Annotated in this window: 49 protein-coding genes (2 of these 49 only partly in view); 24 read left to right on the plus strand and 25 right to left on the minus strand. The window is 71.2% G+C overall.

Going from position 1 to position 57671, the window contains the following annotated elements; translation table 11 throughout:
* The 3 genes in view from WFH25_RS07290 to WFH25_RS07300 are tightly spaced (at most 5 nt apart) and all read right to left on the minus strand, a layout consistent with a single transcriptional unit that may run on beyond the window.
* Window positions 1-340, minus strand: partial view of an ABC transporter permease gene (locus WFH25_RS07290; RefSeq protein ID WP_336697260.1) — the beginning only. It extends 560 nt beyond the left edge of the window; only the first 340 of its 900 coding nucleotides appear in the window; its start codon is at window positions 338-340; its stop codon lies beyond the left edge, outside the window.
* On the minus strand, window positions 337-1365 hold the full coding sequence (locus WFH25_RS07295; RefSeq protein ID WP_336697261.1) for an ABC transporter permease: 1029 nt from the start codon (window positions 1363-1365) through the stop codon (window positions 337-339). The genes WFH25_RS07290 and WFH25_RS07295 overlap by 4 nt, the downstream gene beginning before the upstream one ends.
* Before the next feature lie 5 nt (window positions 1366-1370).
* Window positions 1371-2513 carry an ABC transporter substrate-binding protein gene (locus WFH25_RS07300; protein WP_071294751.1) on the minus strand — a complete coding sequence of 381 codons (1143 nt, stop codon included), beginning with the start codon at window positions 2511-2513 and terminating at the stop codon, window positions 1371-1373.
* A 219-nt stretch (window positions 2514-2732) separates the two neighbouring features.
* On the opposite strand from WFH25_RS07300, the gene WFH25_RS07305 reads away from it, so the two are divergent.
* Together WFH25_RS07305 and WFH25_RS07310 are read left to right on the plus strand one after the other, a co-directional pair.
* A complete protein-coding gene (locus tag WFH25_RS07305) occupies window positions 2733-3170 on the plus strand; it encodes a YdeI/OmpD-associated family protein (protein ID WP_336697263.1) in 438 nt (145 codons plus the stop codon).
* Window positions 3171-3223: 53 nt separating this feature from the next.
* Window positions 3224-4069 carry a hypothetical protein gene (locus tag WFH25_RS07310; RefSeq protein WP_336697264.1) on the plus strand — a complete coding sequence of 282 codons (846 nt, stop codon included), beginning with the start codon at window positions 3224-3226 and terminating at the stop codon, window positions 4067-4069.
* 277 nt (window positions 4070-4346) lie between these two features.
* Here the strand turns inward: WFH25_RS07310 and WFH25_RS07315 are convergent, their stop codons facing one another.
* The 8 genes from WFH25_RS07315 to WFH25_RS07350 all read right to left on the minus strand — a co-directional run bounded on the left by WFH25_RS07315 (window position 4347) and on the right by WFH25_RS07350 (window position 17826).
* A complete protein-coding gene (locus WFH25_RS07315) occupies window positions 4347-7460 on the minus strand; it encodes an alpha-mannosidase (RefSeq protein ID WP_336697265.1) in 3114 nt (1037 codons plus the stop codon).
* Between the two features lie 31 nt (window positions 7461-7491).
* Window positions 7492-8322: a carbohydrate ABC transporter permease gene (locus tag WFH25_RS07320; protein ID WP_309780391.1), complete on the minus strand. Its 831-nt coding sequence runs from the start codon at window positions 8320-8322 to the stop codon at window positions 7492-7494.
* 68 nt (window positions 8323-8390) lie between these two features.
* Window positions 8391-9341, minus strand: coding sequence for a carbohydrate ABC transporter permease (locus WFH25_RS07325; RefSeq protein ID WP_083403189.1), 951 nt, complete (start codon window positions 9339-9341; stop codon window positions 8391-8393).
* A gap of 110 nt (window positions 9342-9451) precedes the next feature.
* Window positions 9452-10810, minus strand: a complete 1359-nt coding sequence (locus WFH25_RS07330) for an extracellular solute-binding protein (RefSeq protein WP_309777201.1) — start codon at window positions 10808-10810, stop codon at window positions 9452-9454.
* Window positions 10811-10931: 121 nt separating this feature from the next.
* Window positions 10932-11771 carry a PhzF family phenazine biosynthesis protein gene (locus WFH25_RS07335; RefSeq protein WP_336697266.1) on the minus strand — a complete coding sequence of 280 codons (840 nt, stop codon included), beginning with the start codon at window positions 11769-11771 and terminating at the stop codon, window positions 10932-10934.
* 101 nt (window positions 11772-11872) lie between these two features.
* Window positions 11873-14329, minus strand: a complete 2457-nt coding sequence (locus WFH25_RS07340; RefSeq protein ID WP_336697267.1) for a lamin tail domain-containing protein — start codon at window positions 14327-14329, stop codon at window positions 11873-11875.
* 192 nt (window positions 14330-14521) lie between these two features.
* Window positions 14522-15766 (minus strand): ROK family transcriptional regulator, encoded by a 1245-nt coding sequence (locus WFH25_RS07345; protein ID WP_070417759.1) that lies wholly within the window; start codon window positions 15764-15766, stop codon window positions 14522-14524.
* Between the two features lie 20 nt (window positions 15767-15786).
* On the minus strand, window positions 15787-17826 hold the full coding sequence (locus WFH25_RS07350) for an acyltransferase family protein (RefSeq protein WP_336697268.1): 2040 nt from the start codon (window positions 17824-17826) through the stop codon (window positions 15787-15789).
* Between the two features lie 76 nt (window positions 17827-17902).
* Here WFH25_RS07350 and WFH25_RS07355 point away from each other — a divergent pair, with 76 nt between their 5' ends.
* Entirely contained in the window at window positions 17903-18361 is a 459-nt protein-coding gene (locus WFH25_RS07355) for a GNAT family N-acetyltransferase (RefSeq protein ID WP_070417757.1), read from the plus strand.
* Entirely contained in the window at window positions 18358-18693 is a 336-nt protein-coding gene (locus WFH25_RS07360) for an MGMT family protein (protein WP_070417756.1), read from the plus strand. Before WFH25_RS07355 ends, WFH25_RS07360 begins: the two co-directional genes overlap by 4 nt.
* A 9-nt stretch (window positions 18694-18702) precedes the next feature.
* Here WFH25_RS07360 and WFH25_RS07365 read toward each other — a convergent pair whose 3' ends face one another.
* From WFH25_RS07365 to WFH25_RS07390, 6 genes are all read right to left on the minus strand, one after another.
* On the minus strand, window positions 18703-19128 hold the full coding sequence (locus WFH25_RS07365; RefSeq protein WP_071294760.1) for a DUF805 domain-containing protein: 426 nt from the start codon (window positions 19126-19128) through the stop codon (window positions 18703-18705).
* A gap of 120 nt (window positions 19129-19248) precedes the next feature.
* Complete coding sequence (locus WFH25_RS07370; RefSeq protein ID WP_374474842.1) at window positions 19249-21057, minus strand: ABC transporter ATP-binding protein; 1809 nt, start codon at window positions 21055-21057, stop codon at window positions 19249-19251.
* 110 nt (window positions 21058-21167) lie between these two features.
* The gene (locus WFH25_RS07375; RefSeq protein ID WP_336697270.1) at window positions 21168-22991 is read right to left on the minus strand and encodes an ABC transporter ATP-binding protein; all 1824 of its coding nucleotides are present in this window, start codon (window positions 22989-22991) and stop codon (window positions 21168-21170) included.
* 705 nt (window positions 22992-23696) lie between these two features.
* Window positions 23697-25331, minus strand: coding sequence for a bifunctional phosphoribosylaminoimidazolecarboxamide formyltransferase/IMP cyclohydrolase (gene purH / locus WFH25_RS07380; RefSeq protein ID WP_261647071.1), 1635 nt, complete (start codon window positions 25329-25331; stop codon window positions 23697-23699).
* Complete coding sequence (gene purN / locus WFH25_RS07385; protein WP_070417751.1) at window positions 25328-25921, minus strand: phosphoribosylglycinamide formyltransferase; 594 nt, start codon at window positions 25919-25921, stop codon at window positions 25328-25330. The genes purH and purN overlap by 4 nt, the downstream gene beginning before the upstream one ends.
* Window positions 25922-25944: 23 nt before the next feature.
* Window positions 25945-28137 (minus strand): cell division protein PerM, encoded by a 2193-nt coding sequence (locus tag WFH25_RS07390; protein ID WP_336697271.1) that lies wholly within the window; start codon window positions 28135-28137, stop codon window positions 25945-25947.
* Window positions 28138-28278: 141 nt separating this feature from the next.
* On the opposite strand from WFH25_RS07390, the gene WFH25_RS07395 reads away from it, so the two are divergent.
* Window positions 28279-29130: a hypothetical protein gene (locus WFH25_RS07395; protein WP_336697272.1), complete on the plus strand. Its 852-nt coding sequence runs from the start codon at window positions 28279-28281 to the stop codon at window positions 29128-29130.
* A gap of 36 nt (window positions 29131-29166) precedes the next feature.
* Here the strand turns inward: WFH25_RS07395 and sucD are convergent, their stop codons facing one another.
* Both sucD and sucC read right to left on the minus strand, forming a co-directional pair.
* A complete protein-coding gene (gene sucD, locus WFH25_RS07400) occupies window positions 29167-30054 on the minus strand; it encodes a succinate--CoA ligase subunit alpha (protein WP_071294764.1) in 888 nt (295 codons plus the stop codon).
* Between the two features lie 11 nt (window positions 30055-30065).
* Window positions 30066-31235, minus strand: a complete 1170-nt coding sequence (gene sucC / locus WFH25_RS07405) for an ADP-forming succinate--CoA ligase subunit beta (RefSeq protein WP_070417747.1) — start codon at window positions 31233-31235, stop codon at window positions 30066-30068.
* A gap of 252 nt (window positions 31236-31487) precedes the next feature.
* Here sucC and WFH25_RS07410 point away from each other — a divergent pair, with 252 nt between their 5' ends.
* The 4 genes from WFH25_RS07410 to WFH25_RS07425 all read left to right on the plus strand — a co-directional run bounded on the left by WFH25_RS07410 (window position 31488) and on the right by WFH25_RS07425 (window position 34906).
* Window positions 31488-33119, plus strand: a complete 1632-nt coding sequence (locus WFH25_RS07410; protein WP_336697273.1) for a RecQ family ATP-dependent DNA helicase — start codon at window positions 31488-31490, stop codon at window positions 33117-33119.
* 197 nt (window positions 33120-33316) lie between these two features.
* Complete coding sequence (locus tag WFH25_RS07415; protein WP_070417745.1) at window positions 33317-33610, plus strand: hypothetical protein; 294 nt, start codon at window positions 33317-33319, stop codon at window positions 33608-33610.
* A gap of 40 nt (window positions 33611-33650) precedes the next feature.
* A complete protein-coding gene (locus tag WFH25_RS07420) occupies window positions 33651-34058 on the plus strand; it encodes a hypothetical protein (protein ID WP_336697274.1) in 408 nt (135 codons plus the stop codon).
* 56 nt (window positions 34059-34114) lie between these two features.
* Window positions 34115-34906 carry an oxygenase MpaB family protein gene (locus WFH25_RS07425; RefSeq protein ID WP_336697275.1) on the plus strand — a complete coding sequence of 264 codons (792 nt, stop codon included), beginning with the start codon at window positions 34115-34117 and terminating at the stop codon, window positions 34904-34906.
* Here the strand turns inward: WFH25_RS07425 and WFH25_RS07430 are convergent.
* The gene (locus tag WFH25_RS07430) at window positions 34879-35436 is read right to left on the minus strand and encodes an FHA domain-containing protein (protein WP_175473636.1); all 558 of its coding nucleotides are present in this window, start codon (window positions 35434-35436) and stop codon (window positions 34879-34881) included. The genes WFH25_RS07425 and WFH25_RS07430 overlap by 28 nt on opposite strands.
* Before the next feature lie 70 nt (window positions 35437-35506).
* Between WFH25_RS07430 and WFH25_RS07435 the strand changes: the two genes are divergently transcribed.
* The 10 genes from WFH25_RS07435 (at window position 35507) to WFH25_RS07480 (ending at window position 42221) form a co-directional block, all read left to right on the plus strand.
* Window positions 35507-35800: a WXG100 family type VII secretion target gene (locus tag WFH25_RS07435; protein WP_070417742.1), complete on the plus strand. Its 294-nt coding sequence runs from the start codon at window positions 35507-35509 to the stop codon at window positions 35798-35800.
* Between the two features lie 106 nt (window positions 35801-35906).
* The gene (locus WFH25_RS07440) at window positions 35907-36200 is read left to right on the plus strand and encodes a hypothetical protein (protein ID WP_070417741.1); all 294 of its coding nucleotides are present in this window, start codon (window positions 35907-35909) and stop codon (window positions 36198-36200) included.
* Window positions 36200-37486 (plus strand): WXG100 family type VII secretion target, encoded by a 1287-nt coding sequence (locus WFH25_RS07445; RefSeq protein WP_309886616.1) that lies wholly within the window; start codon window positions 36200-36202, stop codon window positions 37484-37486. The genes WFH25_RS07440 and WFH25_RS07445 overlap by 1 nt, the downstream gene beginning before the upstream one ends.
* Before the next feature lie 68 nt (window positions 37487-37554).
* Window positions 37555-38133 carry a hypothetical protein gene (locus WFH25_RS07450; RefSeq protein WP_336697276.1) on the plus strand — a complete coding sequence of 193 codons (579 nt, stop codon included), beginning with the start codon at window positions 37555-37557 and terminating at the stop codon, window positions 38131-38133.
* Window positions 38118-38603, plus strand: coding sequence for a hypothetical protein (locus WFH25_RS07455; protein WP_336697277.1), 486 nt, complete (start codon window positions 38118-38120; stop codon window positions 38601-38603). The genes WFH25_RS07450 and WFH25_RS07455 overlap by 16 nt, the downstream gene beginning before the upstream one ends.
* Complete coding sequence (locus tag WFH25_RS07460; protein ID WP_336697278.1) at window positions 38596-40068, plus strand: hypothetical protein; 1473 nt, start codon at window positions 38596-38598, stop codon at window positions 40066-40068. The genes WFH25_RS07455 and WFH25_RS07460 overlap by 8 nt, the downstream gene beginning before the upstream one ends.
* A complete protein-coding gene (locus WFH25_RS07465; protein WP_336697279.1) occupies window positions 40065-40631 on the plus strand; it encodes a hypothetical protein in 567 nt (188 codons plus the stop codon). Before WFH25_RS07460 ends, WFH25_RS07465 begins: the two co-directional genes overlap by 4 nt.
* Before the next feature lie 94 nt (window positions 40632-40725).
* Complete coding sequence (locus WFH25_RS07470; protein WP_336697280.1) at window positions 40726-41301, plus strand: hypothetical protein; 576 nt, start codon at window positions 40726-40728, stop codon at window positions 41299-41301.
* Window positions 41302-41357: 56 nt separating this feature from the next.
* Window positions 41358-41942, plus strand: coding sequence for a hypothetical protein (locus WFH25_RS07475; RefSeq protein WP_336697281.1), 585 nt, complete (start codon window positions 41358-41360; stop codon window positions 41940-41942).
* Between the two features lie 33 nt (window positions 41943-41975).
* The gene (locus WFH25_RS07480; RefSeq protein WP_309886612.1) at window positions 41976-42221 is read left to right on the plus strand and encodes a hypothetical protein; all 246 of its coding nucleotides are present in this window, start codon (window positions 41976-41978) and stop codon (window positions 42219-42221) included.
* A gap of 42 nt (window positions 42222-42263) precedes the next feature.
* Here the strand turns inward: WFH25_RS07480 and WFH25_RS07485 are convergent, their stop codons facing one another.
* Window positions 42264-42887 (minus strand): hypothetical protein, encoded by a 624-nt coding sequence (locus WFH25_RS07485; protein ID WP_336697282.1) that lies wholly within the window; start codon window positions 42885-42887, stop codon window positions 42264-42266.
* A 235-nt stretch (window positions 42888-43122) separates the two neighbouring features.
* Here WFH25_RS07485 and WFH25_RS07490 point away from each other — a divergent pair, with 235 nt between their 5' ends.
* Genes WFH25_RS07490 through WFH25_RS07510 form a run of 5 tightly spaced genes read left to right on the plus strand, consistent with a single transcriptional unit; the run spans window position 43123 to window position 51318 of the window.
* Window positions 43123-47493 carry an FtsK/SpoIIIE domain-containing protein gene (locus WFH25_RS07490; RefSeq protein ID WP_336697283.1) on the plus strand — a complete coding sequence of 1457 codons (4371 nt, stop codon included), beginning with the start codon at window positions 43123-43125 and terminating at the stop codon, window positions 47491-47493.
* 50 nt (window positions 47494-47543) lie between these two features.
* Window positions 47544-48374: a phosphoribosyltransferase family protein gene (locus WFH25_RS07495; protein ID WP_336697284.1), complete on the plus strand. Its 831-nt coding sequence runs from the start codon at window positions 47544-47546 to the stop codon at window positions 48372-48374.
* Window positions 48371-49963, plus strand: coding sequence for a nicotinate phosphoribosyltransferase (locus tag WFH25_RS07500; RefSeq protein WP_336697285.1), 1593 nt, complete (start codon window positions 48371-48373; stop codon window positions 49961-49963). Before WFH25_RS07495 ends, WFH25_RS07500 begins: the two co-directional genes overlap by 4 nt.
* On the plus strand, window positions 49960-50661 hold the full coding sequence (locus WFH25_RS07505; protein WP_336697286.1) for an NUDIX domain-containing protein: 702 nt from the start codon (window positions 49960-49962) through the stop codon (window positions 50659-50661). The genes WFH25_RS07500 and WFH25_RS07505 overlap by 4 nt, the downstream gene beginning before the upstream one ends.
* Window positions 50662-50679: 18 nt before the next feature.
* Window positions 50680-51318, plus strand: coding sequence for a pyridoxine/pyridoxamine 5'-phosphate oxidase (locus WFH25_RS07510; protein ID WP_336697287.1), 639 nt, complete (start codon window positions 50680-50682; stop codon window positions 51316-51318).
* Between the two features lie 169 nt (window positions 51319-51487).
* Here WFH25_RS07510 and WFH25_RS07515 read toward each other — a convergent pair whose 3' ends face one another.
* The 4 genes from WFH25_RS07515 to WFH25_RS07530 form a co-directional block, all read right to left on the minus strand.
* Entirely contained in the window at window positions 51488-53845 is a 2358-nt protein-coding gene (locus WFH25_RS07515; protein ID WP_336697288.1) for a GNAT family N-acetyltransferase, read from the minus strand.
* On the minus strand, window positions 53842-55260 hold the full coding sequence (locus tag WFH25_RS07520; RefSeq protein ID WP_336697289.1) for a lysine N(6)-hydroxylase/L-ornithine N(5)-oxygenase family protein: 1419 nt from the start codon (window positions 55258-55260) through the stop codon (window positions 53842-53844). Before WFH25_RS07520 ends, WFH25_RS07515 begins: the two co-directional genes overlap by 4 nt.
* A complete protein-coding gene (locus WFH25_RS07525; protein WP_336697290.1) occupies window positions 55257-56717 on the minus strand; it encodes a pyridoxal phosphate-dependent decarboxylase family protein in 1461 nt (486 codons plus the stop codon). Before WFH25_RS07525 ends, WFH25_RS07520 begins: the two co-directional genes overlap by 4 nt.
* A 94-nt stretch (window positions 56718-56811) precedes the next feature.
* Window positions 56812-57671 carry the end of an ATP-dependent helicase gene (locus WFH25_RS07530; protein ID WP_336697291.1) on the minus strand. Its footprint extends 1606 nt past the window's final position, so 860 of the gene's 2466 nt are visible here — the last part of the coding sequence; its start codon lies off the right edge, out of view — the gene reads right to left on this strand; its stop codon occupies window positions 56812-56814.

Consider the following 57671-nt stretch of genomic DNA (forward strand, 5'->3'; position numbering starts at 1 on the left):
CGAGCAGCACGATCCCCACGGTGATGAGCGCGATGAGCAGGGATGCCCCGAGTCCGTCGAACACCGGCTGGTAGGTCGCGGCGTTCACCGGGTCGACGAGTGCGCCGTAGTGCGCGAACGTCAGGCTGCCGTCCGTCCCCTGGCGGAAGGTGAACTGCGCGAGGGCGACGAGCGGGACGGCGAACACGAGGCCGACCACGACGAGCACGATCGCGGCGGTGACCCGTGACGGGGCTGCGCCGAAGCGGCCGGGGCGAGCCGCGCCTCCTGGCCGACGACGAGACGACGGGCGCGACGGGCGCGACGGGCGCGACGGACGCACCGGGGCAGCCGCGCTCATCGCTGCCACCTCGATGCCCGACGCTGCAGCAGCGAGTACGCGCCCATCACGATCGCCATCACGACGACCATTCCGAAGGCGAGCACACCGGCGACGTTCTGCAGTCCGATGATCGTCTCGCTCGTGAGCTGCGTGCGGATGGTGAGCGGCACGATCCCGCCCTGGGAGATCAGGGCCGCCGCGGTGGCGAACGACGAGAACCCGTTCGCGAAGAGGAGCAGCAGCGATCCCCAGAACGCCGGCGCGAGCACGGGCAGGCCGATGCGGCGCCAGTACGTCGTGCGGGAGGCGCCGAGGGTGGCGGCGGCTTCACCCCACTGGGTCTTGACGCCGTCGAGGGCGGGCATGAACGTGAGGACCATCAGCGGCACCTGGAAGTAGACGTAGGGGATGACGAGCCCGGGGACCGTGTAGAGGAAGGTGCCCTCGGCGTTGAGGTCGATGTGGAAGACGGACACCAACCACGTCGTGACGAGGCCCTGCGCGCCGATCGTGGCGATGAACGCGAACGCGAGCATGACGCCACCGAACTGGGCGAGGACGCTCGCGGCGGAGTCGATCACGGACCGGACGAGCCCGTCGGGACGGAGCGCGGCGAGCGCCCAGCACACGATCGCCCCGACGACGGCACCGATCACGGCGGACACGGCCGACAGGGCGAACGAGCCGCCGAAGGCACGGAGGACCGACGGGTCGGCGAACGCGGCGAGGTTGGCGAACGTGAACGCGCCGTCGCTCGTGAAGAAGCCGCTGCCGATCGCGACCACCGCGGGGACGGCCAGGAACAGCAGGACGTAGGCGGCGAAGGGGGTGAGGCCGAGCCACGCGATGCCGCCGCGGCGCCGGACACGGGGTCCGGCGACGCGGCGGGCGGTGGCATCGGCCGGCTGCTCGCTCGTGACGAGCGTCGCCCCGGCGACCGGTGCCGATGCGGTCGTGCCCGCCGCGGGGGCGGGCACACCCGGTGCCGATGCGGTCGTGCCCGCCGCGGGGGCGGGCACACCCGGTGCCGATGCGGTGGTCATGCTGCTCAGGAGCCCATCGTCGAGGCCCACTTCGCCGACAGCACCTTCGCCGCGGCGGTGACCTGCTCGTCGGTCAGCTCGACGTAGTCCTTCGGCGCGCCACCGGCGGCGTCGAGGGCGTCCTGGTCGACCTTGCCCGACTTCTCGAGCGCGGCGAGGGTGGACGGGAAGGCGCCGGCCTGGAGGTACAGGTTCTGCACGTCCGGGCTGGCGATGTACTCCTGCCAGAGGCGCGCGGCCGCGGGGTGCGGGGCGTCCTTGTTGATCGCCTGCGAGTAGTACGAGCCGAGCGCCTGACCCTCGGGGACGACGGTCTTCCAGTTCTTGTTCCCGCTCGCGCCGGCCGCCGGGCCCCACGCGAGGTTGTTGTAGGACCACTGGATCACGACGGGCGTCTCACCCGAGGCGACGGTCGCCTGCGACGGCAGCACGTTCTGGAAGTTGCCCGCCTGCTTCAGCTTGCCGAAGTAGTCGACGCCCTTCGTGATGTCGTCGGCCGAGCCGCCGTTCTCGAGCGCCGCGAGGTACACGGCCGACGCGGCCTGGTTCGCCTGCGTCGGGTCACCCGCGATCGAGACCTTGCCCTTGTACTCGGAGCCGAGCAGGTCGTCCAGGTCCTTCGGGGCGTCCGTGATCTTCGACGAGTCGTAGCCGATCGACATCAGGCCCGTGTAGTCGCGGGTCCAGGCGCCGTCGGAGTCCTTGAGGTCCGAGGGGATGTCGCTCCAGTTCGCGACCTTGTAGTCCGTCAGCAGGTCGAGGTTCTGCTGCAGCACGGCGTTGCCGAGGTCGAGCACGTCCGGTGCCGTCGACTGGCCCTTCTGCGACTTCACTGCGGCGACCTCGTCGGCGCTCGAGCCGTTCGGGTTCGCGGAGGTGATCTTGATGCCGTACTTCTTGGTGAAGCCGTCGATGATCTTGCCGTAGTTGGCCCACGACGGCGGCAGCGCGATGACGTTGAGCTGCCCCTCCGCCTTGGCGGCCTTCACGAGGGCGTCCATGCCGCCGGCGGACTCGGCGCTCGTGGCGGTCTTCCAGTCGGTGTCGTCCTTGGTCGTGCTGGCGGAGCTCGTGGCCGAGCAGCCGGCGAGGGTGACGATGGCGGCGGCGGCCAGGGCGATGCCGGCGAGGGTGCGCTTGTGCTGCACGGGGTGTGCCTTTCGGGTGCTGTGGTGCGTCGGGGTGGACCGGGGTCCGGGTCCTGGACGATCGTGGACGCGTCCGGTTTCCGGCCAGTGCTGCGGCGGTGAACGGCGGCGGAACAGCGGGTTCGCCTGTACGGTTTCGCTTGTCGGCACAGGCGCCGGCACCGGCGTCGGCCCGCATCGGGCCGGCCGGGTCAGCACGGTCCAGTCCAGGAGGCACGGATGCAGTTCACGACGACCGTCCTGCAGGCGCGGAAGACGGCCACCGGCCTGCCGGTCCCGTCCGACGTCGTCGACGCGCTGGGCGCGGGGCGCCGCCCGCCCGTGGTCGTCACCCTGAACGGCGCCTACACGTACCGGTCGTCGATCGGCGTGATGAACGAGCAGTCCCTCGTCCCGCTGTCGGCGGAGCACCGTGCCGCCTCCGGGCTCGCGGCCGGCGACAAGGTCGAGGTCACGATCGAGGTCGACACGCTGCCCCGCGTCGTCGACCTGCCGGAGGACCTCGCATCGGCGCTGCAGGAGGCCGGGGTCCGTGCGGCCTTCGACACGCTGTCGAACTCGCGGCAGCGGGCCCTCGCCGACCCGGTCGTGCAGGCGAAGGCACCGGAGACCCGGCAGCGCCGCATCGACAAGGCCGTCGAGTCCCTGCGCTCGTAGGCGCGCCGGGCCGTGACGCGGGCGGCGGACACTCCCACGCGAAGATATGTGGCATGTCATCATCGAGCGGCGTTGTCCGGTTCCCCGCACACCGTCAGTACGAGGCGCTCCGCATCGAGGCGAGCAACGCGCTCATGGGACTGCTGGCCGGCGCCCAGCTGTCGAACCACCTCCTGCAGCTGAACCGCGGGTCGGAACGGCTCCTGCCCGAGGTGTACCCGAACGTTCCCCACATCCGGCGGTTCAACCTCACGGCCGACGCAGCGAGCGACATCCTCGGCGAGGCCGACGTCCACCTCGGTGCGATGAGCATCGCCTACGCGCTCGCCCTCCATGAGGACCACATGAAGACGAGCCTGCTCATGCTCGCCGAGGCCGGGGTGCTCTCCCGTCGTCGCGCGAGGGACGCTCACGCGGCAGGGCAGCACGGACTCCTGGAGGAAGCGTGCGGGGACACGCTCGACTCTGTCCCGCTGCAACAGCTGGACGTGCTCAGGCGTATGCGCAACGCGGTGATCCACGACGGCGGGCGCGTGGGCAGCGGTCTCGTCGGCAGCATCGCCTCCCTGTCACCGGAAGCATTGGCCGGGTGGACGAAGGTCGCCAAGAACGACCCGACGACGCTTCGAGTGGGAGATCGCCTCCGATTCGGTCACGGCGAGATGCTGCTCGCCCTCGCGGTGACGAAGAACGTCGAGCGGGATTCCAACCGGCTCCTCCAGCTCGGATTGCCCAGGGCGGAGTGGATCCGCATCGCCGTGGCCGATGCGCTGGCGTCGGTACCGGACGTCCTGCGCGGGAACGCCGCGAATCGCAAGGTGCACGGGTTCACCCGCCACCACTACGGTCCGCTCGCGATCGAACGTCACGAAGTGGACACCGCGTTGGCGTCACGGTGAAGAACAAAACGGGGCTCTTCTCGTTGAGCTACGGTCTCCCGCCGGGACTTGCACCCGGGTCTCCGCGTTTCTGTGAAGTCCCCGGTCGTGAACCGGGCGCGGCCCGAGCCGAACTCCTGCGCTCAAGGCTACAGCAAACGCCGCCGATCCCGGAGGTCGACGAGTGGTTCGACCTGCGCCCGCGGCGACCCGCGCCTCCCGGACGCAGCACGGCGCCGGACGGAACGCACCCGTGTCCCGTCCGGCGCCGCGGTCCTTCGCGCGCGAGCCCGCTGCCTCAGGCCCGACGCACCCGGAGGGTCACGATCTCGAAGGGCCGGAGCGTGAGCACGACCGGCTCCCCCGACTCCCACGAGTCCCCCAGCGGGCGTTCCAGCAGGTCCACCGCCGCCACCCCGGCGACGTCGAACCCGAAGTCGACGCCGACGTCGGCCGCGCGACCGCCCGACGCCTCGTAGAGCCGGACGACGACGTCGCCGGAGCGGTCCTCGGCGAGCTTCACCGCCTCGACGAACACCTGCGGCGACGACACCGTGACGAGCGGGTCGACCGTGGTCGTCCCCTCCACCGTGCGCACCGGCAGGTTGAGCCGGTACCCGGCATCGGCGGCGTCGAGCACCGAGGCGCCCACCCGCAGCACCGTCCGGAACACGTGGTGCCCCTGGTCGGCGTGCGGGTCCGGGAACGTCGGTGCCCGCAGCAGCGACTCCCGGACGAGCGTCGTGGTGCCGCCGTCGGCCCGGGTGCTCCGGGTGATGTCGTGTCCGTAGGTGGAGTCGTTGGCGACGGCGACGCCGAATACGGGCTCGGCGACGTGCACCCAGCGGTGGGCGCTCGTCTCGAAGCGGGCCATGTCCCACGAGGTGTTCTGGTGGGTCGGCCGGTCGATGTGGCCGAACTGGATCTCGCTCGACGCCGACGCCGCGCGGACGTCGAGGGGGAACGCGAGCTTGAGGAGCTTCTGGCGCTCGTGCCAGTCGACCTCGGTCACGATCGTCAGCTCGGACTGCCCGGCGACGGCGGAGTACCGGGTGGTGATCGACGACGACCCGAAGGAGCGCTCGACGACGAGTTCGTCGCCGGACACCTCGACCGAGGACGCCTCGAGCACCGTGCCGCTGCGCTGGTAGGCGCGGTCGATGTCCCACGCCTCCCACTGGTTCGGGGTGTCGCGGAACACGGTGTACTCCGCGGCGGCCGCACTCGGGGCGACGGCGTCGCGCCGGGACGCGTGGTCGATGAGCGACACGACGTGACCGGCCGCGTCGATGGTCGCCGTGACGACACCGGTGTCGAACACGAAGCGGTCGCCGTTCCGGACGGGAGGCACGGCTCGCGGTTCGTCGCCCAGCGAACCACCCAGGGCGGTTGCGTCTCCCGCCGCGACCGGCGAGGCGTTGAAGCGCACGACGTTCCCGGTCGAGCCGCTGCCGCCGGCGGCGTCCGCCCCCGACGGTGCGTCCAGCAGGGCGCTCCCACCGCCGGCCCGGGCGGTGGACGACGCACCGACCCCGGCGAGCGCCGCGGCACCGCCGTTCGCGAGCGCCGTCGTGGCGTTGCCGATCAGGCCTTCGAGCACACGGGCGACCTCGGCGTAGTTCGCCTCGGCGTTCTCGTAGACCCAGGCGATCGAGGAGCCGGGCAGGATGTCGTGGAACTGCTGCAGGAGCACGGTGTGCCAGGCCTGCTCGAGCTCCTCGTACGGGTAGTCGAGCCCGAGTCGGACGGCAGCGGTGGACGCCCAGAGCTCGGCCTCGCGGAGCAGGTGCTCGGAGCGCCGGTTGCCCTGCTTCGTGCGGATCTGGGACGTGTACGTACCGCGGTGGAACTCGAGGTACATCTCGCCCGACCACACCGCCGGCGTCGGCAGTGCGGCCTCGATCTCCTCGAAGACCTGCGCCGGGGTGCCGAGGTCGACCCGGGGGGAACCGTCGAGGTCGTGCTGGCGTCGGGCAGCGGCGACCATCTCGCGGGTGGGTCCGCCGCCGCCGTCGCCGAAGCCGTAGAGCAGCATCGAGGTGTTCGCGACACCGCGCTCCTTGTTCTGCCGTTCGCCGCGGTTCAGGTCGGCGGGTGAGACGTCCGAGTTGTAGGTGTCGGCCGGGGGCAGGTGTGTGAGGACCCGGGAGCCGTCGATGCCCTCCCAGTGGAACGAGGTGTGCGGGATGACGTTCGTCTCGTTCCACGAGGGCTTCTGCGTGACGAACCACTTCGAGCCGGCGGCGCGGACGATCTGCGGCAGGGCTCCGGAGTACCCGAACGAGTCCGGGAGCCACGCCTCGGGGGTGTCGATGCCGAACTCCTCGAGGAAGAACCGCTTGCCGGCGACGAACTGCCGCGCGAGCGCCTCGCCACCGGGGAGGTTCGTGTCCGACTCGACCCACATGCCGCCGACCGGGATCCACCGGCCCTCGGCGACCCGTTGCTTGATGCGGGCCCAGATCGACGGGTAGCCGTCCCGGATCCAGGCGTACTGCTGCGCCGAGGAGCAGGCGAACGTGAAGTCGGGGTCGCGGTCCATCAGGTCGAGCACGTTCGAGAAGGTGCGGGCGCACTTCCGGATGGTCTCGCGCACCGGCCACAGCCACGCCGAGTCGATGTGCGCGTGGCCGACGGCGATCGCCCGGTGGGCGGCGGCGCTGGCCGGCACGGCGAGGACGGGCGCGAGGACCGCTCGTGCGTCGGCGGCCGTCCCGGCGACGTCGTCCGGGTCGAGGGCGTCGGCGGCGCGTTCGAGCACGCGCAGGACGTCCGCGCCGCGGGTGCCGTCGGTGGGCAGCTCGGCCATCAGGCCGCGGAGGACCCAGAAGTCCTGCTGGAGCTCCCACACGGTGTCGTCCCGCTCGACGATCTCGAGCGCCTTCACCTTGTAGATCGGCTTCGTCCCGGCCGTGGAGCGCGACCCGAGCGGGGTCGCCCCCTGGAACGAGTCGCCGCCGATGTCCGGGTTCGCCGCGGCCTCGACGTAGAGCTCGAAGGACTCACCGGGACCGACCTCGAGCGGGACGGTGTCGTTCTTCGGCTCGATGCCCTTGACGGTCGTGCCGTCCGGCCGCCACGCGAGCCCCTCGGCCTGGAACCCGGGATGGCGCTTCGTGAAGCCGAGGTCGACCCGGAGCTCCGCCGTGGTGCCGGGCGCCGTCCCGAAGTCCTCCGGCACGGTGCCGCGGATCCGGAACCAGGTGGTCCCCCACGGTCGGCCGCCCCAGGAACCGCCCACCGTGAACGGCTCGTAGTCGGCCGCGACCGCGACGTCGAACGGGACCGGTTCGTCCGGCACGGTCCAGGCGGCGATCTCCACCGGTGCGGACCGGCGCAGGACGGCGGGGTCGATGCGGTCCCGGACGAGCCGGGCGATACGGGCTTCGACGAGGGGTTCGTCGTGGTGCATGGAGGTGGTTCCTTTCCAGCAGGGACGGGTGTCAGCCCTTGATGCCGCCGGCGAGGGCGTTGCCGCCGCCGAGGCCTCGGGACACGACCACGTAGAGGGCGATGACGGGCACGGAGTAGATGATCGAGAAGGCCGCGAGCTGCCCGTACGCCACCGCCCCGTACTGCCCGAAGAAGTTGAAGATGCTCACCGCGGCGGGCACCTTGTCGGGCGAGAGCAGCAGGACGAAGGGGACGAAGAAGTTCCCCCAGGCCTGGATGAACACGAAGATGAACACCACGGCGATGCCCGGGCGCATGAGCGGGATCACGATGCGCGTCAGGGTCGTCATCATCGAGGCGCCGTCGGTCCACGCCGCCTCCTCGAGGGAGATCGGCACCGAGTCCATGAAGTTCTTCGCCATCCAGATCGCCATCGGCAGCGAGGTGGCGGCGAGGAAGAAGATGCAGCCCCACACGTTGTCGATGAGGTTGAGCGACACGAACAGCGCGTAGACCGGCACCATCATGGCGGTGATCGGCAGGCCGGTGCCGAACAGGATCCCGTACAGGAACGGCTTGTTGACGCGCATCTTGTAGCGGGACAGCGGGTAGGCGGCGAGCAGCGCGAACACCACGGTGACGAGCGCCGTGCCGCCGGAGATGAGCAGGCTGTTCGCGAGCGGGATGAACGACAGCTCCGGCGTGAGGACCTTCGTGAAGTTGTCGAGCGTGAACTGCGACGGCACCTTCACCGACAGGGACGCGTCGGGGTCGACCGAGGCGAGCACGAGCCAGAGCAACGGCACCGCGAAGCACACCGCGATGACGAGCAGCACGATGTTCGACACCCAGCGCATGGTCCGACCCCGCGGGGAGGTCATGTGCAGCGAGCCCGGGGCGGTCACCGAACGGGTGGTGGTCTGGTCGAGGGACGGGGCTGTGATGGCCATCAGTCCACCTCCGGCTTCAGTGCCTTGATGTAGATGATCGAGAACACCGCGCCGACCACGAGCAGGATCGTCGCGATCGCCGTCCCGAAGCCGAGCTGCGAGAACTTGAACGCCTCTTGGTAGGCGAGGATCGGCAGCGTGGACGAGTCCGTCCCGGGCCCGCCGGCGGTCATCACGTAGATGAGGGTGAACACCGACAGGGTCTGCAGCGTCGTCAGCATGAGGTTCGTCGAGATCGACCGGCGGATGACCGGCAGGGTGATGTAGACGAGGCGCTGCCACCCGGTGGCGCCGTCGACCTCGGCGGACTCGGTGATCTCCTCGGGGACCTCCTGCACGGCGGCGGAGTACACGAGCATCGAGAACGCGGTGCCGCGCCAGATGTTCGCGAGGATGACGGCGAGCATCGGGTACGTGTAGAGCCAGTTCGGTCCGGTGATGCCGATCGACGCGAGGAACTCGTTGAGCGTCCCCTTGTCGTTGAAGAACGCGTAGGCCGCGAACGACGCCACGATCTCGGGCAGCACCCACGCGGCGACGACGAACGTGCCGACGACGGCGCGGACGACCTTGTGGGCACTGCGCATAAGGAGCGCCAGCGCGAGGCCGAGCACGTTCTGCCCGACCACGGCCGAGGCGAGCAGGAAGACGATGGTGAGGATGACGGACTTCGGGAAGTCCGGGTCCTGGAACAGCTCGACGTAGTTCTTCAGGCCGACGAACTGCTGGTCGGCGGCGCCGACCCCGGTCAGCGCCGAGTTGGTGAACGACCCGTAGAACGACGAGATGACCGGGCCGAGCAGGAAGATGACGAGCAGGACGACGGCGGGGAGGAGCGGGACCGCTCGTCCCACGTTCCGCAGGGGCTTCCGCTTGCGCGGGACCGGCGGATCGGTGCGCTTCGGCGCACCGGGCGCCGACAACGTCGGCGCGAGGGGGGTGCTGGACACAGTGGTTGCCTTCCGGGTGCGGAGGGGGTTCCGAAGGTGGGTGGGGTCGGACTGGAGGCGCGGCGCACGACGCGATCCGCGCCTCCAGTCCGTCAGGTGGTGCCGTCCCGTCAGCCGGAGACGGTGTTGTCCTTGCCGACCACCTGTTCGACGGACTTGTCGTACGCGGCGGCCGCCTGCTTCGGTGTCTGCTGCCCGGTCATGACCGACTCCATCGCCACCTGGATGGCGTTGGACACCTGGGAGTACTCACTCGTCGCCGGGCGGAAGTTCGTGTGCTCCACGAGCCCGGAGAAGAACTTGAACGTCGGGTTGGACGCGTCGTACGTCGGGTCCTCGGCGACGTCCTTGCGGACGGCGATCTGGCTGTTCTCGATGTCGTACTTCAGCGAGCCCTTCTGGTTGAGGAAGGTCGAGATGAAGTCGAACGCGGCCTGCGGGTTCTTCGAGTTCTTGCCGACCGCGAGGGTCCAGCCACCGGACATCGAGTTGTAGCCCGGCTCCTGGCCGTTCTGCGTCGGCATCGGTGCCTGGCCCATCACGTCCGACCACTCGGGCCACGGCGCGGTGCCGGACTTCAGCCACGTCCCCGACTGCCACGACCCGTCGAGGTCGATCGCGAGCTGGCCCTTGGGGAGCCACGTCTGCGCGATCGTCGTGCCGACCTGGCTGTCGAGTGCCTGCTGCGGTGTCGGGCCGAGGCCGCCCTGGTAGACGTCCTTGATGAACTGCAGCGAGTCCTCGAACTGCTTCGAGCCGGTGACCCACTTCTTGTCCTTGTAGAGCGTGTTGCCGGAGCCGTCCGCGCCGTACAGGAGCATCTCGAAGCCCTGCATCGTCGACGCCTCGCCCTGGGGCTTGCCGGAGTAGACGTTGAACGGGATGACGCCCGGGTCCTTCTCCTTGATGGTCTTCGCGGCCGCGAGGACGTCGTCCCAGGTCTTCGGCTGCCACGGGACGGGCAGGCCGACCTTCTTGAAGATGTCCTTGTTGTACCAGAGGGCCCGGGTGTCGGTGCCCATCGGGATGCCGTAGGTCTTGCCGTCGACGCCTTCACCGGCCTGCTTGGCGTTGTCGTAGAACTGGCTCCAGTCCTTCCACTTCGCCGTGTACTTGTCGAGCGGCAGGAGGTAGCCGGCCTGAGCGTCGGCCTTGATGAGGAAGGTGTCCTCGTACATGACGTCCGGTGCGGTCGCCGGCGCCTTGTTCATGAGCGCGAGCTTCGTGTAGTAGTCGTTCTCCTGCGCCTGGATCGGTACGAGTTCGACCTTCTTGCCCGGGTTCTCCTTCTCGTACTCCTTCTTGACGACCTTCATCTGGGCGTCGAGCTGCTGGAAGGCACCGAACTTCTGGTACGCGATCTTGATGGTGTCGCTCGAGGCAGAGCCTGAGCTGGAACAACCAGCCAGACCGACCGCGGCGACTGCCACGGCTGCGAGTCCGGCGATGATTCGGGTGCGGCGTTTCATCGGTGCTCCTTTGCACGGGATGTTCGCGGGCTCCGTCACCCGCGCGCAGGATTACTCCACCGTATTGACTTATCCGTGTCAAGAGCTGTGGCGTGTCGATTCGGTCACGCTCGCGGACGGCTCAGACCGGAGTGGCACCGCCCGTGACCGTGATGCCGCCGGTCGCCGGGACGTCGACGAGCAGCACGCTCGGCCGTCCGACGTGGCGTCCCTGCCGGATCACCACGCGGTCGCCGGGCTGCACGGCCCCGATCTCGCGCAGGTACGCGCCGGTCGATGCCGCGGCCGAGCCGGTCGCCGGGTCCTCGGTGATCCGGCCGGCCGGGAAGAGGTTGCGCGCCTCGTACTCGAGCGCGTCGGTGCGGTGCAGGACCGTGACCGTCCCCGCCCAGCCGGCCTCGCGCTTGAGGGCCGCGAGGGGCTCCGGGGCGAAGCGGAACTGGTGGAACAACTCGACGTCGGCGAGGACGATCACCGGGTGCCAGTTGCCGGCGAAGGACTCGAGCACCGGGAAGCCCGTCGCGACGTCGTCGACCCTCAGGCCGAGCAGGGCGAACAGGCGGTCGCGGAGGTCGGGGTCGAGCGGCCGGGACGCCGGCTGGACGCTCGTCATCGCGACCTGCACGCTGCCGTCCGGAGCGGTCGTGGCGTCGAGGGCGATCTCCCCCGCGGCGGTCGTGAAGACCCGGCGCCCGAGACCTTCGCGCTCGGCGAGCACCACGGCCGTGGCGATCGTGGCGTGGCCGCAGAACGGGACCTCGGCCGCCGGCGAGAAGTACCGCAGGCGCGGGCCCGCGGCGGTCTGCCCGGTGACGAAGGCGGTCTCGGGGTACCCGACCTCCTGCGCGATCGCGAGCATCTCGTCGTCGGAGAGGTCGGCCGCGTCGAGCACGATGCCGGCGGGGTTGCCGCCGCCGGGCTCGGCGGCGAAGGCGGTGTACCGGAGGATCTCGTTGTGCACCCTGCGACCGTACCGCCGCGGGCGTCGGGGCCGCGGGCGCGCGTTCGTGAGCAGGAATGGTCGGGTCCGCATCACGAACCCGACCATTCCTGCTCACCAGATCACTCCGAGGCGGGGATCCCCCGGCGCCGACGGAGCACGAGCACGCCCGCACCGGCGGCCAGGAGCAGGAACGCCGCCACGGCGCCGACCCCGAGCCCCTCGGCACCCGTGAACGCCAGCGCACCGGTCACGGGGTCGATCGTGATCGTGGTCCAGCCCAGCACCGTGCCGTCCTCGGCGGTCACCACGATGCGGTGTTCGCCTGCGGGGGCGTCGGTCGGGATGGTCGCCGTGACCGTGCCGTCCGCCGCGACCGTGGCGGTCCCGAGCAGCGTCGGCGTGGAGAACATCCAGACGTGCACCTGCTGCCCGGCGTACCGGGTGCCGACGCCGATCGTGATCGTCTCGCCGGGGCGCGCCGTGGCCGGGGCGGTGAGCGTGCCGCGGTTCGCCTCGGTCAGGGACGACTCGGACGGTGCGACAGGCGCACCCGAGGGCGAGGTGCCCGTTCCGGGGGTGGAGCCACCGGGCGCGGCGCCACCCGGGGCGGGCGTCGACCCGCCACCCGGCGTCGGCGTCGTGCCACCGTCGCCCGGGGTCCCGCCGTCGCCCGGCGTCCCACCGTCGCCCGGCGTCCCACCGTCGCCCGGCGTCCCACCGTCGCCCGGGGTCGACGAGTCGCACGGATAGGTGCCCGTCCGGAGCGAGAACCCGTCCGTGTCGTTGTCGTCGGCGTAGAAGGTCGCCCGCGAGCCACCCGTGCAGACACCCGAGATCGCGAAGCCCTCGTTCGCCAGCGTCCGGTCGGCGTTCGACGGCGCCTCGTACACGGCCGTCGCCGCGAAGGCTCCGTCGGCCACCTCGTACAGCGCCGTCCGGCCCGAGCACGCGTCGTCGCAGACCACCCAGAGCGCGTCGAGCGTCGGGTCGAACTGGACGTCCGCGACGACGGAGAACGGCGTCGCGATCGTGGCCACCCGCTGGAAGGCGCCGTCGGACATCAGGGCGTACGCGTACACGCTGGCCGTGCCCTCGACGCCGACGAAGAACAGCCCGTCACCGTGTCCGGCGTAGGTCGCCGGCGTGTACGCGGCGCCGGTGTGCTCGTCCGCGAAGCCGTGCGTGGTGAGCCAGGAGTCCGGGACCCAGGTGACGCCCTCGAGGCCCGCGTTCGCGCCGAGCCCGGGGAAGTCCGCCGCGAGGTTCCACTCGTCGGTGGCGTCCAGCGTCGACTGGGAGCCGTCGGAGGTGGCGAAGCGCAGGACGGCCGGGCGGCTCGTGGACGACACGTCGTTGTTCCGCTCGGTCGAGACGTAGACCGCGCCGGGGTCGTCCGACGTGACGGTGACGCCCTCGGCATCCGGGGTGCCGGAACCGTCGGCGTAGTGCAGTTCAGTACCGGCCGCGTTCGAGGGCGCCCATCCGCCCTCGCCGTCGGACACGAGGTGGTAGAGCAGCCCGTCCCCGTTCTGCACGGCCCAGAGCTGCCCGGCGGCCGAACCCGACGTCGAACCCGAACCCGAGGCCGTCCAGTCGATGCCGCTCAGGTCACCGGTGAAGGTGTCCTCGTCGTCGAGCACCCGCTCGTCCGGACCACCGGGCCACGCCTCGGCGGTGACGACCCCGGCGAACCGGTTCGCGGTGCCCTTGGTCGGTGCCGAGGTCTCCGCGAACGCGCCGGTGCCGTCCGGGTTCCGGCCGTACGTCGTCGCGGCGTGCGCGGTCCACGTGTACGAGTCGACGACGTCGCCACGAGGATCGAACACCCGCGCAGAGTCCGCCTTGCCCAGCCCGAACCCGAAGTCCTGCTCGTCGAGGACGGTGAAGCCACCCGGTGCGACGGTCGTCCCGGTCGGGATCGTGTACGCGTGCGTGTCGTCGCTGTCCCGGAACACGTACCCGCCGAGGTCGACCGTGGTCGTCCCGACGTTCGTCAGCTCGACCCAGTCGCCCGGGGTCCCACCGTCGGACTCCACCTCGTTGATGCGCACCGGCGAGGAGCAGTCGTTCGCCGCACCCTTCGTCGACGCCGTGGTGTCCACGAGCGCGCCGGTCCCGTCCGGGCAGCGCCCGTACGTCACCGCGGCGTGCGCCGTCCACGAGTACCGCAGCACGAGCTCGCCCGCCGGGTCGTACACCCTGGCGGTGTCGGCGCCGCCGAGCCCGAAGTCGAAGCCGGGAGCGGTCGCCGACACCTGGTCGATGACGAAGTACCCGCCGGCGGCGATGGTCGAACCGGCGGGCAGGACGTACGCCTCGTGCGAGCTGTCGTCGTCGAGGAACGCGTACCCGGACAGGTCGATCGCCGCCGACGAGGTGTTCCGCAGTTCGACCCAGTCGGTGTCGTCGCCGTTCGACTCGACCTCGTTCACGACGAGTCCGTTCGGGCTCGCGGCGCCCACGGACGGATCGTCGTCACCGACGGCAGCGGAGGCGGGCGACGTCGTCAGCACGCCGGCGGCGACGACGAGGGCGGCGGCGACGGACGCGCCGAGGCGCAGAGCACGGGGATGCATGCAGAGTCCTTCTCAGGAGTTCGGGGGGGGGGACCTGCACGACTGTTCAGCATCCGGGCATCCGGCCGGTGGCGGCGAGGTGAACGACGGGTGTCGCGCGCGACACGGGGAACGGCACCATGTGCCGGACGGGAGGCGCGGGTCGGGCCTGCACCGCGCCTCCCGTCACGGGCTGGTCGCGACCGACCCCCGTCAGCGACGGATGAGGAGGGTGCTCGCCCGCGGCGACAGCGCCGCGTCGAGGACGAGGCAGGCCGCGCCGACCGCGGCCACGTCCGCTCCGCGACCGCTCTCGGTCACCACGACCGGGTGCTTCGGCACGAGGAGTGGCGAACCGACGATCGCCTCGCGCGCCGCGGGGAGGGCCGCGCTCGCGATCCGCGACCAGAACGGGCCGCCGAACACCACGCGGTCGATGTCGAGCAGGTTGACGATGAGGACGACGGCGTTGCCCATCACGGTCCCCGCCTCGGCCGCGAGTCCGACCGCGACCGGGTCCTCGGCGTCGATCGCCGCGCCGAGGGCGTCCCAGGCACGGTCGACCGCGGCGACGTCCGCGGGTGCGCCGCCGAGCGCGAGCCCCCGGGCCTGCGCGATGTGCACGAGGCGGTCCGGTGCCACCGCCGCGCCGACCTCGCCCCGCGTGCCCTCGCCGTCCGGCGTCCCGGCGAGCGAGCCCTGGTCGACCATGATGTGCCCGGCGTCACCGGCGTTCGACCCGACCCCGCGGACGGGCTCGTGGTCGACGGCGAGGCCCACGCCGAAGCCCGTGCCGAAGTACACGAAGGCGAAGTTCCGCGCGGAGGACTCCCCGGCGAGGAACATCTCCCCCACCACCGCCGCCGTGACGTCCTTCTCGAGGAGGACGGGGTACCCGGTCGCCTCGGCGAGCGCGTCGCGCAGCGGGACGTCGCGCCACCGCGGCAGGAAGGGCGGGTCGAGCACCACGCCGGCGTCGACGTCGATGGGTCCGGGGCTGGCGATGCCGACCCCGAGCACGGCCTCGACGTCGACGCGCGCCCCCGAGACGAGCTCGTCGATCGCGGTCGCGATGGTCCGGACGACCTCGGACGGGTCGTCCGCGGTCGGGGTCGACGTGGTGCTCGACGCGACCACGGTGCCCGCGAGGTCGAGCAGCACGTACGTCACGACGGCCGGGTCCACGTGCACCCCGACGGCGTAGCGGCTGCCGGCCTCGAGCCGCAGGATCGTGCGGGGCTTGCCGCGACCGGACACGACCGTGCCCGACTCGGCGATCATCCCCGCCTCGATGAGGAACCGCGTGACGTTCGACACGGTCTGCGCGCTGAGGCCCGTGCGGGAGGCGAGCTCGACGCGGCTCAGCCCGTCCGGCGAACGGCGCACGGCGTCGAGCACCACCGTCCGGTTGAACCCGCCGATCGACGGGAGGTTCGCCCCGCGCCGATGCTCTGCCATGCCGCGACCATACCGCGCTGTCACCGCTCGGCGAGTACCGCTTCGCGGAGGACCACGGCGAGACGCTCGGAGAACTCGCGCGTGATGTGTTGGCCGTCCTTCCGGATCAGGACGTCGTCCGCGAGGACCGGGCAGCGGCCGTCGACGCAGTACCAGCCGCTCGAATCGACGAAGTCCACGCCCGCCCGGGACTCGGCGACTCGACGCTCGGCAGCGGCTCCGAGCTGGTACGCGTCCGACAGTTCCGAGGTGCACGCGTCCGGGCCGTTCAGCCGCAACGCCGCACACTGCGACGGGTCCCCGCCCTGCGGCACCGCGGCGACGAAGACGACCCGGGCGCCCGAGCCGGCGACGGCGTCGACGAACCGACCGGCGGCGGCTTCCCACTCGCGCGCAGCCTCGGGCAGACTCGGGCGCCCGACGAGCTGCGCGACCCCGTCGTACCCGTGGGTGACGACCACGATGTCCGGCGTCGTCTCGTTGATCTCGTCGATGGCCGCGGCTCGTTGCTCATTGCACCGCCTGCGATCGTCGTCTGACTTCCCGCGCACGGCGATGTCGAGCATCGGACAGCCGCTGGCGGTCAACCCGCGCACGATCGAGTCATGTCCGAAGGCCCCGACAGCCGCGGGCATCAGGGCGACCCCCACGGAGCTCCCCACGACCGTGGCCTGTCGGACGGGATCATCCGCCGCGAAGCGACACGACCCGGGATCGCCGATGACAGTCCGGTCGCACGCCTCGTACCCTTGCGGCGGCCCCGGCACCAGTTCGTCCAGCGCCGGGGTGAGTCCGACCGGCCACCGTTCCGACCGGAGACCATTCCCGAGCGCGGCACCGAGGGACCGCGGGGTCCAGGGTTCGCCGACCGCGCTGGCCACCCCGTCGCCGACCCGCCCGGTCTGCGGGGTCGGGGCTGCCGTGAACGTACCCGTCCCGAACGCCACCACCGCGAAAGACGCGACCGAGGCGACGACGCGGACGGTCGCACCGGGTCGGCGTCCGACCCGCATCGCCGGGAGTTCCACCCAGCGGCGTGACAGTCCGCCGAGGACGAGCCCGACGAGGACGGCCGCGCTCCCGGCGACCGCTCGCTGCTCGGGGAAGACGTACGCCGCCGCGACGATCGCCGGGAAGTGCCAGAGGTAGATCGAGTAGGACGCTTCACCGACCCACTGCACCGGGCGCCACCGGAGGACAGAGAGCGGAGGGAGCCCCTGCCCGGAGACGAGCACCACGATCGTTCCCACGACCGCCAGGACCGCGTCGGGGACCGGGACGGCATCCGCACCAGGGGCGGTGAGGGCGGCGACCCCGATGATCCCGAGCCCGGACAGGACGCCGCCGACGCGGATGCGGGCCGGCACGCGCTGCGTCCGCGCACCGACTGGGACCGAGAGTGCTCCGAGGGCGGCTCCGGCGGCCAGTTCCCAGAGACGCGATCCCGTGTCGAAGTACGAGGCTGCTGGCGCGGTCGTCCCCGCCGACGCGGCCCAGGCCACGGACGCGACGAGCACGAGCACCGAGGCCGCGACGGCGATGCGTCGCACCGAGACGGCGTCGGGTCGACGGAGCGATCGCCAGAGGACCGCCACGAGCAGCGGGAACACGACGTAGAACTGGAGCTCGACACTGAGCGACCAGAAGTGCTGGAGGGGGGACGTTGAGGACGCCGACGCCCAGTAGTCGGCGTCACGGCCGAGGAACACCCAGTTCACGATGCCGAGCGCGGCCGCTCCCGAATCGCGCAGGACGGACGCGGCGAGCGGCTGGCGGAGCGCGACCACAGCGCCGATCGCCACGACGGCGAGGGTCAGCACCGCTGCCGGGAACAGCCGCCAAAAACGGCGGCGGAGGAAGCCGCCGAGTGCGAAGCGTCCGGTTCGCACTCGTTCGGACACCATCGATCGCGCGAGCAGGTACCCGGAGAGCGCGAAGAACACGTCGACGCCGACCCACCCGCCGATCGGGACGCCGAACGCGTGGACGCCGACGACGAGCAGGACGGCGACTGCCCGCAATGCGGTGAGGTCGTGGCGGATCCGTCGATCGAAGGTCATGATGTTGACATATTACATGTCATGCGTTGGGATCGGTAGTGGCCCCCACACGGGTCGCACGGCTACCCTGAGCGGCATGACGGACCTCCGCCTCGAAGAACTCTCCGCGTCGACCGCTGCGGCGGCGAACTCCCTGACGCTCAAGCCCGGGCAGGAGCAGTTCGTGCAGCCGACGACCTACGGCGTCGCGGAGTCGGACGTGAAGCCGAGCTCGGCGTGGACGCGCGTGGTCCTCGACGGCGACGAGGTCGTCGGCATGATCATCGGCACCTTCGACGAGGACAACGCCGAGGAAGAACTGCGCAGCGCGATCTGGCGGGTCAACGTGTCCGCGACGGCCCAGGGTCGGGGCGTCGGTCGCTTCGCGGTGCACGGCCTCGCCGACGAGGCCCGCAACCGTGGGCTCGAGCGCCTCACCGTCGTGTACGAACCCGGTGGCGACGACAGCCCCGAGGCGTTCTTCCGCGCAGTCGGGTTCGAGGTCGTGCGCGAGACCCAGTACGGCGACCACTTCGCGGTCCTGCAGTTGGTGTGACCGAGGCTCCCCCCGACGACTTCGGCGCAGCCGTCGCCGAGGTCGTCCGGCTCATCCCGGCAGGTCACGTGATGACCTACGGCGACGTGGCCGCGGCGCTCGGCTCCCGGGCGTCGCGTGCCGTCGGCAAGGTCATGGCGCACGAGGGCTCCGACCTGCCGTGGTGGCGCGTGGTGCGGTCGGGCGGCCTGCCCCCGGTGCACCACGAGGCCCGGGCGCACGAGCACTACCGCGCCGAGGGCACCCCGCTCGTGCAGGGGACGACGACCTGGAGGATCGACATGCGTCGGGCGCGCTGGTCACCCGCCACGGACGCGGACGACCCGTTCTGAGCGGCGCCGTCACGCGTCGAAGCGTGTGCCCTTCGGGTTCGACGGCAGCAGACACATGACGAAGAGCACGAGCGAGCCGATGCCGACCACCACGTGCAGGAACTGCCAGAAGCCGGAGAGGTTCGCGTCGTGCAGCCGTCGGGCGCCGAGGGCGAGGGAACCGATCAGCGTCGCGAGCCCCCAGAGCACGAACAGGTAGGAGCCGACCGGGTTCTCGAGCACCGGGGTGTCCGGCGTGAAGACCTGCGGCACGAGCTGCAGCACGAGGCCGATCGCGAGCGACGTGATCCACCACCACCAGAACTCGGAACGGGAGGCCCGCCCGGTGAACACGGTGTACTTCCGCCAGAACCGCCGGACGGCCTCGGTGAAGGGTGCCCCGTAGAAGGGGTCGCGCAGGGCCACGCCGCCGGGCTGCACGCTGTCGTCGCTCATGGGTCAACCCAACCACGTGGAACCACGAATCCGACGTGGAACCAGCGCGAGTGCGTGGTTCCACGTCGGATCCGTGGTTCGTCCGACAGTGCCGATCGACAGCGTCGACCGACGGTGCCGCTACACGAGTGAGTCCCGCCAGGCCGCGTGCAGCTGCGCGAACCGTCCGGTCCCGGCGATGAGGTCGTCCGGGGTGCCGTCCTCGACGATCCGGCCGTACTCCATCACGAGCACCCGGTGCGCGATCGCCACGGTCGACAGCCGGTGCGCGATGATCACCGCGGTCCGGTCGGCGAGCAGCGTCTCGAGCCCCTCCTGCACGAGCCGCTCCGACGGGATGTCGAGCGACGCCGTGGCCTCGTCGAGGATGAGCACCTTCGGGTCCGCGATGAACGCCCGGGCGAACGACAGGAGCTGCCGCTGCCCGGCCGACACCCGGCCACCGCGCTTGTTCACGTCGGTGTCGTACCCGTCGGGCAGCGCCATGATGAACTCGTGCGCGCCGACCGCCTTCGCCGCCGACTCGATCTCGGACCGTGACGCCCCCGGCTTGCCGAGCGCGATGTTGTCCGCGACGGTGCCGGAGAACAGGTACGCCTCCTGCGTGACCATGACGATCGCGCGGCGCATGTCCTTCGTGTCGAGGTCCCGCAGGTCCACGCCGTCGAGCTTCACCGAGCCCTGCGACGGGTCGTAGAAGCGCGCCATGAGCTTGGCGAGCGTCGACTTGCCGGCACCGGTCGACCCGACGAGCGCGATCGTCTGCCCCGCCGGGATGTGCAGGTCGAACTCGGGCAGGACGACCTTGCCCTTGTTGTACGCGAACACGACGTCGTCGAAGTCCATCTTCCCGGTGGCGTCCGGCAGCTTCACCGGCTTCGCGGGGTCCGGCACGCTCGGCCGCTCCTCGAGCACGCCCGAGATCTTCTCCATCGCGGCCGAGGCCGACTGGTACCCGTTGTAGAACATCGCGAGTTCCTGGGCCGGGTCGAAGAAACGCTTGGCGTACAGCGCGACCGCGAGCAGCGCGCCGACCTCGAGTGTCCCGCCGACGATCCGGAAGCCACCGACGACGACGACCGCGGCCAGTGTGACGTTGCCGATGAGCACGAGCACCGGGTCGAAGGTCCCGAACAGGTTGAACACCTTCGTGTTCGCCTGCCGGTAGTCCTCGACGTAGCCGCCGTACTCGTCGCGGTTGCGGGACTCCTTGCGGAACGCCTGCACCGCCCGGATGCCCGTCATCGTCTCGACGAAGTGCACGATCACGCGCGCCGAGGTGACACGGGTGGCGCGGAACAGCGTCTGCGAGTTGGACTGGAACCAGCGGATCAGGAACCACAGCGGCACGAGCGACACCGCGAGCACGAGCCCGGACGTCGGGTCGAGCGCCACGAGCGCGATGGCGGTGAACACCATGTACAGCACGCCCTGGATGAGCTGGTTCAGCCCGGAGTCGAGCAGCTCGCGGATCGAGTCGAGGTCACTCGTCTGGCGGGAGATGATCCGACCGGACGTGTAGGTCTCGTGGAACTCGAGCGAGAGCCGCTGCGTGTGCAGGAACACCCGCTTGCGCAGGTCGAACAGGATCGCCTGGCTGATCCGCGCCGCCAGCACCGTGTACCAGGCCGTGAGCACGGCGCCGAGGACCGCCACGACGATGTACGTCGCGACGACGCCGAACGCCGGCACCCAGTCGTTCTGCTCCATCACCGCCGGCAAGGCGTTGTCGATGCCCCAGGCGATGAGCGCCGGACCCGCGACCGTGCCCGCGGTCGAGACCACGACCACGACGGCGAGGACGACGAGTCGGGCCTTGAGCGGCGCGGCGAGCGACCCGAGCAGGGCGAGCGAGCGGCGCCGCAGGCGCTTGCTCTCCGCCTTGGTGAAGTCCTCGCGCTCCTCGCCGCGCACGCCGAGCGTGGTGATCGAGGCGGTGACGGGCGCGGCAGCCTGCGTGTCGGCGATGTCGTCGACGACGGGATCCGCGCCTCCTGGACCGGCCGACGTGTCGACCGGGAGATTCTTCTCCTGCTGGCTCATGCCATCGCCTCCTCTCGTGCGGTGGCGTCGTCGTCGTCGAGCGACGAGATGACGTAGCGGTAGTGGTCGTTGTTCGCCATCAGCTCCGAGTGGGTGCCGACGGCCGTGACGACGCCGTTCTCCATGAGCGCCACCCGGTCGGCGAGCGTCACGGTCGACGGGCGGTGCGCCACGATGAGCGACGTGGTCTCGGCGAGGACGCGGCGGAGACCGGCCTCGACCCGCGCCTCGGTGTCGACGTCGAGCGCGGACAGCGGGTCGTCGAGGACGAGCACCGACGGCCGCGCCGCGATCGCACGGGCGAGCGCCAGGCGCTGTCGCTGCCCGCCGGAGAGGGACAGGCCCTCTTCGCCGACACGGGTGTCGACTCCGTCGGGCAGGTCGTCCACGAAGGACGCCTGGGCGATGTCGAGGGCCTCGCGCATGAGGGCCTCGGCCTCGTCGCCGGACAGGTCCGGGCGACCGAGCAGCACGTTCTCGCGCACGGTCGTCGAGAACAGCGTGGCGTCCTCGAACGCGACACCGACGTGGCGCCGCAGTTCCGCACGGGTCAGCGAGCGGATGTCGACGCCGTCGATCGTCACGGAGCCGCCCGTGACGTCGTACAGCCGTGGTACGAGCGACAGCAGCGTGGTCTTGCCGCAGCCGGTCAGCCCGACGAGCGCCATGGTCTCACCGGGTCGGAGCTGCAGGTCGACCCCGTTGATGAGGTCCGGGAACTGCGGCGGGGAGTCCTGGTACCGGAAGTGCACGGCGTTGAACGACAGCGCACCGTGCGGCTCCGTGATCGTCTCCGGGTGCTCGGGGTCCGTGATCGTGTTCTCCGAGGCCATGACCTCGAAGAAGCGGTCGACCGCGGTGCGCGTGTCGAACGTCATCGAGAGCAGGAAGCCGATCGACTCGATCGGGAACCGGAGCACCGTCGCCGTCGCGAAGAACGCGAACAGCTGCCCGACGGACAGTTCCCCCTGGCTCGCGAGCCAGATGCCGGCGAGCAGGCAGAGCGCGAACGCGACGTCGGGCACGAGCAGCAGCCACAGCCAGATGCCCGCGATCGCCTTCGCCTTCTCGATCTCGGTGCCGCGCAGCGCCTCGGCCTGCTCGCTGAACTCGTCGAGCTTGTAGCGACCGCGGCCGAACGCCTTGAGCACGCGGATGCCGTGCACCGACTGCTCGACGCTCGTGGCGAGGTCGCCGACCTGATCCTGGCTGCGGCGCGCGACGACGGAGTACCGACGTTCGAACAGCAGGCCGTTGATCCACAGCGGGATCGACGCGACGAGGAACACCAGGCCGAGCAGCCACCCGAAGGTGAACAGCACGACGAAGCCGACGACGATCGTCACGATGTTGACGACCAGCAGCACGACGCCGAAGGCCAGCCACCGGCGGATCAGCGACAGGTCGGACACGGAGCGGGACAGCAGCTGCCCGGACTCCCACCGGTCGTGGAACGCCACCGGCAGGTCCTGCAGCTTCGCGTAGAGCGCGTTCCGCATGCTCGTCTCGATGCGCGTCGACGGCCGCATGACCATCCGACGCCGGGACGCGATGAAGAAGGCCTCGAGCACGCCGAGCGCGAGCACACCGAGACCCGCGGGCCAGATCTGTGCGGAGTCCTTCGAGGACAGCGGGCCGTCGACGAGCCACTGCAGGACGTAGGGGATCGCGAGCGCGACCAGGGAGGCGCCCATGGCGGCGAACATGCCGCCGATGAGCCGGCCCTGGTAGGGCTTCACGTAGGGGTAGATCCGCGCGATCGCGCGGAAGGTCGAGGGGCGGTCGGTGGACGGGCGCGCCTGGTCTGGCGTCTTGGACATGGATTGCGTCCTCGTGCGTCGTGCCGAGATCCTCTGTACCGGCCGCTGCTGTCGCAGCCGTCGGTCTGGAGGCTCGGTGTCCGTTGCGTGGTGGTCGTCGGCCGAGCGGGTCGGTCGCGTCCCGGGCCGTGCCCACCCCGGTGGGGCGTGCTCGGTCCTCGTCGCGGTCGCCCGCCGCCGCGTCGCGCGCGGCGTCGGTTCGGTCGGAGTGCACCGGGAGACAGTCGTCCCCCGGGTTCAGGCGTGGGCTCGCGCTGGCCCGTGCTCGTCGTCGTCGCTGGTGTCGCGGCGGCTCGTCGCGTGCTCGTCGTCGTCGGGCGGTGCCGACGGCTCGTCGCTGGCTGTGGGAGGCAGCCCTACGCGGACAGCGGTGCCGTGACGGCGGGCGCACCCCGGTGGGGGTACGGCGCGACGGCCGCGTGTGCGGGACGTGGGCGGATGCCACGTGCCCCACCGAACGGTCGTGCGTCGGGAGCGGTCCCCACGAAGAGCACGAGACCCGCACGGGCAGCCGTCGCCACGGTTCCGGTCGTCGTGTTCATCGTCACTCCAGTCGTCGTCATCGTCACCGTTGTGTCCGCGGTGCCGCCGGCCGGTGTCTGTCGTGGACACTGGGGCCGTCGGCGTGCCTGTCGCGGAGCCTTACAGACTATTCACAGTCGAACGTGGTGCGCAAGCGTTTCCCGGAGTTGCCGGTTGTTCGACTCAGTGGAAGAAGTGCCGCTCGCCCGTGAAGTACATCGTCACGCCGGCAGCCGTGGCCGCGGCGATGACCTCGTCGTCGCGGACGCTCCCACCGGGCTGGGCGACCGCACGGACGCCCGCGTCGAGGAGCACCTGCAGCCCGTCCGCGAAGGGGAAGAAGGCATCGGAGGCCGCGACGCTGCCGGTGGCGCGCTCACCCGCACGGTTCACCGCGAGGTGGCACGAGTCGACCCGGTTCACCTGGCCCATGCCGACGCCGACGCTCGCGCCCTGGTTCGCCAGGAGGATCGCGTTCGACTTCACCGCACGGCTCGCCTTCCACGCGAAGGCGAGGTCGGCCAGGGTCTGCTCGTCGGCCGGTTCGCCCGCGACGAGGGTCCACGTGGACTGGTCGAACGCGGTGAAGCGGTCGGCGTCCTGCACGAGGAACCCGCCGGAGATCTGCTTGACCTCGCGCGGGGCGAGGGCGAAGTCGGTCGGCAGCGTGAGCAGGCGGATGTTCTTCTTCCGCGAGAGGATCTCGATCGCCTCGGGGTCGAAGGCCGGCGCGACGACGACCTCGGTGAAGATGTCGGCGACCGTCTCGGCCATCTGCTTCGTGACGGGTCGGTTGGCGGCGATGACCCCGCCGAACGCCGAGAGCGGGTCGCACGCGTGCGCAGCGGCGTGCGCGGCGGCGATCGGGTCGGCCGCGTCCGCCGGGGCGATCGCGATCCCGCAGGGGTTCGCGTGCTTGATGATCGCGACGGCGGGCTCGGCGAAGTCGTAGGCCGCGCGGACGGCGGCATCGGCGTCGACGTAGTTGTTGTACGACATCTCCTTGCCGTGCAGCTGCGCCGCCTGGGCGATCCCGGTGCCACCGGCGCTCGTGTACAGCGCCGCGGCCTGGTGGGCGTTCTCGCCGTACCGGAGCGTCGCCGCGAGGTCGGCGTCCACCGTCAGGTGCTCGTCGAACGACCCCGGCGTCTCGATGTCCCCGCGCGTGGTCGGCGCCGCGGCGTCCGCCACGACGTCGCTCGCGAAGTAGCCGGCGACCGCGGTGTCGTACGCGGCGGTGTGCGCGAAGGCCTGGGCGGCGAGGCGCTTCCGCAGCTCGAGCGTGGTCCCGCCGGCACGGACGGCCTCGACCACCTCGGCGTAGGACGACGGCGACACGACGATCGCGACGTTCGGGTGGTTCTTCGCCGAGGCGCGGACCATCGCGGGTCCGCCGATGTCGACGTTCTCGACCACGGTCGCGGTGTCGGCACCCGAGGCCACCGTCTCGACGAACGGGTACAGGTTGACCACCACGAGCTCGAACGGCTCGATGCCGAGGTCGGCGAGCTGCTGCTCGTGCGACTCGAGTCGGAGGTCGGCGAGGAGCCCGGCGTGCACCGACGGGTGCAGCGTCTTCACCCGGCCGTCGAGCGACTCCGGGAAGCCCGTGACGCTCGACACGTCCGTGACGGCGTACCCGGCGTCGCGGATGGTCTGCGCCGTGGAACCGGTCGACACGATCTCGACACCGGCGTCGGCGAGGGCCCCGGCGAGCTCGAGCAGGCCGGACTTGTCGCTCACCGAGATGAGCGCCCGCCGCACGGGGACGAGGTCCCGGTCGCGGTACAGGCTGGGGTCGGCTGCGTGCACGCTCATGCGCTCGGGGTGCCCTTCAGGTCGGTGGTGCCGTTGGCGATGTCGAGGATGGTCTGGATGAGCAGGCGTCGCTCGACCGGCTTGATCCGGTCGTGCAGCGTCGACTCGGAGTCGCCGGGGAGCACGGGGACGCGCTCCTGGGCGAGGATCGGACCGCTGTCGACGCCGTCGTCGACCTGGATCACGCTCGCACCGGTCTGCTCCACGCCGGCGGCCAGGGCGTCCCGCACGCCGTGGGCGCCGGGGAACTCGGGCAGGTACGCGGGGTGTGTGTTGATCACCGCGGGGCCGAACTCGGAGACGACCGCCGGCGGCAGCAGCCGCATGAGGCCCGACAGCACGAGCAGGTCCGGCGACCACGGCCGGATCTGGGCGGCGAGCTCGCGGCCCCACTCCTCGCGCGAGTCGAACCGCGAGAACGGCACCGTGAACGTCGGGATGGAGAACTCCTCGCCCAGGCCGAGCCCCTCGGCGTCGCGGTCGGCACCGATGGCGACGACCCGGGCGGGGTACTCCGCGTCGAGGGTCGCCTCGAGCAGGGCCCGGAGGTTCGAGCCGGCACCGGAGATCAGGACGACCAGTTCGAGCACGGGACAACCCTACCGGGCTGCGGTCACCGGTCGTCCTTCGGGCGGCGCCACCACGGCAGCTCGTCCTCGGGGATCTGGTCCGTGGCGTCCCACCGCTGCTGCTGCACGGTCGGCGCGGACGGCACCGAGCCGCCCTCGCCACTGGCCCGGTCGTCGTGCCGGTCCTCGACGTCGTCTCGACCTGCGACGAACTCCTCGGTGCTCCACGGGAACGCGGGCTGCGGCTCCGTCCCCGGCGCACGCGGCACGGCGGTCGGGGCCTCGTCCGGCTCGCGGTCGACGTCGGCTCCCGTGACCCGGTCGCGCAGGTCGCCGGCGCGCTCGCGGACGCCGTCGGCCGCTCCGCGCAGGCGGTCGCGGATCGCGCCGACTCCCCCGCGGCCGGTGGCACGCGGGCGATCGGTGACGCGGTCGGCGGGCACCCGGTCGGCGGCGACGGCGTCGGTGCGGGCCCAGTCCGGCAGTGCGACGTCGGCGTCCGGGTCGCGGTCCGGTGCGGGGTCGGGTGTGGTTCGGGAGGCGCGGCTCGACTCCCCCGGACCGCCCGCCTCGGTCTCGGTGCGGGTCGGCTCGGTCCGCGCGCTGCTGTCAGCCCCGGTCCCCGGCCCGTTCCCGCCCTCGGTGCCGTTCCCCGACCCCTGCGGGCCGCTGCCCGGGACGCGGCCCACGGTCGCATCGTCGCGGTCGTACCGCGTGGCGGCGACGCGTGCCCGATCGCCCTCTTCGGGTCCGCCGCGCCCCGGCAGATCCCGAGCGTCGCCGCCGTGGGCACCGTCGGCATGGCCGCCGCCGGCATGGGCGTCGTCCGCGCGTGCGGCCTCGGCCGTGGTGCTGCCGTGCGTCTCCTCGACCACGAAGCGGTGCACGTCGGTGGTCCGACCGGCACCGGCGCGGTCGAGTGCGGCGAGCAGCGAGCCGTCGGCAGCGGTCTCGGCGTCCATGTCCGCAGGGCCGTCGTCCGTCTCGTGCCACTGTTCCCGGGCCCACCCGCGCTCCGGCATCCGGACGAGGTCGCTGCCGGCCGCGAGCGCCACCACGGCGGGCACACCGACCTCGAGGGCCGCGAAGGCCCCGACGACCAGCGCGTGCGGACCGACGTCGGCCAGGCGGCCCGGGCCGAACGACCCCGCCGAGAGCCACGCCACGAGCCCGGTGAGCACACCGGCGACGATGCCCGCCGCGACGCCGCCGAGCGCCCGGTGCAGGGCGGAGTTCGCACTGCCGAGGGCCTGCACGAGCCGGGGGCGCAGGAGGCCGCCGGACGCGAACCCGGCCACGACCGGCACGAGGACCCAGACCAGGCCGAACGCGTGCCCGGACGCCGGGAGCGCGCCGAACACCGGCAGGCCGGGGATCGGCCCGAGCGTCGTGCCGATCGGCGACACGCTGGAACCGGTCCCGATCGCGAAGCCGGGCCCGACGAGCCACGACGTCGCCCAGCCGACGAAGTCCGGCAGGAACGCGAGCTGGCCGACCGTCAGGGCGATCCCCCCGACCACGCCGGCGTGCGACCGCTCGTAGAGGGAGATGACCTCGGCGAAGGAGGCGAAGAGCAGGAAGGCGACGACGACCCCGGCGACGGCGACGACCGCAGCCGTCGCGGCGGTGCCGGCACGGAGGCCGAACGCCGCGATCGCACGCCAGGAGGTCGGGACACGGTCGAGCTGGTCGAGCACGCGCCCGGTGACCGGGTCGGCCGGGAGCCCCCGTCGCCGTCGGCACACCTCGCTCGTGACGAGGGCTGGGATCCCGAACCAGAGCGCCGGGAGGACGATCGCCTGCCAGAGCGTCGGCACGGTCGCCGCGGACCGGGAGGACAGTGCGACGAGGAGCCCGAGGACGGCGACGACGCCGGTGCCGACGAGGAGCCCGGTCGTGCGGTGCTCGGTCTCGGCGAACCGGCGCCCGGCTCGGCCGGCGAGCCAGGCGGTCACGAGGGCGAACCCGAGCGCCGCGAGCGTCACGTGGATCGGGTCGGTGGCGCCGCTCACGCCGGACGACCTCGCGAGCGCTGAGCCGAGCACGAACGACACGTCGACCCCGTGCCCGACCAGCCACACGCTCCCCGTGGCCTTCCAGAACACGTCCCAGTCGACCTGGAGTCCGTACTCGAAGCCCCACAGGAGCGTCAGCGGCACGAGGGCGATCCCGATGCCGACGCCGACCGTCACGACCGCCTCGATCGCGGCGAGCACTGCGGTTCCCAGGCGGTTCATCGCAGCGAGGATACGTGCCGTCGTCGCGATCCCGTGTCAGCCGCGCGGCGGCTCGCCGCAAGCCAACGCTCATGCGCGAGGCGTGGCTCCTGACAGCGTTGACGCGTTGCTATTCAAAATTTTGTATTTCATACTGGATGTATGCGCAATCCAGTACTCGTCGCCCGCACCCGACAGCGCCTCCTCACCCTGCAGGCACGAAACATGACCTCCGCGGAACAGGTGACGCGTTCCGGTGGCCCCGTGGTGAGCATGACGAGCTTCGGCGAGCGCATCGCCACCGCGCACCTCGCGCTCGAGAGCATCGCCCGAGGGACCGCCCGCCCGAGCCGGCTGATCCTGTGGCTCGACGACGCCTCGACGGTGGCGAACCCGACGCCGGGCCTGCAGCGGCTCATCGCACGCGGAGCGGAAGTTCTCCACACCGAGGATGACGGCCCGCACAAGAAGTACTACCCCTACGTGCAGTCGATCCCGGTCCACCGCGTGCCGCTGGTGACCGCAGACGACGACTGGCTCTTCCCGCGACGGTGGCTGGAGACGCTGATGTCCGTGCACCGAACCGATCAGTCGACGAACACGACGCACCGCGCGCGGCGTATCGAGATGCACGGCGGCATCGTCGCCCCGTACATCGACTGGAAGCGGATCGCCGCCGGACCACCATCAGCACGACACCTGGCAACCGGAGGCTGGGGACACGTCATGGTGCCGAAGATGCTCGAGGCGCTGCGCGACCGTCGCTCTGAGTTCCGCAAGAGTGCCCCGAGGGCCGACGACATCTGGCTGCACCGCGTGGCCGTCGAGACCGGGACGAGTCCGAAGTCCGTGGGCATCTACGACCATCGACAGATCCTGCACATGCCGATCGGGAACGGGCCGACGTTGGCCTCGACCAACGTCGACGAGGCCGGCAACGACCATCAGGTCCGTTCGGCGTGGACTTCGGATGTCCTGCGGGCGATAACAACCGAACCGGCGGTGAGCCGCTGAACGTGCCCGCCTCCCGTCCGTCCGGACCCGCGAGCGCTACTTGCTCGCGACCACCTCGCGCAGCAGCGCCGCCGTCTCCGACGGCGTCTTGCCGACCTTGACGCCAGCGGCCTCGAGCGCCTGCTTCTTCGCCTCGGCCGTCCCGGCGGAGCCGGACACGATCGCGCCGGCGTGACCCATCGTCTTGCCCTCCGGCGCGGTGAAGCCCGCGACGTAGCCGACGACCGGCTTGGTGACGTGCGCCTTGATGTAGTCGGCCGCACGCTCCTCGGCGTCGCCGCCGATCTCGCCGATCATGACGATCGCCTCGGTCTCGGGGTCTGCCTCGAACGCGGCGAGCGCGTCGATGTGCGTGGTGCCGATGACCGGGTCGCCGCCGATGCCGATGGCGGTCGAGAAGCCCAGGTCACGCAGCTCGTACATCATCTGGTAGGTCAGCGTGCCCGACTTCGAGACGAGACCGATCGGGCCCTTGCCGGTGATCGTCGCCGGGGTGATGCCGACGAGCGACTCCCCTGGGGTGATGATGCCGGGGCAGTTCGGGCCGATGATGCGGGTCTTGCCACCGAGGGCCTTGGCGTGTGCCCAGAACTCCGCGGAGTCCTGCACGGGGATGCCCTCGGTGATGACGACCACGAGCGGGATCTCGGCGTCGATGGCCTCCGTCACGGCGTCCTTCGCGAACGCCGGCGGCACGAAGACGATGGAGACGTCGGCACCGGTGGTGTCGATGGCCTCGCGCACCGAGCCGAACACCGGCAGCTCGACGTCGCCGTGGGTCACCGTGGTGCCGGCCTTGCGGGCGTTGACGCCACCGACGACCTGCGTGCCGGCCTTGAGCATGAGCGCGGTGTGCTTGGTGCCCTCGCCGCCGGTGATGCCCTGGACGATGACCTTGGAGTCCTTGTTGAGGAAGATCGACATGGTCAGTCCCTTCAGGCCGCTGCGGCGGCGAGTTCGGCGGCCTGCTCGGCCGCGTCGTCCATGGTCGCGGCGACGGTGACGAGCGGGTGCGCTGCCTCCGCCAGGATCCGACGACCCTCTTCCACGTTGTTGCCGTCGAGGCGCACGACGAGCGGCTTGGTGGCCGCGTCGCCGAGGATGCCGAGCGCGGCGACGATGCCGTTCGCGACGGCGTCGCAGGCGGTGATGCCGCCGAAGACGTTCACGAAGACGCTCTTCACCTGGGGGTCGCCGAGGATGACGTCGAGGCCGTTGGCCATGACCTCGGCCGAGGCGCCGCCGCCGATGTCGAGGAAGTTGGCGGGCTTCACGCCGCCGTGGCGCTCACCGGCGTAGGCGACGACGTCGAGCGTCGACATGACGAGCCCCGCACCGTTGCCGATCACGCCGACCTGGCCGTCGAGCTTGACGTAGTTGAGACCGTGGGCCTTCGCCTTGGCCTCGAGCGGGTCCTCGCTCGCGGTGTCCTCGAGCGCCTTGTGGCCCTCGTGCCGGAAGTCGGCGTTCTCGTCGAGCGAGACCTTGCCGTCGAGCGCGAGGATCTGGCCGTCGCCCGTGCGGACGAGCGGGTTCACCTCGACGAGGGTCGCGTCCTCGCCCTTGTAGACGTCGTAGAGCTTGACGAAGACGTCGGCGACCTGGTCCACGAGCTCCGCCGGGAACCCGGCCTGCTCGGCGATCGCACGACCGGCTGCGGCGTCGATGCCCGTCAGGGGGTCCACCTCGACGCGGGCGAGGGCCTCGGGCTTCTCGACGGCGAGCTGCTCGATCTCCATGCCGCCCTCGACGCTCGTGAGCGAGAGGTACGAGCGGTTCGCCCGGTCGAGCAGCACCGAGAAGTAGAACTCCTCGGCGATGTCCGCGCCCTGGGCGATCATGACCCGCTTGACGGTGTGGCCCTTGATGTCGAGGCCGAGGATCGCCTGGGCGTGCTCGTAGGCCTCGTCCGGGGTCTTGGCGACCTTGACGCCGCCGGCCTTGCCGCGACCGCCGACCTTCACCTGCGCCTTGACGACGACGACTCCGCCGATCTTCTCGGCCGCCGCCCTCGCCTCGTCCGGGGTGTCGGCGATGATCCCCTGCAACACGGGGACGCCGTAGGACTCGAAGAGGTCCCTGGCCTGGTACTCGAAAAGATCCACGCTGTTCTTCTTCCCGCACGTTCCGTGCGATCGGCATCGGTTACCCGGTCGCCACACTCACCATCGAGGGTCGCTCGATGTCGAGACAACGGCCGGCAGCCAGCCTAGCGCCGGCAGGTGGACGCGCGGTGCGCGCCCGTCACGTCGTGCGCGCACCCGTCGGTCGGGAGGCGCGGATCACCTCCGCCCCGCCCGATCCGCTGGGCGCACCCGTCGAACGGTCCCCCAGCGTCCGCCCGGCAGTGTGGAACGGTGAACGACGCGCTCCGTACCCGCGCCGCCGACGTGTTCGGCTGGCACCTCCGACCCGACCAGGAATCCGTCATCGACGCCGTGCTCGACGGACGCGACGCACTCGCCGTGATGCCGACCGGATCGGGGAAGTCCGCGATCTACCAGGTCGCCGGCCTCGAGCTGGACGGCGTCGTCGTCGTGGTCTCGCCCCTCGTCGCCCTGCAGGAGGACCAGGTCGTCGGACTCGAGCACCACGAGGGCGCTCCCCGCGCCGTCGCGATGAACGCCACGAGGAAGGCCCGCGCCGTCGCCGAGGCCTGGGACGCCGTCGCCGCCGGTGCGGTCGGCTACGTGTTCCTGGCGCCCGAACAGCTCGCGAAGGACGACGTGCTCGAGCGACTCCGCGACGCCGGCGTCGTGCTGCTCGCCGTCGACGAGGCCCACTGCATCTCGTCCTGGGGCCACGACTTCCGCCCGGACTACCTGGCGCTCGGCGAGGTCGCGGAGCGTCTCGACCGTCCGCCCGTGCTCGCACTGACCGCGACCGGCTCCGCTCCGGTGCGGGACGACATCGTCGAACGGCTCGGCATGCGCGACCCGTTCGTGCTCGCGTCGGGATTCGACCGGCCCGGCATCCGGCTCGAGGTCGTCCGGCACGCCGAGGACGCCGAGAAGCGCGCGGCCGTGGTCGAGCAGGTGGCCGAGCTCGACGGCGCCACCGTGGTCTACGTCGCCACCCGTGCCGCGACCACGGAGTACGCGGACGCGCTCGCCGCCCGGGGTCGTCGGGCCCGGCCCTACCACGCCGGCATGCCGATCCGGGAGCGGGAGGCCGTGCACACCGGGTTCCTGGACGGCGACGTCGACGTCGTGGTGGCGACCAGCGCGTTCGGCATGGGCATCGACAAGCCGGACGTCCGGTACGTCGTGCACGCCGACGTGCCCGAGTCGATCGACGCCTACTACCAGGAGATCGGGCGTGCCGGACGGGACGCCGAACCCGCCGGCGCCACCCTGCACTACCGCGCCGAGGACTTCGGCCTGCGCACGTTCTTCGCGTCCGGGGCACCGCGCCCCGCTTCGGTCCGTGCCGTGTTCGACGCCGTCCCGGCCACCGGCTCGTCGCCCCGTTCGGCGGTCGAGGAGGCCTCGGGCCTCTCCGGCCGGACCGCGGGTCGCGCGCTCAACGCCCTGCTCGACGCCCGGGCCCTGCGCGAGGACGTGGACGGGATCGCCCGGGTGCCGGACGGTCCACGGGACGCCGGCCGTGCGGCCCGTGCCGCCGCGGACCGCGCCGCCGAGCGGGAGCGGGTCGAGGAGTCCCGGATCGCGATGATGCGCCAGCTCGCCGAGACGACCGGCTGCCGGCGGCAGTTCCTGCTCGGCTACTTCGGGGACGAGCTGCCGGAACCGTGCGGGAACTGCGACACCTGTTCGTCAGGGACGGCCTACGAGGCCGCCGCACACGTCGCCGACGGTGCCAACGACACGGCCTGGCCGCCGGACGCCCGGGTCGAGCACGCCGAGTGGGGCACCGGTGTCGTGATGAGCACGGAGGAGGACCGCATCACGGTGTTCTTCGAGTCCGCCGGCTACCGCACGCTCGCGCTGGCCGACATCGAGCGGCACGACCTGCTCGAACGGCTCTGACCCGCCGGGATCGCCCGGGCGGGGAAGGCGCGGTCGCTCGACCACCCGTCGGCGACCGCGCTCCACTCCCCCGAGCACCCGCGATGCTGCCCTGGCGGCGTGACCGGCAGGTGTCCTCCGGGTGAACACGACACGAAACCGGACGCCCGTCGAGGCCTGACGGGTAGGCAGGAAGCCCGCAACGGAAAGGAACCACCATGAGCGATCCCGGCATCAGCCCCGTCGACGACTTCGAGGCCCAGCAGCGTCGCGACGACGACGTCGACCGCGAGCACGTCGGCCCGTACGAGGTGGACGAGTCCGAGGAGTCCCTCGAGACCGTCACGAACGACGCCGTCGCCGGCGAGACCGTCGAGCCGCAGCCCGGTGACGGTACCGACGACGGGCCGACCGGTGGCTCGCCGCGCGAGGGTTCCCCCGACCTGTGGGAGCACGACGACGACGAGGACCGCCCCGACCTCGGGAACGACCTCGGCACCAAGCCTCTCTGACCGACGGCCCCCACGGAGCACGGCCCAGTACGATCGGGCCGTGCTCCGTCGCGTCCAGGACAGTGTCCGCAGCATGCCCGCCGTGGCTCGGCTGCTGGCCCTCGCATCGCTCCTGCTCGTCGCGGCCGCGGCGCACACGGGTGTCCGGTCCGGTGTGACCGACTGTGGTCCGGGTACGTACGGACCGCCGTGCGGCACGAACGTGCTCTGGGTGCCGTTGGTCGTCGCCGGGGTGCTGCTCGCGGTGGTCGCCGGATCGCCGAGCCACCTCTGGCCGCTCCCGGCGATCTGGCTGGTCGCCGTCCTGGTCGCCGCCGCGACGGGGCAGGTCGGGAGCGCGGCGTTCCTCGTCGCCGCCCTGGTGTGCGGGACGCTCGCGCTCGCCGCCGCCATCGTGATCGACGTGCTCCCCCGCCTCCGCGCCGGACGGCGCGGACCACGACCGTGAGCGGTCGCCGGACGGGAGGAACGGGGCCGGGCCCGCACCGTCCCTCCAGTCCGTCCGTGGGCGGGGTCCCGGAACGCGACCTGCGTCGGTTCCTCGCCGACAGCACGCCCGTGGCCGCCGGAGGCCGGGCCATCCTGCTCCAGATCGCCGACCCCGTGGTCGCAACGGGGGTCCGGCGGCACTCGGACTTCGCTCGACGGCCGCAGCAACGGCTCGCCCACACCCTCACGTTCGTGTACGCGGTGGTGGTCGGCACCGACGCCGACGCTGCCGTCGCGGCCGGTTTCGTGGACCGCGCCCACCGGCCGGTCGCCGGAGCCGACGACGTGGACCGGCAGCTCTGGGTGGCCGCGACCCTGTACGACTCCGCGATGCGCGCCCACGAGCTGTTCGGCACGCCAGCGGGACCCGCGCTGGCCGAACGCGTGCTCGACGCCTACGCCCCGATCGGCACCGCGCTGCGCGTGCCGGCGGACCGTTGGCCGGCGACGGTCGCCGACTTCGACCGCTACTGGACCGGCACACTCGCCGGGCTCCGCGTCACCGACGACGCCCGCGGCGTCGTGCGCGACCTGCTGCACCCCCGGTTCGCGCCGCTGTGGGTTCGGGCCGCGATGCCGCTCGTGCGGGTCGTCACCGTCGGGATGCTCCCGGACGCCCTCCGGTCGCAGTACGGCTTCGCGTGGGGGCCGCGCGAACAGCGGCGCTTCCGGCAGACCGTGCGCCGGGTGCGGGTCGCACGGGCGATCCTGCCCGGGTGGCTGCTGCGGCTGCCGGGGCCGCTGCTCCTACGGGCGATGCGGCGGCACGCGGCCGGTGGTCAGCCGGCGAGGACCCGGACCGCGTAGTCGCCGACCATCACCACGTCACCGGGTCGGGCCACGACCTGCGCGCCACCGACGCTCGGCTCCTGCGCCCCGGACGCCCGGACCACCACCGTGCCGTTCGCGGAGCCGAGGTCCTCGACCACGAGCCCACCGTCGCCCGTCGGCCGGATCGCGGCGTGCTCGCGCGACACCGAACGACCCGGGTCGTCGAGCAGCACCGCACGCCGTCCGGGCGCCGTCTGGACCTTGCGCCCCAGGACCACCGGCTGGTCGAGCGGCACCACGTTGCCCGGTGCGACCTCGAGCACGAGCCGCGGCACCACGCCGATCGTGGGGAGCGGCTGGTCGGTGTGCACCACGGCGTCCGGCTCGCGGTCGGACACCGGTGCGCTCGGCAGCACCCACGCCCGCGACAGGTGACCGGCCTGTCGATCGCGCTCGACCTCGGCGTGGGTGACGACCGGACGCTCCGGTGTCCCCTCGTCCTTGCGACGTCGTGCCACGGTGTACCCCTCGTTCTGGTTCTTGTCCCCACCTGGTGCGAGATGCAACGGAATCAAGTATCGTCGAACCGCCGGGGGGCTCCCGGTACATCAAATACCGCATCGGGAGGGTATGCACATGGCAAACGTCAACGTCACCTACGACGATCTCCGCAACCAGGCTTCGCAGCTGCGCAACGGCCAGAAGTCCATCGAGGACCAGCTGAGCCAGCTCAAGAGCCAGATCGACAACCTCGTGTCGTCGGGCTACGTCACCGACAAGTCGTCCAAGGCCTTCGACGCGACGTACTCGGAGTTCAACTCCGGCGCGACGCAGACGATCCAGGCGATCGACGGCATGGCCGGGTTCCTCGAGAGCGCGGCGAACACGCTCGAGTCGACGGACGAGCAGCTCGCTTCGAGCATCGGCTAGTCAGGACCAGCACGACGGTGGCCGGCGCCTGGGGGTGCCGGCCACCGCTCTCGCCGCAGGGGCGGCGTCGAACGACCAGCAGCAGTAGGAATCCACCGGGGGAACCGTGGCCGGCACCATCAAGCTCGATCTCGACCTGATCGGGAATCTCGCATCCGACCTCTCGAGGCTGCACGGCGACTTCCAACACGTCGCCTCTGCCGCATCCGACTACAAGACCGGCATCGGCTCGATGACGGTCGGCAGTGCGATCGACGACTTCGCCGGCAACTGGGACATCCGGCGCGGGCGCCTCCAGGAGTCGATCAAGGCCGTGGCCGAGATGGCCGAGAGCGCGCACGACGGCTTCACCCAGACCGAGGTCGAGCTTGCGAACAAGATCCTCGGGAAGGACAGCTGATGGCACGGCCCAGCGACTGGAGCGCCGTCGACATGCAGCTCGACCCGGTGCCCGGCGACCCGGCCGAGATCCGGCAGTCCGCCTCCGGTGCCCGTTCGATCGAGCAGGCCATCACCGAGCAGGTCAACCGCCTCAACAGCCTGAAGGACGGCGAGGGCTGGGAGAGCGAGTCGGGGACGAAGTTCCGCGACTCCGCTGGTGACCTCGCCGGTGCCATCGAGAAGGCCAAGGGCCGCTACACCGAGCTCGCCGCCGCGCTCGACCAGTGGGCGGACGGGCTCGAGGGGCTCCAGCGCGAGGCCGACGCAGCCCTGCTGCAGGCGCAGGACGCGCGGGACGCGCACCGCGCTGCCGCGAACCAGACCATCACGGCCGAGGCCGACAGTCCGGAACACCAGGACCAGGTCGACGCGCAGGACCGGGCGCTGAGTGCGGCGCAGGGCGACATCGACGCGGCGAAGGCGATCATCCACCGGCTCGCCGGTCCCTTCGGCGAAGAGGGCGAGTACGGGGAGCTGGCCGGTCGGGTCGCCGATCGTATCCGACAGGGCGCGGACGACGGGCTGAAGGACGGCTGGTTCGACCACGTGAAGCAGGCGATCCACGGGGCGCGGGGCGTCATCAACGTGATCAAGGACGCCCTGGACGCCCTCGGCCCGGTACTGCTGCTCGCGACCGTCCTCGCCGCCCTGTTCATCCCCGGTGCACTCTTCGCCATCGCGGTGATCGGGCTCGTGGCAGCGGGTACCAAGCTCCTGCTGACCTCAGCACAGGCGGTGGCCGGTGATGCCACGGCTGGCGACGTCACCAACGACGCAGTGATGTTCGCACTCTCCGCCGTCGGGCTGAAAGCGGCCTCGGCAGCCAAGCCAGCAATGCAGATGCTCCGGGCGACCGTGGGCACCAAGACGGCTTCAGAAGCCGCCGCTGGCGTTGTGGCAAGGGGCGGGTCCGTCGCCGAGGAGACGAACGCGTTCCTCCGAGGAGCGACTCGAGGAGTCGACGCTGCGAAGGCAGTCGGGAACGGCCGCTCTGTCCGGCTCGCAGACAACCTGATCTCAGGCGGACTCGCCGAGGCTGTGATGGTCCGGAAGCTCGCGTGGAATGCGCCACTCATGCGTGAGGCTTACATCAGGGCAGTCAAGCCGTCCCTCGTGACGATCGAGACGCAGGCGCTCGGCAACATGTCGACGATCCAGACCCTGGGCGACGTGAAGACCGACCTTCAATCCGGTTGGAACAGCTACTGGCACTCGAAGACAGAGATCCACGTCGGGTCACTGTGACAACGGCCTACCGCTTCCTGACGCCTGACGGGTGGTACCGCTACCGGACCGCAGATGCTGGACCGTCGATGGCTCAACGGTTCGTCGAGCGGCACATCCCCATGCTCGCGAAGCGCTCGGACCTGCCTGAACGAGATCGGGTTGTCGCTCGTCAGAGAGCAGAACGCGACATTGAACGCGCCCTCTCCGGTCTGCGTGACATCGGTACGGCTGACGTCTTCTTCTTCGATGGGCAGTTCGGCGGCTACCGGGCGAACATGATGATCACCGTCACGGCCGCGTACCTCGGGCCGAAGGTTGCTGAGCTGCGTTCCGACGACCTCGCCGCGGGCCTGGGCGGCGATCGGATCGAGCTGCCAGCGGGTCCGGCGGTCCGTACGCGAGACAGCATCTCTTCGACGCTCGCGGGCGCTTCCGGCGACACGACGACGCCGGACGGACTCCTTGCCTACACGAGCGCACTGCGAGGCGATGAGGACGCAGCAGGAACGCTCGACCAGACTCGCGTCGAGTACCTCATCGGAGTGCCGGATGAGTCAGGGACATTCGTCGTCGTCTCGTTCCGAGGAGTCGGCACCGACTTCGTTGATCAGCGGGTGGCACATTTCGACATCCTGATGAGCGGATTCGCATGGACGACCGCATGATCTCGATTCGCTGGCCAGACACGCCCGCCCTGGTTCCACTTCCACTCGTCCGCGACGGTGAACATGACTCGGATCCGCTCGCCGAACTGCTTCTGAGCGGCGCAGCGAACGCCGCATGGCTCGTCGTGGACGAACGCCGTGGTCCGATCGGATGGCTGGTGGGCAGGGTCGTTCCGCTCGACGGACGCAGCCCGGGTGAGGTGCGTCGGGGGCTCCGCGCTTCAGATGTGCTCGAAGATCCCGACGAACGCATCATCCAGACTCACGCCGGCCCCGCTCTCCGGCTCGTCCAACGGTTCCCACAGCCCTTCCCCGAGCGTGGGATGGTCGTCGCAACGCATGCTTCCTGGTCGTGGCACGTCGCGGACTCGATCGCGGTCCTCTCGACCGAGTCGATGGAAGCAGTCAATGTCGAGGCCGTGATCGCCATCGTCGATCAACTGGCTGCGATAATCAGGTTCGATGACTGAGCCGCTCGCCCGAGCCGCGTTGACCAGCGATCGATGGGCTGCGCGTTTCGACACACGCCAACTGTGGCTGGTCGACGACGCCTTGGTCGCGGAGTCGGACCGGGGCCGCCGGAACGTCACCTCGACGCTCCGCAACGCGACGTTCATCGATTGGACCGAACTCCCCCCGACAGTGTCCTTGACAGCTGGCAACGGAGGCATCCTGCTCAGTGGTGACAACGGATCATGGCTGATTGCTGTCGACGACTGGTGGATGGAACCGGTCACGGTGACGTCCAGGGAGCTTGCCTTGCGATCAAGTGGGCTGAACGTGCTCCTCGAACGTTTCCCGCGTCATGACGAAAGCAGTGTCGGAGCTCTGGCACGAGAGGCGATTCTGGTTCGGCCCGCGGGTCACCGCGCAGCCCGCTCGACAGCCTTGATGACGGCCATCGTGATCGGCGGTGGTCTCGCGTTCCTCGCCGTCGTCTACGGACCCTTGGTCACCACGCTGATGAACGGGCCCGATTCCGACGCTGTCTGGGTCGCGATCAAGACCATCGTCCTCCTGGGGCTCGCGACGGCAGTGTTCGTCGCGTTGTCTGGACGTGTCCGGCGCAAGCGCGTCGAAGACCACGGCATCGCACCGGCGGACGGTCCTTCGTGGTTCCGGAGGACAGCTTGCATCGGTCTCCGTGACGAGCTCGTCGTGCTCCGCGACGGTCAAGGTGCCGAGCAGTTGCTGTCGGTCGACCAGGCCGGTTCAGGCGACGCGGCTCTCCGCCGCGCAGAGTTCGTTCAAGGTGAATACGGCGCTGCCGCCGTGCTCCGCGACGGTACGGGGACCATCCGCGCGCAACTTCCGGCGTGGGCGTGGTTCCCGGACGAGGTTCGGCGGTCGGAGCTGTGGGAGTGGCTCACGGGTCGCGGCATCCTGACCTCCTCGACTTCGACCACGGAATGGGCTGCGAGCAGGAGCCTCGATCCGCAACGGAGCAGGACGATCTCGGTCGAGTCACTCGCCAACGGTCGGCTCGGGGTCCAGCCGATACCCCTGGTCGCTGCGGCAGCGTTCTTCTGCGGAATGGTTGCGTCTGTGCCGATGACTGAGGAGGCGCTGCCCCTGCGCATCATCGGATGGGTGCTCGCGATAGCGGTGGTCGTCGCCGTGTTCGCGACCATCATCATCGAGTCTGCAACCCGGATCCCCGTCGCCCAACACGTCCAAGACCCGGCACCGACTCCAGGGCGGTTCCCGACTCGGGGCCAGCGGAACATTGCGATCGCCGTCCTTGCTGGCGGAGCCCTCTTCGGGTGGTTTCTCCACAGAGACAATTGGTTGGGCGCCATCGACGCAGCGCTCTTCGCCGGTGCCTTCGTCATCGGCAGTTGGCTCATGAGCCGAAGGCGGCTGGCCGAACGCGGCCACCGGCCGCTCGGATTCGTCCGGTGGCTTCGTAAAGGGGCGCAGAGAGGTGACGAATGACCGAGGTCCTGTACTCATACAGTCGGGCTTGGACGCTGCTGGAACACGGCGATCCTGAGATGGTCGCAGATCTGGCCACGAGCGAAGCCGTGGCGCAGGCTCAGCAGAAGGTGACGCGACGAGAGCGGTCATCGGTTCGCTCGCGGATGGAAGACTTGGCGCGGCTGCAGGACGAGGTCCGGGCCGAGTCCTGCTTCGCGCTCTGCAGCACCACGCCGAGAGTGCAGGTGATCGCCTACACGCTCGTGCACTCGTCGCCGGGAGCGCACCTCGTAGACGAGTTCGTCGAGAGCGCTCTCGCCTCGAGGCCCTCCGGTCTCGGTGACGCGGACGTGAGTCGTCACCAACTCGCGGTCGGGGAAGCAACCCGCATACTGACGCATGAGCGGATCGGTGAAGGTCGCAAGTCCAGTCTGCAGACGATCGTGCGGTGGATCATCCGGATCGACAGCCACGGCCACGACCTGGCTGTTGCGCAGTCGTCCTTCATCCCCGACGAGCTCTACCTGCCTGTCGCGCTGCCGATGATCGATCGGCTCGTACAGGATGTCTCGGCGCGATGAGTCCGGTTGCTGAGCACGGCGTCGTCCGGGTCACAGACCGAACACCGACCGCGATGCCTCGAGCGGTCGCGTGCGGTGCAGCGAGGGGACTTGATTGATTCGCCTGCTGTGGAACTACAACCGCGCCTGGACGCTGCTCGACGACGAGGGTGCGATCGACGAGGTCACCGACGCCGCGGTGGAGCACGCTCTCGCGCAGGCGAAGCAGCGGCCGAAGCGTCGAGAACGCACGGTGCTCCGAACGGTCGTGCGCGACATCGCCGCGTTCCAGACAGCGGCGAAGGCAGAGACCTGCTTCGTGCTCTCGACCACCGCGCCGACGGTCCGAGCGATCGCGTACGCGGTCGTTCACACCGTCGCCGGTGTCGACCGCGCGGACATCTTCATCGACGACGCTCGTGCACCGCGGGCGTCCGGCATCGGCGACGCCAGTGTCGGGACGCTGGACCTGCCCCTAGGCACAGCAACGCTCGTGGAGATGCGGGAACGCAGCACCGGCGGCCGGGGCCGGCCGGTGATGCAGGTCGTTCGTGCGATCATCCCCATCGTCGACGGCCTGAACGAGCTCACGGTGGTCGTGTCGTTCTTCGTCCCCGACGAGAACGACAGCGCCCTCGCTCGGCCCATGCTCGACGAGCTTCTGCGCGACGTGCGTGTCGATTGGGCGTGAGCGTCGTCGCTGACGACTGCCGAAGTGACCGGGCAACCGAGGACGGAGAGCACCTGATGGGACTCGAATTCGACTACGTCAACGCCTGGACGAAGTTCATCCAGGGCGACCCGACCACCACCGGGCGCGCCGCGACAGCGAACGTGATCAGTCACCTCCAGTGGCCGGTCCCGAAGCGCCTGGAATCGTCGCTCGAATCGACCATGACCAAACTGGCGCAATTGCGGAACGAGGTCGATGCCCACGACTTCTTCGTCCTGACGACGGACGCTCCGACGGTCGAGGTACTCGCGTACACGGTCATCCAGTACTTCCCTGGGTTGGATTCTGCTGCCCAGGCGGTCGACGACGCACTGCTCCCGCTCTCCGGACGAACCGGCGATCCCGATGTGTCGACCTGCATGACGGCGCTCGGCCCGGCCACGCGCATCCTCGACCGGGCGAAGACACCAGGACGCTCACTCCTGCGCCGTGCGGTCCCGGCCACGACGATCCGCTGGGTGCAGCCGATCGCGCAGCTGCCCGATCCGCTGACCGCGGTGTTGACCACCTTCATCCCGAAACGTGCTGACGAGTCGTTCGCTGCGCCACTGGTCGATCAGTTCGCGCTCGGGCTGGTGCTCAACCCGGACTCCCAGTGACGTCAATGACGACAACCGCACCACCAAGGAGCCATGACACGACGACGCCCCCTCACGCCCGGACGCCGCTGGGCCGCATTCGCCCGTGACACGGTGATCGTGCTCGCGATCGGTGTCGGCGTCTCACTCCTCCCAGGAGGCAAGTACGACACGGGCCCCTGGGACGGACCGACCGCGTGGCTCATCCGGTACATCGTGTGGGCGTTCGCGCTGGTCGTCGGCGTCAGCATCGGGAGCCGCCACCTGCGGTCATCCCGTCGAGCGCGTGGCGGACGATGACGACCCGTCGGGACAGATGTCCAGACGCTGCGCGGTGCGGTGTCACCCCATCGGGAAGATGAACCCGAACACGATGACGACCGCGATGATCGCCAACAAACACCCCGCGAAGATGAGCGCGAAGAGCTTCACGATCGACCGCTCCCAGTAGCGGGCGGCGCCCGGTACCAGCTGCTCGATCTTCTTCCCCTTGCTCGGCAACCGCGTCCGAGCACGCAGCACCCCGCTGATCTCGCGGATCCTCGGGGTGGTCCAGTTCCAGGAGTCGATCCTGATCCGACGCCTCCTACGGCCGCCGTGGACGATGAAGAGGATCTCGTTGGCGGGCCAGTTGTCGAACGCCGAGCGAAGGCAGCGAAGGTCCGCGTCCCGCGGGAGGAGTCGGCGCCGGACGATCCCTCGGAACTCGACCGCATCGTCGGTGATCCGGATCGTCGCGACCCTGCGGTGCCACACGGCGAGGCCGATCGCCGGCCACACCATGACCGCGTAGAGCGCACCGTAGAACGCCAGGCCGATCGCGGCGCTCCTGCCAGCAGGGAAGAGCACGACGATGCCGCCGATCAGTGCACAGAGCGCTGTCGGCCCCAGACCGCCGAAGATGATCCGCCACTTGGAGAGCTGCACCGGACTGAACTCCAGGATCTCCGGTGGGGCGTCGTGCACAGCACGAAGGATAGCGACCCGCCGCGCTGAGCCCGCAACCGCGCGCATGGGTGAGCAGAGCCCGTTCCCCTGCACCGCGCCTCCAGTCCGACCGCCCATCCACAAGCCGGACGCAACCCGGCCTGCGCGGCGCAGGAACCTGCGAGAATCGACCCATGAGCGGCAGCACGACGCTGCGGGGGGCCTCGACGGGGTGCTCCGCGACGACCAGGACCCACGACGTGGCAGGTGCCGCGTGCGCCTGACGTTCACCGCGACCCACCTGCCGACCGACGCCACCGCGGACTTCGTGGTCGAGTGCGACGAGGACACCGTCCTCGGCGAGGTCGTCGAGATCGTCGCCCGTCGCTTCGGCCTGAGCGCCGAGTCCATCGTCGAGGTCGCGGTCGACGCCGTCCCGACGACCCCGCACGCCCGGCTCGGTGACGGCGTCCTGCTCGAGGGGTCCCGCCTGACCTTCGGCGCCCCCGCGCCGGTCCTCCCGCTGCCGGCCGACCTGCCGAGCGTCCGCATCGTGGGCGGGCCCGGTGCCGGCACGGTCGTGGTGCTCGACGCGGGCATCGCGCACGTCGGTTCCGCTCCGGACGCCACGGTGCACCTGCCGGACCGCACCGCCCCGGAGTACGCGGCGATCCTGCGCCTCGACCTCAACCGGCGGTTCTCGATCATCCCGACGCGCGGCTCGCGCGTCCTCCTCGACGGTACGGAGCTCGACGAGGAGACGCCCGTCGAGCCCGGCAGCGTCGTCACGATCGGCGACACGCTGCTGTCGGTCGCGGTCCCGGACGCCGACCGGGCGGCGATCACGCTGACACCAGGTGGCGGGACGCTCGACTACACCCGGCCGCCGCGCCTGCTGCCGGAGGAGACGCCGACGGTCTTCAAGCTGCCGGCCGCGCCGGGGCAGCAGTCGCGCCGCTCCATCCCGATCATCGCGGCGCTCGCGCCGCTCGGCATGGCGGCCGTGATGATCTCGATCTTCCACAACGTCGCGTACCTGGCCTTCGGCCTCATGTCGCCGATCATCATGTTCGGCAACGCCTGGTGGGACCGCCGCAACGGCAAGAAGACGCACCGGCAGCGGGTGGCCGAGTACGAGGAGACGAAGAAGGCGGTCGAGGCGGACGCCCTGGAGGCAGTGGTCCGGTACCAGCGCGAGTCACGCACCAGCGCGCCCGATCCGGCGACGGTGCTCGACATCGCCCTGCGCCGTCGCGCCCGGCTGTGGGAGCGTCGGCGGACCGACCCCGACTACCTGACGCTGCGCGTCGGCACGGCGGACGTGCCGTCGGGCGTCGTGCTCGAGGACCCGGCAGCGCTGGAGCACCGGCGGGCGGTCGACAAGCTGGCCGAGGACGTGCCGGTCGTGGTCGACCTCGGCGAGCACGGCGTGGTCGGTGTCGCCGGGCGCGACGAGCACACCAGGCACCTCACGTCGTGGCTCGTGGCACAGCTCGCGGTGCTGCAGAGCCCGCGGGACACCCAGTTCGTGGTGCTCACCGACGCGCAGTCCGCCGACGAGTGGGCGTGGCTGCGCTGGGTGCCGCAGGCGCGACCGGGGTTCGGGCAGGACGCCGTCATCGCGATCGGCAACGACGCCGAGACGCTGGGCGCGCGGGTCGCCGAGATCGGGCAGCTCATCGACGCACGGCAGCGGGCGATGCGCGAGTCGAACGTGCGGGGGATCCCCGGTCCCGACGTGGTCGTGGTGCTCGACGGCGCTCGACGGCTGCGCGCACTGCCGGGCCTGATCCGCATCCTCAAGGAGGGCCCAGCGGTCGGTGTCCGGGCGATCTGCATCGAGGAAGAGGCACGCCTGCTGCCCGAGGAGTGCTCGGTCGTCGTCACGGTGGGTCCGGAGCGCATCCGTGTCGCCGCCCAGCGTCAGGCGACGGTCACCGACGTCCGACCGGACCGCATCCCGGACGGCTGGTTCGAGACCGTCGCCCGGGCGGTGGCGCCGATGGTCGACGCCGACGACGAGAGCGATGCCGGTGGGCTGCCGTCGTCGTCGCGGCTGCTCGACGTGATGCTGCTGGAACCGCCGACGGCGCGGGCGCTCACGGGCAAGTGGAACGTGCGTGCGCGCACCACCGAGGTGGTCGTGGGCGAGAGCCTCGACGGCCCGTTCGCGTTCGACCTCCGCAAGGACGGCCCGCACGGCCTGGTCGCCGGCACGACCGGGTCGGGCAAGTCCGAACTCCTGCAGACGATCGTCGCGTCCCTGGCGGCGACGAACACCCCGGAGGGCATGAACTTCGTCCTCATCGACTACAAGGGCGGTGCGGCGTTCCGCGACTTCGCGCCGCTGCCGCACACGGTCGGCATGGTGACGGACCTCGACACGCACCTGGTGGAACGGGCCCTCGAGTCGCTCGGCGCCGAGCTCCGTCGCCGCGAGCACCTGCTGGCCGACGCCGCCGCGAAGGACATCGAGGACTACGTCGACCGCCTCGTCCGCGGTGAGCCGCTGCCGCCGATGCCGCGCCTGCTCATCGTGATCGACGAGTTCGCGAGTCTCGTGCGCGAGCTCCCGGACTTCGTCACGGGCCTGGTCAACATCGCACAGCGGGGACGGTCGCTCGGCATCCACCTGATCCTCGCCACGCAGCGTCCGACGGGTGTCGTGTCGAACGACATCCGCGCCAACACGAACCTCCGGATCGCGCTCCGGGTCACGGACTCGAGCGAGAGCACCGACGTCATCGACGCCGGTGACGCGGCGCAGATCCAGAAGAGCACGCCCGGCCGCGGGTACATCCGTCTCGGGGCCGGCGCGCTGTTGCCGTTCCAGGCCGGTCGGGTGGGTGGCCGGCGTCCGGGGCTGTCGACCGGACGCAAGCAGGTCTGGGCCGGAGCCGTCTCGTGGTCGTCGCTCGGCACCACACCGCCGGCACCACCGAAGTCGAAGGAGCTGCAGGCAGAGGAACGCACCGACCTGCAGGAGCTGGTCGGTGCGGTGGCCGAGGCGGCGACGGAGCTCGGTGGACCGGCTCCCTACCGTCCGTGGCTCGACGCCCTGCCGGAGACGCTGCTCTTCACCGACCTGAACGACCGGGCGTGGGAGCTCGACGACAGCAGCACGACCGATGCCCGGGTCGGCCCGCTGCCCTTCGCACTGCAGGACTTCCCGGCCGAGCAGGCGCAGCGGGTCCGGAGCCTCGACCTCGACTCGGACGGACACCTCTACGTGGTGGGTGCTCCGCGGAGCGGTCGGTCGCAGGTGCTCCGCACGATCGCCGCCGCGGTCGCCCGGAACACCTCGGCAGCCGACGTCCACGTGTACGCGCTCGACTGCGGCAACGGTGCGCTGCTGCCGATCCAGGCCCTCCCGCACGCCGGCGCCGTCGTGCAGCGTGTGCAGACCGAACGCGCGCAGCGTCTCCTCACGAAGCTCACCCAGGAGCTCGCCCGCCGGCAGCAGGTCCTCGCCGACGGCGGGTTCGCGAGCATCGTCGAGCAGCGCGCGGCGGCGGTCGTGCCCGCCGACCGGCTCCCCCACATCGTGTTCATGCTCGACCGGTGGGAAGGGTTCGTCGGCTCGCTCGGCGAACTCGACCACGGCGCACCGACCGACCAGGTGATGACCCTCCTGCGCGAAGGGGCGAGCGTCGGCATCCACCTGGTGGTCACCGGGGACCGTCAGCTCCTGTCGAGCCGGATGGCGACCCTGGTCGAGGACAAGCTCGTCCTCCGGCTCTCCGACCGCGGTGACTACGGCCTCGCGTCGCTCAACCCCCGCAAGCTGCCCGAGCAGGTCCCGGACGGACGGGCGTTCGCGTCGGAGTCCGCCACCGAGACGCAGATCGCCCTGCTCGCCGCCGCCGGCACCGGTCAGTCGCAGGCCGCGGCGATCACCGCGCTCGCGACCTTCGCGACCGAGCGCGACCGCGCGGTCGAGCGTGCCCGTCGGCCGTTCCGCGTCGACCAGCTGTCCGGGCCGGTGCCGTTCGACCGGGCGTGGGAGATGCGCGACGACGACGCCGCCCTGTTCGGCCTCGTCGGCATCGGCGGGGACGACCTCACCGCCATCGGGCCGGACCTCGCGGCCGCGGGCTCGTTCGTCGTGGGCGGTCCCGCGAAGTCCGGTCGGAGCTCCGTCCTGCTGTCGATCGCACGGTCGGTGCTGCGCGAGGGCGGCGAGATCGTGCTCGTCACCCCGCGGCAGTCGCCCCTGCGCGCCCTCGCGTCCGAGCCCGGCGTCCTCGGCGCGCACGAGGGCGTCGACGTCACCGAGGCCGACCTCGCACCGCTGTTCGACGGGCAACCCGGCCGCCGGGTCCTCGTCATCGACGATGCCGAGCTCGTCAAGGACGCACCCGCGAAGAGCTGGCTGCAGGGCTTCGTGAAGAGCGCGGCGGACAACGGCCAGGCGATCGTCGCGGCGGGGTTGACGGCCGAGTTCGGCGTCGGGTTCACGGGCTGGCAGGTGGACATGAAACGACGTCGGTCTGGCGCCCTCCTCAGCCCGCAGGCGATCACCGAGGGCGACCTGCTCGGCATGCGCCTGCCGCGCAGCAGCATCGTCGAACGGGTGCAGGTCGGCTCCGCGCTGGTGCACCTCGGCGACGGCGAACTGGTGTCGGTGCAGGTTCCGGTCCCCTGATCGCACCCCGGTTCTTGTCACACTGACAAATACCGTGGTACGGTCGGGTCATGGCAGTCGAACTCAGCACCCGGACCACCCGGGGCACCCAGGCGACACCGACGTTCTCCACCATGCGGTTCCCCGCGGGTGAAGCACACGTCAAGGTCGCACACGACGCCGACGCGGGGGACCTCATCGAGATCGCGACCCTGCGCGGCACGAACGGCGACGACCTCCTCATGCTCGGCATGTGGGCGGACGCCGTCCGGCAGCGCGGATCCCGGTCCGTCGCCCTCGTCCCGTACCTGCCCGGCGCCCGGCAGGACCGCGGCCTCCCCTTCGGCGCGAAGGTCTACGCGGACGTCATCAACGGCTTCGGGATCGACCAGGTCATCGCGTTCGACCCGCACTCGCCGGTGATCGTCGACCTGGTGGAGCGCCTGACCGTGGTCAGGAGCGAGACCGTCGTCCGCGACCAGGTCGTCGCCGGCTCGGACTACAGCGGGATCATCGCCCCCGACAAGGGCGCGGTCGCGCGGGCCTCCGCCGTCGCCGACGCCTGCGGGTTGCCGGTGTTCCGCGCCGAGAAGCACCGCAACCCGGACACCGGCAAGCTCGACGGCTTCACGTGCGAGCCGCTGCCGGACACCGGTCGCCTGCTCGTCGTCGACGACATCTGCGACGGCGGCGGCACGTTCATGGGCCTCGCGACCGCGACGGGGCTGACGAAGGACCGCCTCGGCCTCTGGGTCTCGCACGGCGTCTTCTCCGGCCGGGCCCCGCAGCTCGCCGAGCACTTCGGGGAGATCGTCACGACGGACTCCTACCCCGCGCAGAACGCCATCGAGGGCCTGCGCACGATCGAACTCACCCCCTACCTGACGGAGCAGATCCGATGACGCAGACCGACACCACCACGACCGGCACCGACGGCGCCACCGGCATCGCGCCCCGCCTCACCGGCCCGAGCCCGATCGCCCCGCTCCTCGCCGTCGACGGCTACAAGCACTCGCACCGGCAGGTCTACCCGGCCGGCACCACCCGGATCCTCATCAACTGGACGAACCGTTCGAACGCGCACATGCCCGAGTCGACGCACGCCGTGGTGTTCGGCCTGCAGGCGTTCATCCAGCGCTCCCTCGTCGAGGCGTGGGCGCCGTTCTTCGCCGCGGACGAGGACGAGGTCGCCGACCTGTTCGAGCAGGCACTGCAGGGGTACTTCGGCCCGAACCACATCGGCACCGACCACGTCCGGGCACTCCACCGCCTCGGGTACCTCCCGCTCGAGATCCGCGCGCTCCCCGAGGGCACCCTCGCCCCGATCGGCGTCGCGACCCTCACCGTCGAGAACACCGTCGACGAGTTCTTCTGGCTGCCGAACTACATCGAGACGGCCCTGTCGGCGTCGATCTGGCACCCGTCGACCGTCGCCACGAAGGCACTCGAGTACCGCGACCTCATGGAGGACTGGGCTGCCCGCACCGGCGCCGACCCGGCCAGCATCGACTTCGCCGCGCACGACTTCTCCTTCCGGGGACAGTCGAGCATCGAGTCGGCCGCGGCCGGTGGCGCCGGGCACCTCCTCTCCTTCCTCGGCACCGACTCGATGCCGTCGCTCGACTTCATCGACCGCTACTACCCGGGTGACAACGGCTGGGTGGCCGCGAGCGTCCCGGCCACCGAGCACAGCGTGATGTGCGTGCGCGGCGCCGAGGGCGAGCTCGCGACCTTCGAGCAGATCCTCGACGTGTACCCGACGGGCATCGTGTCGGCCGTGAGCGACGGGTTCGACCTCTTCAAGGTGATCACCGAGACGCTGCCGCAGCTCAAGGACCGGATCACGGGTCGCGACGGCAAGCTCGTCATCCGCCCGGACTCGGGCGACCCGGTGGACATCGTCACCGGCGCCGTGCACGGGGTCGACACCGCGGCACTGACCGACCCGGCCCGCAGCCACGAGGAGAAGGGTGTCGTGGAGCTCCTCGACGAGATCTTCGGGCACACCGTGAACGACCAGGGCTTCAAGGTCCTCGACCAGCACATCGGCGTGATCTACGGCGACAGCATCACCCTCGACCGTGCCCGCCGCATCTACGAGCGACTCGCCGCCAAGGGCTACGCGAGCGACAACATCGTGCTCGGCATCGGCTCGTACACGTACCAGTACATGACCCGCGACAACCTCGGCAGCGCGGTCAAGGCCACCTGGGCGCTGGTGGACGGCGAGCCCGTCGACATCCAGAAGGACCCGAAGACGGGCAGCGGCAAGAAGAGCGCGAAGGGCCGGATCGCCCTGCACCGCGACGAAACCGGCGAGATCCGCCAGACCGACCAGGCCACCGCAGAGGACGAGGCGACGAGCCTGCTCCAGCCCGTGTGGGTCGACGGCCGTTTCCGGGTCCTGCAGTCGTTCGCGGACGTGCGGGAGACCCTCCGCCGCGAACGCACCGAGCGCGCCGACCGCGCGGCCCGTCGGGCGACGGCGTGACCGACGCCACCTCGGCGGCCCGCGACCAGCCGCTCATCGCGATCGACGTCGTCCCGATGTCGTTCACGACGAGCGACGGGTTGCGGGTCGCCACCGCGCGTCGGCAGTACGCGCCGTACGCGGGCCAGGAGGCGCTCCCCGGCGTGCTCCTGGAGGGTGCGGAACTCCTCGCCGACGGTGCACGACGCGCACTGCGGACCAAGACCGGGATCGACGCGGCGACGGTCCGGCACCTCGCGCAGGTCGGCGCGTTCGACGGACCTGACCGCGACCCGCGGAGCGCCGCGATCAGCGTCGCCTTCCTGGCCGTCGTGGCACCGGCGGTGACGACCCCGACGCCGGCCGCGGCGGCCGCTGTGGTGGCCCCGCCCTCGGCCGCCGGACCCGCGGTCTGGCGCGTGCCCGGGGGAGACGACCCGCGCCTCCCGTTCGACCACGACGCGATCATCCGAGCCGCCCTCGACCACGTCCGCACCCGGATCTGGCGCGACCTGCCGCTCACGCGCGCGTTGCTCGGCGAGGTGTTCACCACCTCCGACGCCTCCGCGCTGCAGACCGCACTGACGGGCGTGCAGCCGGACCCGGGCAACACGAACCGGGCGCTGCGGACCAACCCGGCGCTCGTCCGGGCCGACGCGGCGGCCACGGCCGCGGTCCGTGGCGGCCGTCCCCCGGCAACCTGGACGTGGGCGGGCTGACCGCGGTTGGGTGGGGGCATGCCCTCCGCTCCGCTGTCCGGTGACACCTCGTTCGCGTTCCCGGAGTACACCGACCCGCCAGCATCACCGTTCGACGTCGCGCGCACCTGGATCGACGAGGCGCGGGACGGCGACGTGTCCGAGCCGATGTCGATGACGCTCGCCACCGCGGGGTCCGACGGCCGGGTCTCGGCGCGGACCGTGGACGTGAAGCGGCTCGACGACCGCGGGCTCGTGTTCGGGACCTCGACGCTCAGCCCGACGGGCCGGCAGCTCGACGACAACCCGTTCGCCGCGCTCCAGGTGTACTGGCGGGAGACCATGCAGCAGCTGCGGTTCGAGGGCCGGGCCGTGCAGCTCTCCGAGGCCGAGTCCGACGCGCTGTTCGCCGACCGGTCGCCGAAGTCCCGCGCCGCCACCGCGATCGCCGACCAGTCCTCGGTGCTCGAGCCCCGGACGCTGCAGGACCTCATCGACGACGCGAACGCGCTGCTCGACGAGTCCGAGGACGACGTGCCCCGCCCGGAGGGCTGGGTGGCGTGGCGACTCGAGCCGGACCGCGTCGAGTTCTGGCACGGCAGCCGCGACCGGATGCACCGGCGGTTGCAGTACGTGCTCGCCGACGGTGCGTGGTCGGCGGCGCGGCTGCAGCCGTAGCGCGCCGCGGGCGGCGCGCGGCCGCCGGCCTGCCGGCCGCACAACCAAAGTGCGCTCGAACCACGCAATCCCGTGGCTCGAGCGCACTTTCGTTGTGCGAACGCGAACCGACCCAGCCGCCGCGCGCGGGGTGGGGCGCCGCGCGCCGCCGCGGCCGCGCGCGCCCGCGCTACCGCGCGATCGGGTTCGGCATCGCCCCCGCCCGGATGAGCGACGACGACTGGTCCGCCAGGTCCACCATCGACAGCGTGTTCCGCAGCTGCAGCCGGTTGAGGCACGAGTGCTCGAACGCCGGCACCCGCAGGTCCAGCGGCCGCCGGCGCTCCGGGTGGGCCGCGGCGTGCGCGTCGACGCACTCCCCCACCACCTGCCAGAACCGCGACTCCGGCAGGACCCCGTCGTCGTCGAGGATCGCCGCGACGAAGCGCATCACCCCGTCGAACACCTCGGTGAACACGGCGAGCGCCGCTTCGTCGTCGTCCACCGGGTGCACGATGCGCTCGATGTCGGCGGGCACCGGGCGGTCGGCGTGCCGCCCGAGCACCGCGACCTCTTCGCCGATGTCCTTCATCACCGCGCGCACCACGACCCCGTCACGGACGACGAGCACGAGGTTCTCGCCGTGCGGCATGAACACCAGGTCGTGCACGGTCAGGCAGTGCACCACGGGCAGCAGGTACGCGTCGAGCCAGCGCCGCACCCACTCGTCGGCCGGCAGCCCCGATGCCTCGACCAGCGCGGACACGACGGCGTCACCCGAGGCGTCCCGGTGCAGCAGCGCCGCCATCGTCAACAGTCGCTCGCCGTCCGTCACCCGCGGCAGCGGGCTCTCCCGCCACAGCGCCGCGAGCATCTTCCGCTGCGGTGAGGACACGTCGACCCGGTGGTAGGCGTCACCGGTGTACCCGATGGCCGCGTGCTCCCGGAGGACCGAGAACCCGGCGCCGGCCAGCGTCTCGTCCGCGGACACGAGCGCCGCGACCCAGTCGTTCACCGCCGGGGTGTTCCGCATGTACGCGGGCGACATCCCCCGCAGGAACCCCATGTTCTGCACGGCGAGCGCCGTCTTGACGTACGAGCGCTCCGGGTGGGAGCGGTCGAACGCCGTCCGGATCGACTGCTGCGGCTGGTACTCGTCCGGCCCCTCGCCGAGGTCGACCAGGTCCTGCCGCCCGAGGTCCGGCGCGAACGTGACGGCGATCCGGTGCTGCCACTGCCACGGGTGCACGGGGATCCAGACGTAGTCGTCGGGGTCGAGTCCCCGGGAAACGAGCACGGCCCGGAACCCGGCGGTGGTCTCCGGGTCGAGCTCGGCCGCCCAGTGGTCGCGCTCGGTGCGGTCCGCGGCGAGCGCGAGGTGTGTGCAGGCCCGGCGTGCGGCGAGCCAGCGGTAGCGGAACCGACCGCCGGCCTCGGGAGCGTAGGCGCGGTACTCGTCCAGCCCGAACCCGATCCGCCCGTTCGCCGCCACGAACGCCGGGTGCCCCTCGGTCATCGCCGACTCGACGTCCTGGAACGACGCGACGACGCGGTCGGTCCCCTCCGTGCGCCCCTGTGCGAGCTGCGCGGCGGACGGCCCACCGCGACGGTGCTTCGCGGCGGCGCTGGCGAGGGTGGAGGCGATCTCCTCGAGGTACGTGCCGAGCAGCGCGTCGGGGATCCCGAGCACGTCGCGCAGCTCGAGGACGAGCTCCTGCGCGCTGAGCGGGGCCGCCGCACCGGCGCGGGTACGGGTCAGCGACGCCTCGTCGATCGACCAGTGCTCGAGCACGTGCCGACGCGCGCGGAACCGGTAGGTCGACTCCCCCGCGTCGAGCCGCCAGGCGTCGCCGTCCGGCTGCGGCTCCACGAGGCGCTCGTGCGTGAACTCGGCGATCGCCTTCGCCACGAGGTGCCGCTGGGCCGGTTCGAGGTGCTCCGGCCGGAGGTGTGCCGCGGGCCCGTCGCCCTCGGGCAGCCCGATCCGGTCGGTGTCGAGCACGGACAACAGGGCGCGCTTGCCGTCGACGTCGACCTCGCGCAGCACGCGGAACCCGATCTCGGCGTTCTTCGCGTGCACGGCGGTGTTCCGGACGTCGGGCTCGACGACGACGCGGCGTGCTCCGAGGACGTCGCGGCAGTGCTCGACGACGGTGCGCATGACGGCGCTCGTCAGTCCGTGCACCCGTCCGTCGGCGGGCGGCGGCGCGACGAGCAGGTGCATGCCGACGTCGCCGGGTTCGGCGGCGAACACGTCGGTGAGCAGGACCCGGGCCGGGTCGTACGTCTCCGCGAGGAACACCGGGACGCCGTCACGACGGCCGAGCCACGCGGCCTGCGCGGGATCCGCCTGCACGTCCGCGAGGTACGTCCGCACCGCGTCGACGTCGAGGTGTCCCATGCCCCACCACGACGACGCGGGGTGCGCGAGCCACGACTGCACGAGGGCGGCGTCACGATCCGGGTCCACGGGTTCGACGGCCAGGAGGCGCGGCTCGGCCCGGCCGACCTCGGTCACGTCCGGCAGGGTGGTCGCGTCGACGGTCATGCGGAGACCTCCGCGCGCTCGGTCGCGTGCCGGGGCGGCGCGCCGTCCGCGGTGCTGCCGCGTGCCGTGGAGCGGGCCGAGGCGGGCAGGCCGAACTCCTGGAAGGCGATCCGTGCCTCCAGGCCGTAGACGGGCCGACCCGTGACGGACCGGATGATCGACGCGTTCCGCCACGCCCCCATGCCGAGGTCGGGTGCGGTGAGGCCGTGCGTGTGCTCCTCGGCGTTCTGCACCCAGATGCGGCCGCCGAGTCGGTCGACGTGGTGGTCGCGTGCGACCGCCAGGCGCCCCCGGGAGTCGCGGGCGACGAGGTGCTCGACCGGTGCGAGGAACGCCGCGGACCGCGGTCGGTACCCGGTCGCCAGGACCAGCCGCTCGACCTCGTGCTCGTACGTCTCGCCGAGCTGCTCGTGCCGGAGGGTCAGCCGGTACGTCCCCCGGTCCGCCAGCCACACGGCGTCGACCACGCTCGTCTCGGTGCGGAGCGTCGTCGGGACCGGTCCCGGCGCGCTGAGCCGGTACAGCTGGTCGTAGAGCGCGTCGACGAGGTCCGCGCTGATCCCCTTGTACAGCCCGCGCTGCTCGCGACCGAGGTGGTCGCGGACGTCCTCGGGCAGGGCGTGGAAGTGGTCCGTGTACTCCGGGCTCGTCATCTCGAGCGTGAGCTTGGTGTCCTCCATCGGGAAGAACCGCGGCGAGCGGGTGATCCAGTCGAGGCGGTAGCCGTCCCGCCGGACGTCCTCGAGCAGCTCGCGGTAGACCTCGGCGGCGGACTGTCCGCTGCCGATCACCGCGATCGACCCGGCACGGCGCAGGGCGTCACGGTTCGGCAGGAACTCGGCGGAGTGGATCGCCGGCCCGTCGATGCCCCGAAGGGGTGCTGGGACGGACGGCTCCGTGCCGATGCCGACGACGACGTGGCGTGCGCGGTACGCCTCGGGACCCTGATCGGTCTCGGCGTGCACCGTGAACACGTCGGTCGTCACGTCGTGCTCGACGGCCGTGACCCGACGACCCCAGCGGAGGGTGTCGAGCCGGTCGGCGGCCCACCGGCAGTACGCGTCGTACTCGCTGCGGAGGGGGTGGAAGTCCTCGCGGATGTAGAACGGGTAGAGCCGACCGGTCTCCTTGAGCCACGCCAGGAACGAGAACGGCGAGGTCGGGTCCGCCATCGTCACGAGGTCCGCCATGAACGGCACCTGGATCGTGGCGTCGTCGAGCATCATGCCGTGGTGCCAGGCGAAGCCGTCGGCGGCGTCGAGGAACACCGCGTCGAGGTCGTCGAGCGGGTCGGTGAGGCAGGCGAGGCCGAGGTTGAACGGCCCGATGCCGATGCCGATCAGGTCGTGGACGGGGCGGTCGGCGGTCTGGTCGGCGGTCTGGTCGGCGGTCCGGAGGTCGTCGGAGGTGGTCATCGCGTTGCTCCTTCCGGGGCGGAGGTGGCCGCGCGGACGCGCGCTGCCGTCGCGGCGACGTGGTCGAGCGAGGCGCGCACCTGCGCCGGGGTCGCCTCCGGGTTGAGCAGCGTCAGCTTGTTGCAGGGGCGCCCGTCGATCACGGTCTTCGCGATGAGCACCCGCCCCTCGGCGAGGAGCGCCGCACGGATCGGGGCCACCAGTGCGTCGGCGTCCGCATCGGTCACGCCGGCGGGCTGCCACCGGAACAGCACGGTGCTGAGCTGCGTCGGCGCGACGAGCACGAGGTCCGGGTGCTCGTCGACGATCGCGTGCGTCGCCGCCGCGAGGTCGATCACCGCGTCGAACGCCCGCCCGACGGCATCGGCGCCGGTCGCTCGGAGGGTCGCCCAGAGCTTCAACGCGTCGAACCGCCTGGTGGTCTGCAGGGACTTGTCGACCTGGTTCGGCTCGGCGGCGTCCTCGGGGTTGAGGTAGTCCGCGTACCAGGCCGTGCGGCGGAGGTCGGCGGGGTCGCGGACGACCAGCGCGCTCGACGACACCGGCTGGAAGAACGACTTGTGCAGGTCGGCGGTCACGCTCCGCGCACGCTCGATCCCGTCGAGCAGGTGCCGACGGGTCGGGGACACGAGCAGGCCGCAGCCGTACGCGGCGTCGACGTGGAGCCAGACGTCCTCGAGGTCGCACACGTCGGCGATCGGCTCGAGCGGGTCGATCACGCCGCGGTCGGTGGTGCCCGCCGTGGCGACGACGGCCATCGGGGTGCGGCCGGCCGTGCGGGCGGCGGCGATCGCCTCGGCGAGGGCCGCGGGACGCATCCGGCCGGCCTGGTCGGTGGGGACGTCGACGACGGCGTCATCGGGGAGGCCGAGGAGCCGGGCGGACTTGCGGACGCTGAAGTGGGACTCGGCGGTGGCGAAGACGGTGAGCATCGGGGCAGCCGAAGCCGTCGCTGCTGCCGCTGCTGTTGCTGCCTCTCGCGCCAGCAGCAGCGCCTGCAGGTTCGACTGGGACCCGCCCGAGGTGAACACCCCGTCACCGCCCGCGAACCCGATGCGCCCGGCGAGCCACGCCACCACGTGCCGCTCGATGTCGGTCCCGATCCGCGACTGGTCCCAGGTGTCCACCGAGGTGTTCACGGCGGCGAGCACCGACTCCGCCGCGACCGCGGGCAGCGCGACGGGGCAGTTGAGGTGGGCGAGGTACGCCGGGTCGTGGAACCAGACGGCCTCGCGGACGAACAGGTCGTCGAGCTCGGCGAGCGCCCGGTCCGTCCCGAGGGGTTCCGCGTCGAGGTCGACGGCGGCGACGCGGGCCCGGAGTTCGTCCGCGGCGGTGTCGGTCGTCGGTCGGTCGACGTCGGAGATGCGGTCCGCGAGCCGGTCGACCGTCGTGGTGACGGTGGTCCGGTAGCGCTCGGCGTTGGCAGAGGTCAACAATTCGATGAGGGCTGTCACGTTAGGTAAGGCTAACCTCACCTCGCCGCGATTGTCACGCGCAGCAGCACGCTCCCGACATGGCCGGGCGCGTCGGCGTCAGGGGCTCAGCGCCTCAGAGCTTCTCGATCGGCGCGATCTTGATGAGGAGCTTCTTGCGGCCCGCGGAGTCGAACGCGATCTCGGCGATGCGCTTGGCGCCGATGCCGGTCACGGCCGAGACCGTCCCCTCGCCGAAGTCGACGTGCTTGATCCGGTCGCCGGCCACGAGCTCCATGTCGCCGTTGTCGCGGACCTGCCCGGACACGCGGTTCGCCCACTCGGTCTTCGGACGGGTCTTCTGCGCTGCGGCCGCCCGGTCGTACGAGCCACCGCCCCAGCCGCCACCGCCGCGGTACCCGCCGCCGGCGCCGCCGCCCGAGCCACCGATCCCACCGCCCCGTCGGGCGTTGAGGGCCCGGGGTTCCGTCCCGCCGCGGCTGTTCGCCATGCCGGGAGACTGCTTCCACTCGATGAGCCCCTCGGGGATCTCCTGCAGGAAGCGGGACGGCATCGCCACGTTGACGTCACCGAACTGCGCGCGGGTCATCGCGAGCGACAGGAAGAGGGACTTCTTGGCGCGGGTGATCCCCACGTAGAAGAGCCGGCGTTCCTCGGACGGGCCACCCGGCTCGTTCGCCGACATCCGGTGCGGCAGCAGGTCTTCCTCGACGCCGGTGAGGAAGACCGCGTCGTACTCGAGCCCCTTCGCCGTGTGCAGGGTCATGAGCGACACCGTTCCCGACGAGTCGTCGAGCTCGTCCGCCGCGGCGACGAGGGAGACCTCGGTCAGGAAGTCGGACAGCGTGCCCTCGGGGTTGTTCTTCTGGAACTCCCGCGTCACCGCGACGAGCTCGTCGATGTTGTCCGCACGGGCGGCGTCCTGCGCGTCGGGCGACTTCCGGAGGTTCTCGAGCAGCCCCGAGCCGTCGAGCA

The sequence above is a fragment of the Curtobacterium sp. USHLN213 genome, assembly GCF_037144815.1.
In the GTDB taxonomy this organism is placed as follows: Bacteria; Actinomycetota; Actinomycetes; order Actinomycetales; family Microbacteriaceae; genus Curtobacterium.

Coding starts and splice junctions, on each gene's coding strand:
- WFH25_RS07320 (WP_309780391.1), bottom strand. CDS start 8,322: ATGACCTCCCCGCGGGGTCGGACCATGCGCTGGGTGTCGAACATCGTG.
- WFH25_RS07355 (WP_070417757.1), top strand. CDS start 17,903: ATGACGGACCTCCGCCTCGAAGAACTCTCCGCGTCGACCGCTGCGGCG.
- WFH25_RS07395 (WP_336697272.1), top strand. CDS start 28,279: ATGCGCAATCCAGTACTCGTCGCCCGCACCCGACAGCGCCTCCTCACC.
- purH (WP_261647071.1), bottom strand. CDS start 25,331: ATGAGCGTGCACGCAGCCGACCCCAGCCTGTACCGCGACCGGGACCTC.
- WFH25_RS07510 (WP_336697287.1), top strand. CDS start 50,680: ATGCCCTCCGCTCCGCTGTCCGGTGACACCTCGTTCGCGTTCCCGGAG.
- WFH25_RS07390 (WP_336697271.1), bottom strand. CDS start 28,137: ATGAACCGCCTGGGAACCGCAGTGCTCGCCGCGATCGAGGCGGTCGTG.
- WFH25_RS07415 (WP_070417745.1), top strand. CDS start 33,317: ATGAGCGATCCCGGCATCAGCCCCGTCGACGACTTCGAGGCCCAGCAG.
- WFH25_RS07315 (WP_336697265.1), bottom strand. CDS start 7,460: ATGCACCACGACGAACCCCTCGTCGAAGCCCGTATCGCCCGGCTCGTC.
- WFH25_RS07350 (WP_336697268.1), bottom strand. CDS start 17,826: ATGACCTTCGATCGACGGATCCGCCACGACCTCACCGCATTGCGGGCA.
- WFH25_RS07310 (WP_336697264.1), top strand. CDS start 3,224: ATGTCATCATCGAGCGGCGTTGTCCGGTTCCCCGCACACCGTCAGTAC.
- WFH25_RS07330 (WP_309777201.1), bottom strand. CDS start 10,810: ATGAAACGCCGCACCCGAATCATCGCCGGACTCGCAGCCGTGGCAGTC.
- WFH25_RS07500 (WP_336697285.1), top strand. CDS start 48,371: ATGACGCAGACCGACACCACCACGACCGGCACCGACGGCGCCACCGGC.
- WFH25_RS07340 (WP_336697267.1), bottom strand. CDS start 14,329: ATGCATCCCCGTGCTCTGCGCCTCGGCGCGTCCGTCGCCGCCGCCCTC.
- WFH25_RS07375 (WP_336697270.1), bottom strand. CDS start 22,991: ATGTCCAAGACGCCAGACCAGGCGCGCCCGTCCACCGACCGCCCCTCG.
- WFH25_RS07435 (WP_070417742.1), top strand. CDS start 35,507: ATGGCAAACGTCAACGTCACCTACGACGATCTCCGCAACCAGGCTTCG.
- WFH25_RS07465 (WP_336697279.1), top strand. CDS start 40,065: ATGACCGAGGTCCTGTACTCATACAGTCGGGCTTGGACGCTGCTGGAA.
- sucD (WP_071294764.1), bottom strand. CDS start 30,054: ATGTCGATCTTCCTCAACAAGGACTCCAAGGTCATCGTCCAGGGCATC.
- WFH25_RS07455 (WP_336697277.1), top strand. CDS start 38,118: ATGGACGACCGCATGATCTCGATTCGCTGGCCAGACACGCCCGCCCTG.
- WFH25_RS07365 (WP_071294760.1), bottom strand. CDS start 19,128: ATGAGCGACGACAGCGTGCAGCCCGGCGGCGTGGCCCTGCGCGACCCC.
- WFH25_RS07450 (WP_336697276.1), top strand. CDS start 37,555: ATGGCTCAACGGTTCGTCGAGCGGCACATCCCCATGCTCGCGAAGCGC.
- WFH25_RS07295 (WP_336697261.1), bottom strand. CDS start 1,365: ATGACCACCGCATCGGCACCGGGTGTGCCCGCCCCCGCGGCGGGCACG.
- WFH25_RS07345 (WP_070417759.1), bottom strand. CDS start 15,766: ATGGCAGAGCATCGGCGCGGGGCGAACCTCCCGTCGATCGGCGGGTTC.
- WFH25_RS07460 (WP_336697278.1), top strand. CDS start 38,596: ATGACTGAGCCGCTCGCCCGAGCCGCGTTGACCAGCGATCGATGGGCT.
- WFH25_RS07480 (WP_309886612.1), top strand. CDS start 41,976: ATGACACGACGACGCCCCCTCACGCCCGGACGCCGCTGGGCCGCATTC.
- WFH25_RS07305 (WP_336697263.1), top strand. CDS start 2,733: ATGCAGTTCACGACGACCGTCCTGCAGGCGCGGAAGACGGCCACCGGC.
- WFH25_RS07520 (WP_336697289.1), bottom strand. CDS start 55,260: ATGACCACCTCCGACGACCTCCGGACCGCCGACCAGACCGCCGACCAG.
- WFH25_RS07445 (WP_309886616.1), top strand. CDS start 36,200: ATGGCACGGCCCAGCGACTGGAGCGCCGTCGACATGCAGCTCGACCCG.
- WFH25_RS07515 (WP_336697288.1), bottom strand. CDS start 53,845: ATGACCGTCGACGCGACCACCCTGCCGGACGTGACCGAGGTCGGCCGG.
- WFH25_RS07475 (WP_336697281.1), top strand. CDS start 41,358: ATGGGACTCGAATTCGACTACGTCAACGCCTGGACGAAGTTCATCCAG.
- WFH25_RS07495 (WP_336697284.1), top strand. CDS start 47,544: ATGGCAGTCGAACTCAGCACCCGGACCACCCGGGGCACCCAGGCGACA.